Genomic DNA, 57,671 nt, shown 5'->3' on the forward strand with positions numbered 1-57,671 from the left:
CAAGAGGCCCGGAAGCGCTTGTATGCCATCGAGGGCCGTTGCTGAGGAGTGAGTTCTGTGTCTGACGAAATAAACAATACGCTGCAGTCGGTGCCGGTTGTGCCACTGGTGCAATCTGACAATCCGGCGACTGCCGTCAAAATTTCAAGGGCGTTGGCCGCCGGCGGGCTTACGGTAGCGGAAGTCGTATTCCGTACCGACCGAGCGCTCGAATGTTTGCAGGCGGTCGCCGACGAAGTGCCGGAAATGATTGCAGGCGCTGGCACAGTTCTGAACGCAAAGCAGGCCGAAGCTGCCGTCGATGCGGGAGCACGGTTTATTGTCTCTCCGGGGCTCGACGATGGCGTCGTTGCGGTTGCACGCGAGCGCGGTGTTCCGGTGTACCCCGGCATCGTCACGCCAAGCGAACTGCAACATGCTTTCAATCTTGGTCTTGATGTCGTGAAATTCTTTCCCGCTTCTATCGCTGGCGGTATTCCGGCATTGAAGGCGCTGTCCAGCGTCTTTCGCACCATGCGTTTCATGCCGACGGGCGGCATTTCGCCCGATAATCTCGCGGACTACCTCAGTGTGCCAGCTGTGCTGGCCTGCGGTGGCAGCTGGTTAACTCCTGCCGCAGCTATCGAAGCAGGTGATTTCGAAAAAGTAACCGCGCTCGCAAAAACGGCTGTAGAAACAGCCCGTAAAGCCAGGGGAGGTGCGTAATGTCCGAATTCATGAGTTTTGGCGAGATTATGCTGCGGCTGAAGTCGCCTCAGCATGAGCGTTTTTTCCAGTCACCGCACCTGGAAGCGACTTTTGGTGGAGGTGAAGCCAACGTTGCCGTATCACTCTCGAACTATGGCCTTGATGCCGGTTTCATATCGGCTCTGCCTGCCAATGACATTGGTACTGCAGCGATTCGGGAACTGCACAAACACGGCGTGAATACAGCCGGCGTGATCCGGCAAGGTGATCGTGTTGGCATCTATTTTCTCGAGACCGGATCAAATCAACGCCCCTCGAAAGTAGTATACGACCGTGCCCATTCGGCCATTTGCGAAGCAGCACCCGGGGACTTCGATTGGGAGGCGATATTGAAAGGTGCAAAGTGGTTCCACATCACCGGCATAACGCCTGCGCTGAGCCAGAGTGCGGCGGACCTTTCACTGGAAGCTTGTCGGGCAGCGAAGAAACTGGGTCTTACCGTCTCCTGTGACTTCAATTATCGCGGCAAATTGTGGAAGTACGGCAAAACAGCACCCGAAGTCATGCGTGATCTGGTCAAATATGTCGATGTTGGCATCGCCAACGAAGAGGATTGCCAGAAGTGCCTCGATATCCACGTCGACGTGAACGTCGATAGCGGTGAGCTCGATACCAAAAAGTACGAAGCATTGACGGCGAAAGTGCTGCAAGAGTTTCCGGACATGTCAGCCATTGCTGTCACTTTGCGGGAATCCCGCAGCGCCGATCGCAACGGCTGGTCCGCCTGCCTGCGTGATGCTGCCGGTTTCTATTTGTCAAAGCACTACGAACTGACCGACATTGTCGACCGGGTAGGCGGCGGCGACAGCTTCGCTTCAGGGTTGATTGCGGGTTTGAATTTGTACGAAGACCGGCAGCAATCGCTGGAGTTCGCGGTGGCAGCGAGTTGCCTGAAGCACACGATTCAGGGTGATTTCAATCGGGTCAGTCTTGCCGAGGTGCAACACCTGATGGGTGGTGATGGCTCCGGGCGCGTGCAACGCTGATTTGCGAAGAGTGAGGTTGGCGCCAAGACCTTTGCACGGTCGTCGCTGGAGTTCGCTGATACGCGATCTCCAGCGAACTCTCCGGCCCCTGCGGCATTCCTTGCCCCGCGAAGGCGAGCGAACAGCAGGTTAATCCAAGATCATGCGCTACTAAGGGTCCACTTTGTGACGAGCGGTCTCGTTGTTGCAAAGCGAGGTCTACGCTATCAACTGCACCTCGACCCAGCCGACGTAAGCAGACTGTCGTTGAATGACTAGCGAAGCTGCTGTACGAAAATGGCCAGAATCGCCGCCGGGCACACAAAGCGTACGTAGCCGGGCCATATTTTCCAGAACAAGCTGTTGTCCGCGCCGTCTGTGCCTTTCCTTATTTCTGCTATCACAGTGCTGCGCTGCCAGATCCAGCCGGCGAACACGCACATCAGCAGACCGAGCACTGGCTGGCTGTAGCGGGTCGTCAACGAAACGACCAACCCGAACAGCGAGCCGAAGTTGAATATGAGCACGACGCTGACCAGCAGGATGGCGCCGCCAATCATAAGTGTCGCGCGCTTGCGGTTCATGCCGCGACTCTCAACCGCATAGGCGACGGGCACCTCGAGCATGGAGATCGACGAGGTAAGCGCGGCAACCGCCATCAGCAGGAAAAACGCCAGCGCGACAACCAGCCCGGCAGCGCCCATCGTGTTGAACAATTCCGGCAGCACCGCAAAGATCAGGGTATCTTCCGCGATCAACTTGCCGCCGGCATCGTAGATTTCGACGCCGTTGTGTTGCGCCACATACATGGCTGGGACGATCAGCATGCCCGCCGTCACGGCAATGCCAATATCGAACAGGGTAACCGAACGACCGAGAGAGACGATGTTCTCACGGTCGCTGACGTAGGAGCCGTAAATGAGCATGGTGCCGACGCCCAGTGACATTGAGAAAAACGCCTGGCCCATCGCGCTGAGGATCAGTGCCGGATCAGTGATGCGGCTGAAGTCCGGTACCAGGTACGCCCGAACGCCGTCGCTCGCCCCGTCCAGCGTCAGTACGTAAACGATCAGCAAAACAAGTATGGCTATCAATGCCGGCATCAGGCGTGTGCACCATTTTTCGATGCCTTCACGGACGCCACCGCAGATGATCGCCACTGTGAGTACCATGAACAGGCTGACAAACAGCAAATTGCGCTCCACTGAGAAGTTGGTCAGCCAGGCAGATGTTTCCGGCATGCCGAGTATGTCGGTAATAGCTGCCAGCGCGTAGGCGAACATCCAGCCGCCAACGATGCCGTAAAAACTAAGAATCAGGCTCGCCGTTACGATGCCAATGTAGCCAGTGGTTGCGCCGAGACGACGTGTTAAATCGCCGTTGGCGATTCCGCTCAGTGCGGCAACGGCATTCGACTTGGCATGGCGTCCGATGATCAGCTCGGCCATCAGGGCCGGGAACGCCAGGCAAAAGGCCAGTACCAGATACACCAGCAGAAACGCAGCGCCACCATTACCGGCGGCCTGGGTCGGGAAACCCCAAATGTTGCCGAGACCAATCGCGGAACCCGCTGCCGCGAGTATGAAACCTAGTCGTGAACTGAACTCACCGCGTGCTGTGGCCAATGCCTGCTCCTTTCGTTTGTCCCGGCTGATGGGGTCCGTGGATTCTATCCCAAGTCGGCTTTGCACGTGTTCGGACTGAGCTGGGACCGCTGTGGCGTGGACGACCCGGCTATTTGAGCCCAGCGGTTACGGCAGCGGGCTGCCGCTTTCCTCATGATTGTGTTTGAACCGCGAGATCAGGCAATACCGCGTCCCGGAATGCGACAGTTTCCGCCTGTGTCGTTCTCGTTCGTCACCTGAGTGTCATTCCGCTTGTTTGCAGTGCGCCTGCTGGACACCTGTCAGCGGATGCGCTTGATGCCGGTCATCGCTTGCAGATGGCTGAGGGATTCATCGCTGTGCAATTGCAGGAACGGCGAAACCGAAACGCCGCCCGGCGCATTGCGAACGAAACTGCCGGTACTGGTCATGTAATTCAGCGCACTCGCATCGTGAATAACGTACGGCTCGCCGCGTACCGCACCGAGGTACAGCATTACGTGGCCCGGCGTATAAATAAGGTCGCCGGCCTGCAGAGATTGCAAAGCAACACGTTTTTCGCTGTTTGTGCTGTGGTCGGTGAAGCGGAGGTTCTCGCCGATCGGGCTTGCCCCCTGATCATCCGAGTTGCGCGGCAAATAGATGCCGAACGTTCGGTAAATTTCGGCAACGAAACCGGAACAATCGCGGCTGTTCCGGGAATGCCCCCAACCATAGGCTTCACCGAGGAAGCGGAACGCCTGGCGGATGATGTGGCGTCGCGTATAGCTCAGAAAACCGGAATGTACGTCAGCGTCTTTCGGGATCAGAGCCGGCGCAAATTTCAATGCACCGTTCTCGTCCCGTACCGGGAGCTCGACCACGTGGTTGTCACTGCGCGCACCCGGCGAAACAGCGGACGCGGTGTCGCAGCGAGGTAAGCGGATACTCATGTCCAGCTGTACCCCGGAAGTTTGCGGAAACTCGGAATTGTGTGCGGTGTAAATCTTGGCGCTGGTAACCAGCAGAAAGTCGGTGTTCTCTGGCGGTTCGAGCACCTGTTCTCTGTCGCCAATTGCGACGGCATTCGCGTGTACCCAGCCGAGGTAGTTGTAGCTTTGCGCAAGCAGCCAATCGCCGTCTTTGCTGCGGTGTACTACCGCGACCCGGTCTGTAGGGAACAGGCCATTTTCCTGGAAGCGATCGAAGTCCTGCGGTGCCGTCGTCCTGCTGACAATGTCGTCGGTGGGGTAGCGGCGCATGCTGGTGCGGCGAACAATGAGGCCGAAGCGAACAGGGTTGGTATCCTCGATACCCGGAACGTTTAAACGCGCCTCGTACCGAGCGTAGTCGGCACTCTGTAGTGCGACGTCACTTCTGTAGTAGTGGGTATCGTGCGGCACACGACTGACGCGCCTTATCATCGACAGCAATTCAGATGCTGACAGCACCGCCGGAAACGCCCGCAGGTCGGCAAGCGAACTGGCTGTGGCGAAAGAGCGCTCGTTCATCTCGCTGATTTGCTGAGCGCTTAACAGTGGTTCGTCAACGTTCGCGGTGTTCTCTATCCAGAATTCGGGCGTCAGAACATCAGGCACGGCACTGCCTGCGTGGTCGATAAATCGTCATGCTGCGCACGGCAAGCCGGGAGCGACTCACGAGCGGTCAGAGGTATCTATGCCCGCCGGCATTGCCTCTGGCGCCACGTCTATGCGCAGCAATTGGTCCAGCTGCCCGGGAAAGTACTTTTCTATCAGTGCATAAAGTATCGCGGTGGTCTCGAGGGTTGGTTCGCCTGACACCTGATAGGGGCGAAAATGCATTTGAAACGCACTGATCACATCCCGGGTCTGCTCATCCAGTTCACCGCTAACCTCGATGCCGTATCCGTACGCGTTCAGAGCGCGCTGGATGTTTTCCAGCGGCATGGGTCGCTGGCGGAACTGCTCCCAGTAGCGGACAACTGTCTCGTCATCAAACCAGGCGCCAAAGCCGAGACGGTAAAGGCGCTGCCACGGGAACCTCGGACCGGGATCGATCTTGCGGCCCGGTGCGATATCCGAATGGCCGACAATATTAGTCGGCGAGATATCGGGATAGCGTTTGAGCAAGTCGTCGAGTAACTCAATGACCAGGTCCATCTGCGACTCAGCAAAGTCCGGGTAGAAACAGAGACGCGCTGGTTCCGATTCGGCTGTCGTCGCAATGGCGGGACTGGAATGGCAGTAGGTCTGGTTCACGATTTCTATACCCAGCGACTGGTCGTTGAGCGCTGTGCGCCCACCCCAGTAACTGCGCCCGGCATGCCAGGCCCGGCCGGTTTCCGGAACAAGCTGGAATATTTTGAGTTCTTTGTCGGTGTAGCTGGCGTCGTCAGGCTCCGGAATGAGGTAGTGCGAGCTGACCGGCCGCCCTGAAGGCTGGGTCAGAATGTGCAGCGAGTCACCAAAATTAGCCGTCGTGTGATGCAGCACAATGATGGAAATACGGCTGTTGTAATTCTCGGATTCTGCGCGAATCTGGGTGCCGCTTGCGCAACCTTGTAGTAAATACACGACGCCGAGCAACGCGAAGAGAAATCGGTCGGTCAGAATTCGGGAATAGCGAAAAGGCATGTGAAAGGTACCGTTTATGGCTGTCTTAGCCCCCTGAGGGGTCTGCTGTGAACGAATATGTTATTCCAAATAGCCCAAAATTGTTGCGTGCACGGCACAAAATTTGGGTCGACTTCCTGTGCGCGTATAGTATGGAATAAATAATTCTTTACTTTTCAGCGCCGATCGATATTTTACGCGCTGAAATAGATTTCAGTGCTATGAAAGTCCAGCCTGGACATAGGAGAAGAGACGTTATGCGTCAGCAACCATGGTCGGTCAAGAAACCGAATATTCGCAACAAATTTAATCGGGTGTGGGCAGTACTCGCACTTGGCCTCGCGTTTTTCGCGGGCCCGGCATTTGCCCAGCAAACGGGTGATATCAGCGGTAAGGTCACCGACAGCAGCGGCGCAGGTGTTGCCGGGGTGTCGATCACCGCGAGCAGTAATGTATTGCCGCAAGCGCGCACAACCAACTCTGCTGACAGCGGTCGTTACCGGATGCCGTTGTTGCCGCCGGGCAATTACGAAGTGCGCTTTACCTTCCCCGATGGCTCTACTCTGGTACGCAATGCTGCGGTAATCCTGCAGCAGAACTCAGAAGTTGATGTCACCATGGGCGTTGCGCAGGCGCAGATGGAAGAAATCATGGTGCTGGGTACGCAGGCGCTTGCCGACACGGGCCAGGCCTCGCTTAAGAATTCAGTAAATGCGGCGACCATCGACGCTCTGCCTGTTGGTCAGGAATACCGCGATTTGATGAAGCTCATTCCGGGCGTTCAGTACAGTGAAGATGCGGTCCGCGGCCCCAGCGCTGGCGGCAGCGGTCAGGACAACGGTTACCAGTTTGACGGCGTTGACGTTTCTTTGCCGCTGTTCGGTACTTTGTCTGCTGATCCTTCTTCGCATGATATCGCGCAGGTATCTGTCGTCCGCGGTGGCGCCAAAGCCATTGGCTTCAATCGCTCTGGCGGCTTCCTGATGAACACCGTGAGTAAGTCCGGTACGGACGAATTCACCGGTGAAGTCAGCTACAAGGTGCAATCCGCAAGCCTGACCGGCGATCGGGAAACGGGCGATAACCCGCTCGCATTCGACGAAGACAAAGAATGGCTGACAGCCAGCTTCGGTGGCCCGATCCTGCGTGACCGGCTGTACTTCTACACGTCTTACTACGCACCTACCTCGACTCGTGACAACACCGCGAATGCGTATGGCGCTGTCGGTGATTTTGATGATTCACGTGACGAGTTTTTCGGCAAGCTGACCTTTTCACCAACGGACAATATCCTGTTGAACGGCAGCTTCCGTACTTCGGACCACGAAATCGAAAATCGCAGCATCGAGGCTTTCGATGCGGCTTCGACTTCGCAAGGTGACAAGTCGACACTTGATATCGCCATTCTTGAAGGTTCCTGGATCGTCACTGATGACGACGCCATCAGCTTCAAGTACACGAAGTTCCAGAACGACACCTCGTCACGTCCCGACAACTTGTTCGGTTTCCAGATCTCCGAGGGCGATTCGCTGAACATCAATGCGCTGGATCAGCTCGGCTATTTCACCGTGCCAAGGCCAATCGCTGGCGAAACGGCCTACAACGCGTTCATTCAGCCATATATTGATCAGTACGGTTACCAAGAAGGCGGTGTAGCCACCGGTGGTGGCAATGTTGGTGGTGCGAGCACGCTGGATGACCAGAATTTCTCGCGTGAAAGCTTTGAAATCAGCTACGACCGGCTGTTCTATACCGGTAACGTTACGCACGACCTGCACTTCGGTTACCAGTACCAGACGATTGAAGAAGAACTTTCACGTACGTCAAACGGTTGGGGAGCAATTACTATCCCAGGTGGCCGGGTTATGGCGACCGATGGTGTAACACCTGTCTATTTCCAGGCGACCTTCCAGCAAATGAGCCTGCAGACTGGCAGCGGCTCAGCCATTCCGCCGATTATCTCGACCGTTGACCTGCAGAGCTTCGAGATCAACGACACGATCGAAGTGGGCGACTGGACCTACAACGTCGGCGTGCTGTTCAGTAACGACGTTTTGTACGGTCAGGGCCTTGCTGCTGACTCGTCCAATCCGCTGACCGGGCTGACGCCGTCACCGGGCTCCGTGTACAAGATGTACGAAGTGGACTGGAAAGACATGATCCAGCCACGGCTCGGTGTGAATTGGGATTACTCCGACACCAGTTCCATGTACGTGAACTACGCGAAGTACAACCCGTCCGCGTCGTCACTGGCTCGTGCCGCATCGTGGGACCGCAACCTGCGCAGCAGCATCGAAGCGAACTTCGATCAAAACGGCGATTTTATCGAAGTTGATCCGGTGAGCTCATCGTCAGGTAAGGTTTTCGACGATGACCTGACGCCACGTGCCATCGACGAGTACCTGGTTGGCTGGACGAAAGACGTAAACAGCGATCTCGTTGTACGTGCGCACGTTCGTTACCGTAAGGGCGGCCACTTCTGGGAAGACACCAACAACACCGCGCGCGTTGATTACAATCCGCCGGCCGGTATTCCCCGGGAGCCATACGTACCCAACCTGGATGATATCCGCGCTGAAATCGGCGGTTCGTCGTACGTGATCGCTGAGCTTGATGGTGGTTATACGAAGTACTACGAGGCAAGTGTTGAAGCTGAATGGAATCTCGATAACCTGTTCCTGCGCGGTTCCTACGTGTGGAGTCACTACTACGGTAACTTCGACCAGGACAACACCACCACGGACAATGACCAGAACATCTTCATCGGCTCGTCCAACATCGGCGACGATGCGGGTCGCCAGTTGTGGGATATGAAAGACGGTAACCTGAAGGGCGACCGTCGCCACATGCTGAAGATGTACGGCTACTACCTGTTCGACTGGAACGGTTCAGCCGGTGCCTACCTTGTGTACCAGTCCGGTCAGCCGTGGGAATCGTGGGACAGCAATGTCTACCGTGCGCTCACTTCCAGCACCAGCGATACGATTCGCTATGCAGAGCCTGCCGGTTCCCGTACGACTTCGGCACACTGGCAGTTGGACCTGAACTACACGCATAACTTCCAGGTCTTTGGTGATCAGAATATCCAGTTGCGAGCGGACATCTTCAACGTGTTCGATCGGCAGACGGGATACAACATCGAGCCCAGAGTGAACAGTGCTGGTTACGGCGAAGCGCAGGATTTCTTCAATCCGCGAAGAATCCAGCTGGCGGTCAAGTACCAGTTCTAAGCTAAATGGCTGCACGGCTGCGCCGTGACAGTTATCGTACTCAGGCCCCTGTCTTTCCGTTAAGGCAGGGGCTTGATACGTTTAAAGCCCATGTTCCGGAAGAAGCCGACCATTCTTAAATTTATAAGACCGGCCGTGTCGCTGGCAGCAATCCTGATTCTCGGGGCCTGCAAGCCATCGACGCCGGCGTCCAGTGTTTCCTTGCTCCTGCCAGAACTGGACGCTGCTGAGATGCGCTGGATCGCAAGCCGCATTTACCAGAACGAAACCCGCGGTCAGGCGCGCTACCTGACGCACTGGGGTGCTGGAGAGGATTTCCCGTCACTCGGTATTGGTCATTTCATCTGGTTTCCTGCCGCCGTCGACGCACCGTTCGACGAATCGTTCCCTGCCCTGGCAAGGTACCTCGCCAAACACGAGAACGCCTGCGCGCCGATGCCGGGCTGGCTGGCGGAGCTCGAACCGTTTTCCGCTCCCTGGCCAGACCGGGAAACCTTCGAAGCGGCGCAGGATTCCGACGACATGCTGCAGCTTCGGCAATGGCTGGGCGTAACTGCAATCCAGCAAGCGCAGTACATCGTTGATAACTTCAGTCGGCGCTGGAGTGAGATAGAGCTGCCGGACGATGAAGACCGGGCGCTCACCTCTCTGTTGCAAGAATTAATGCAGACTTCCGAGGGTCGTTTCGCGGTTATTGACTACGTGAACTTCAAAGGTCTCGGCACCAACCCCCGGGAGCGCTACGCGGGTGAGGGCTGGGGTTTGGTGCAGGTATTGAGTGACATCATCGTCGGGCGCAACGACGGTGATCCCAGTCGTAGTCTTGTCGAACAGTTCAGCACGGCCGCCGCCGGACGACTGCGGCAACGGGTTGAACTGGCACCGCCGGCGCGAAACGAGGCGCGCTGGCTTGCTGGCTGGATGCGGCGGGTAGGCGAATATGCCGCTATCCCCGACGAGTCCGCGCGCGCGCGGTACACCGGTTTCAGGGTGCAGCCCTACCTGCAGGACCCGACGCCTACCTCGATGAGCGTGATCTGGTTCAGTGATACCGCAACCGCTGGCGAGTTGACCCTGTTCGCTGGCCAGGCGAACGACGACGCTGCGACAGTCACGAACACGTCAGCGATGGCTGCCTGCGAACTCGGCTATAACCCAAGAGAGCTGGCCCTGATCGAAAACGGCCGCTTGCCAACCGCGCCCTTCAAGCACGTTGCAGAGCTGCGCAACCTGCAGCCGGGCACAATCTATCGTTATACCGTCGTGCAAAACGGTCAGCAGGCCAGCGGCGAATTCCGTACGCCCGGCCCGGCTGATGAACCTGTGCGTTTCGTCGTTTATGCGGACAGCGAGACGGAGCCTGAGTCGCTCGGCAAGCCGTCGGCGTGGGGCGGCTGGAACGACGCGCCCGGCGAACGGCCGTACCCTGTTGATCAGGACACCGGCTATCGCGAAAATCTGCGGGCGATGGCCGATGCGAAACCGGATTTCATCGCCATCGCGGGCGACCTTGTGCAATCCGGCGGAGAGCAGCGCGACTGGGATGAGTTTTGGCGACTCAACGCGGCTATCGCTGCCACCACACCCATTTATCCGGCGCTCGGCAATCACGAGTACTTTGGCGGACCTGGTGCTTTCGGCGATTACGGGGCGGATGCCAGCCGCCGGGCCGTCGAAAAGTACAAACGTTATTTCACCTTCCCTGACAACGCCGCCGAAAACGAAGCGCACCGGGGTTCCTATTACGCAATACAGCGCGGCCCCGTCAGCCTGATCGTTGTCGATAGCAACGACGGTGTCCCGCACCGCAGTGATACCGACACGAACTGGTACTTGCGCGACCAGAGTCAGGGCGGTGTCGCCCCGGCCTGGAATCCCGGCTCGCCGCAATACGCGTGGCTGGAAGAGCGCTTGCGTGAGGCGCAACAAAGCAGTGAGTTCACGTTCGTCATGTTCCATGCCGCACCGTATTCTTCCGGAGTACATGCGCTACCGCCGGGCATGGGTGAAGGCATGGACTACCTGCCGGGCACACCGCTGCGTGCTCTGACGCCGCTGTTCGCACGTTACGGCGTCGATGCCGTGTTCAGTGGTCACGATGAGCTCTACGAGCATTCCGTTGTGCCCGGCACCGAGGAACTGCCGGACGGGCGCAGCGAAGAACACGCGGTGCATTTTTTCGTCGTCGGTATAGGTGGCGACGGCTTGCGCGGTGCGGCACGTGAGGCGCGCAACCCGTATCGGGTCTTTTCTGCGGCGGTCGATGCGCCGGAACAGTACGACGCAAGTGGTGTGCTGGTTGATGGTGGTATCCACTACGGCCATCTGCGGGTTACGGTGGAGCAAGACACTGCTGACGAATGGCAGGCAACGCTGGAACCCGTTTACCTGTTCCCATTGTTCGCGCCGGACGGCACGGTGCAGGCATTTGCACCACGGAGCTATGACGATGTGACGGTATTGCATGGCCGGCGCAGCGTTACTGACATTGGAAACGCGGCCCACAGTGAACGGGAGACGGGCGGACAATGAATATTGGCATAGGCATCACCGACTCCGTTGTCATTGTCAGCTACATGCTGCTGGTACTGGCAATCGGCTTGTGGATAGGCCGGGGCAAGCAATCGTCTGCCGACTATTTCCTCGGCAATCGTTCCATGCCGAGCGCTGCCCTGCTGTTGTCGATTGTCGCGACCGAAACCAGCACTGTTACTTTCCTCAGCATTCCCGGCATCACGGCAGCGGCAGGCGGCAATCTGACCTTCCTGCAGATCACAATTGGTTATATCGTCGGTCGTCTGTTCGTCGTCTTTGTCCTGCTGCCGATGTACTTTCAGGGCAAGCCGTTCACCGCCTATGAAGTGCTGGAAACACGCTTCGGCCGGCTCAGTCGGCGCATGGTATCGACGCTGTTTCTCGTGACCCGTAATGCCGGCGATTCGCTGCGCTTGTTCCTGACTGCGCTCGCGCTGCAGATTGTGCTCGGACTCGACCTGACGATGAGCGTGATCGCGATTGGCAGCGTTACGATTCTGTACACGTTTATCGGTGGGGCAAAGTCCGTGATCTGGAACGATTGCATCCAGTTCATCATCTATATGCTGGGGGCATCAATCGCAGCGGTCATCATCACTGATGCCGTGCCTGGCGGGATGGGCGAGATCATTGCGCTCGCCGAGGCAGAGGGCAAGTTCCGTTTTCTGGACTTCAACCTGAGCCTGGTGCACCCGACCATGACGTTCTGGGCGGGGCTGGCCGGCGGTGCATTCCTTACTGCGGCGACGCACGGCACGGATCAGCTGATGGTGCAGCGCTACCTGTCAGCCAGGAGTCAGCGTGGTGCAGCGATTGCATTGGGCCTCAGCGGCTTCATCGTCTTGCTGCAGTTTGCCGTCTTCCTGCTCATCGGAATCGGGCTCGCTGCACTGTTCAATACCACGGGCGAAACCAGTGGTGAGCAGATATTGAAGAGCGATCAGCTGTTCGCCTACTTCATTGTCAACTACATGCCGGTCGGCTTGCTCGGACTGACGCTGGCAGCGGTGTTTGCCGCGGCGATGTCCACCTTGTCGAGTTCACTCAACGCCTCTGCCGCCGTATTCATGAACGACCTGTACAAACGACCATCGCACCGCGAATCTGGCGCCGAGATGCGCGCGAACCGTACCGCGACCATCGTGTTCGGCGTGGTGCAGATCGGTCTGGCGATACTGTTCGGAATGCTGGAATCGAGTGAGAGCATCGTCGCCAACGTCCTGAAGGTTGCCGGCTTTGCCATCGGCCCGGTGCTGGGCATGTACTTCCTGGCGGTATTTACATCACGCGTGCAGCAGGCGCACGCCCTGACAGGATTTGTCACGGGCGTCGTCGTACTATCGACAGTGGCATTCGGCAGCGATGTCTTCTGGGCGTGGTACGCGCTGATCGGTTCGCTCGTCACGCTGGCAGCCGGCCGACTGGCCTGCGCGCTGGATACCCGATCGATGCAGGCGCACGAAACCAGCGGAAGCCGCGATTAAGTTGTAGCAAGGTAACCAGCAAAGCATGAAACAACGACTCACCAACTGCCAACTTTTTGATGGCGAGCACGCGTACAGCGATAAGGATTTACTGCTCGCTGACGGGCAGGTCGTCGATGTTGTCGCTGCCAGCGACGCTGTCTCCGCTGACTACGCCGTAGACGATATTGGTGGCCGGTTGCTTGCACCGGGGTTGATTGATCTGCAAGTCAACGGCGGTGGCGGCGTTCTGTTTAACGACGCGCCAACGGTCGATTCGTTACGAACTATTGCGACAGCACACCGGCAATACGGCACGACGGCTTTTCTGCCGACACTCATCACCGACAGCGATGTCGTTGTGGATGCGGCGCTCAGTGCTGTCGCTGATGCCATGGCTGCCAAGGTGCCGGGAATCACGGGTATCCATCTTGAAGGTCCGTACCTCAATCCCCGCTACAAGGGGGTTCACGATGCAAACCGAATGCGCACTATCGATGACACTGCGATAGAGCGTATCAAGGTATTTCGTGCCGGGCCCACATTGCTCACGCTGGCCCCGGAAACAGTGGCGTCAGAGCTTATCAGCCGGCTCAGGGACAGCGGAGTTACTGTCTTCGGCGGTCACAGTGCAGCCACCTACGACGAAACCCGTGCGGCGCTCGATGCTGGCATGCGCGGTTTCACACACCTCTTCAATGCAATGTCACCGATGCAAAGTCGCGCTCCGGGCATGGTCGGTGCAGCGTTGGAAGACCGCGACAGTTACTTCGGCATTATCGCGGACGGTTACCACGTGCATCCCGCTGTATTCAGTATCGCTGTCGCCGCGAAGAGAAAGGGCAAAGCGTTACTGGTTACCGACGCAATGCCCAGCGTCGGTTCGGAAAAGAAAACGTTCGACCTGTTCGGTGTTGCCGTTCGCGCAGAAGGTGGTCGATGTCTGACGGCAGACGGCACGCTGGCCGGTGCGGACATCGGCATGATCACGGCGGTAAAAAATGCTTGCGTATTCGCCGGGCTCGACCGCTTCGAAGCCTTGCGGATGGCATCGGCGTACCCGGCCGCCGCATTGGGCGTCGATGACCAGCTCGGCTATCTCAAGCCGGGGTACCGTGCGAATCTCATCGAGCTCGATACCGACATGAACGTGTGCCGCAGCTGGATCGACGGCGACGTGCAAGTGCACAACCACTGATCGCTTATGGATATCGTCATCCTGCAAGACGGTGCGGCAGTGGCTGCTGAAGGTGCGCGCCGGATACGGACATTGCTGCAGAATAAGCCCGAAGCCGTTCTGGGCCTCGCAACCGGCGGTACCCCACTGGCAATGTACCGCTTGCTGGTTGCGGATTATGAACAGGGCCGCGTGTCATTCGCTGGCGCGACCAGCTTTAACCTCGACGAATACGTTGGTCTCGGTACCGATGATCCGCAAAGTTATCGTTCCTACATGAACCGGGAGTTGTTCGACCGAACCGATTTCGTGCACAGCAAGACGCACCTTCCGGAGTGCGCTGCAGACGAAGATCCCGACCTGATCGGGCCGCGTTACGAAGCGGCCATACAGGCCGCGGGCGGTATTGATCTGCAAATTCTGGGGATCGGTCGCAACGGCCACATCGGCTTTAACGAACCCACTTCCAGCCTTAGTTCACGTACGCGGGTGAAAACGCTGACCCGCGAAACACTGGAAAGTAACAGTCGCTATTTCGATGACCCGGCACAGCAGCCGACGATTGCGATCACAATGGGCATTGCCACAATCCAGGAGGCCGCCTCGGTGCTGTTGCTGGCAACCGGTGAGGCCAAAGCGGAAGCCGTGCAGCAAATGATCGAAGGACCTGTATCAGCAATGTGGCCCGCGACCGCGTTGCAGTTACATGAAAAGGCAACTGTGCTGATCGACGAAGCCGCGGCCAGCCGGCTGCGGCTGCGCAACTATTACGACTGGATCAGTCAGCAGCGACAGGCTTTGGAGTTACAGCGTAGTGATGGCTGATGCGTCTTTGAGGCTGCCGGCCGGATGGTGCCCCGGTGGTGAATCGTCAGCACTAGCGATACAGCAGGTAAGGCTTGCGACGCTCGCGAAACGCGGCAAGGTCATCAGCATAGACCGCAAGTATTCCGGAATACGGTGTGCCCGCACGAACCGCCTGCAACGTGCGTTCATTGCCCAGCAGCCGCAGGTAGCGATCGCTTTCCCAGCGATCTCCGTAAGACAACGCCAGTTGCCGGGCGATCTCGAAACCGGTTTCTTGAGGGTCGAAGCGCGCGCGGTCAGTAATGGTGAAACGCACACCGTGACAAAGTTCGTTCGCAAATTTGCTGGCGTCGGGCGTGAATTCCGTCGAGCTGAAACGAATGCCAGGCAACCTGGCAGCGTTAAGCTGACTCGCGAGCGCTTCACCATCCAGCCACGGCGCACCGATGATTTCGAACGGCGTACCAGTGCCGCGTCCGACCGACAAATTGGTCGTTTCCAGCAGGCCAATGCCGGGGTACAGCAACGCTTGCGTGAGGCTGCGCATGTTCGGCGAGGGGTTCACCCAGCGCAGTCCGGTGGTGTCGAAATACTGGTGACGTCTCCAGCCGCGCAAACCGATTACCTGCAGCTCGACACCGATGTCCATTTCAGTATTGAACAAACGGGCCAGTTCGCCGACGGTCATGCCGTGCCGAACCGGGATGCGATGGATGCCGACAAACGATTGTTTGCCTTCGTCAATGACAGGCCCGCTCACCTCAGTCCCGTTAATAGGGTTCGGGCGATCGAGCACGACAAAACGCACACCGTGATCGGCGGCAGCCTGCATCGCTTTGGCCATCGTCGATATATAGGTGTAGAAGCGAGTGCCGATGTCCTGGATATCAAAAACGACGGTATCGATGCCGGCAAGCATCTCCGCTGTTGGTCCGCGCGTTTCTCCGTAGAGGCTGAAGACAGGAATTTGAGTCCGCTGCTCGACACCGTGATCAATATGTTCAACATCAAGCGTACCGGCAATCCCGTGTTCGGGGCTGAATATCCGCGCGAGTTCAACATTCGGGGCGTTGTGCAGAAGCTGTATTGTGCTTTGCCCGTCGCGGGCGATACCGGTGTGATTGGTAATCAGTGCAATGCGTTGTGCAGCAATGGGCTGAAAGTTATCGCGGACCAGAACATCGATGCCCGTGAGTACCGGGCTGGTGCTGCAAGCGGACAGTGCGAGCACCGCGGTTATCAGCGCCACGAACCGGATACGTTTTGCGGAGCGGAAGCGCAGCACAACAGGCAGACTCGCAGTTAAAGGCGGACAGGTATAGTAGTGCAATGCAAAAAGAACTGACAACCGAGGCACGCAACCCGGCATCAACGGAGCTCGATAAGCTCAGTTCCATTGAGTTCGTGCGTCTGATGAACAATGAAGACGCGAAACTTGCAACGGCTGTCGCCGAACAGGCAGCGGTCATCGCCGCTGCGATCGATCTGATAGCGAGCCGACTCGCGGCCGGTGGGCGACTCGTCTATACCGGCGCGGGCACGTCGGGGCGACTCGGTGTGCTGGATGCATCGGAATGCCCGCCGACGTTCAATGCGGACCCCGAGCAAGTGCTTGCGTTGATCGCAGGCGGTGACGAGGCCGTTTACCGGGCTGTTGAAGGCGCAGAAGATTCCCGAGAGCAGGGCGCGGAAGATCTACGTGCGATCAACTTCTCGGCCAGTGATGTGCTGGTCGGTATTGCGGCGAGTGGGCATACGCCGTACGTCCTCGGTGGTTTGCAGTACGCCAGACAAATCGGGGCGGGAACAGTAGGCTTCAGTTGCAATGCGGGGAGCCCCGTGGTGACTGAAGCCGATATCGGCATTGCCGTTACCGTCGGGCCGGAAGTGTTGTCGGGATCAACCCGCCTCAAAGCAGGTACGGCGACCAAGATGGTGCTTAACATGCTGACAACCGGCGCGATGGTGAGGCTCGGCAAGACTTACGGCAATCTGATGGTGGATCTGCAGGCCAGCAACCAGAAGCTCGTCGAACGCTCGGTGCGAATTGTGCAGCAACTAACCCATCTTTCGGACGGCGATGCGCGCGAGTTGCTGAATGCCTGCGGCGGCGAACTGAAGACAGCGATCGTGTGTCAGCAACTCGGAATTACTCCGGAGTCTGCGCGGGCGCGATTGGCCAGGACCGGCGGCCGCCTGCGTGCTGCCTTGGAAGAACATGACTGATATCCAGCAAACGCTGATCATCGGCGTCGACGGTGGTGGCACCAAAACCACCGCGCGCGTGGCAGGTGTTGCAGCAGACGGAACTATCAGCACGCTCGGGGTCGGCTACGGCGGACCTTCGAATGTCCGTGCGGTAGGCACCGTGCACGCCTGCACCAATCTCGACGTGGCAATTGACGCGGCGCATGAAGCGGCAGGAACTGTCGGTCGGCAGATCGAGGTAGCGGTTCTGGGGCTTGCCGGCAGCTCCTTGCCGGATTTGCAGGCTGTCATTCGCGACTGGGCAAAACGTCGGCGGCTGGCGGAACGAATCAATATTGTGCATGACGCTGAGCTGTTGCTTGCTGTGGGTGTCCGCGCCGGTTGCGGAGTCGGGCTTGTCGTGGGCACCGGCTCGGTCGCTGTGGGGATCAACGCTGCCGGCGAGCGCGCCGTTGTCGGTGGCTGGGGGCACTGGTTTGGTGACCAGGGCAGCGGTTTTGATACTGGTCGACGGGCGCTGACAGCGGTAGCCGACGCCGTTGACGGCATCGGTCCGCCGACGGTGTTGGTCAATGCACTGACCCGCCGCCTGCGGGTTGATGATCCCCGCGAAATTACCCGCCAGCTGGGCCGCTCGGTGGACATACGCCAGGAGATCGCTGCATTGGCTCCGGTGGTCATGCAGGCGGCCATTGACGGCGATGCCGTTGCTATAGCGCTCATCGACAGTGGTGCCAGGGCCACCGCAGCGCTGGTCGCCGCGACCATTCAAAAGCTGGGGCTCAGTGACAATACTTCGCTGGCCATGGCAGGCGGCATTGCCTGTTCCGGCGACTTCTATCGCGTCAAACTGCTGAATCACCTGGCTGCGATGGGTATACAGCCACAACCGCTGATTGTTGTCAGCGAACCTGTTGAAGGTGCGCTCGTCATGGCACGCGACCTGTTGCACACCGGAAGCTGATTGCAGACGCCGCAAAAAACCAGCCCCTGGTTCTGGATACCAAGCGTTTACTACGCGCAGGGTATTCCGTTCGTCGTTGTAATGATGGTGTCGGTCATCATGTACAAACGGCTCGGGGTCTCGAACACTGACATCGCGTTCTACACAAGCTGGCTGTACCTGCCGTGGGTGATCAAGCCGATCTGGAGCCCGCTGGTCGATATCGTCAAGACGCGCCGCTACTGGATAGTGGCGATGCAGCTGCTGATCGGCGCCGGCCTTGCCGGTATCGCGCTGACGCTGCCGACCGGCGATTTCTTTCGCTACACACTGGCCGTATTCTGGTTGCTGGCTTTCAGCTCCGCCACCCACGATATTGCGGCGGACGGTTTTTACATACTGGGCTTGAGTGAACGGCAACAAGCCTGGTTTGTCGGTTTTCGCAGCACCTTCTTTCGCCTGGCGATGGTGACCGGCCAGGGGCTGCTGGTCATGCTGGCAGGTTATCTGGAGACCCGGACCGGCAGCATCACTCTGGCCTGGAGCCTGACCTTCTACTGTCTGGCCGCGCTGTTCCTCGCTTTGTTCGTCTGGCATCGCTTCGTATTGCCGCGCCCGGCCGAGGATGTCGCCGGGCGTAGTGATGCCGTGAGCGCCATGCTGCGCGAGGCTCTCGACACCTTCGTGAGCTTTTTCCGACGGCCTTACATAGGCCGCATACTCGCGTTCCTGCTCTTGTACCGCTTCGCAGAAGCACAGCTTGTGAAGATGTCCGGGCCGTTCATGCTTGATACGAAAGCGCAGGGTGGCCTGGAGCTGAGTACCTTCGATGTCGGTTTTGTCTACGGCACCGTGGGCGTAGCCCTGTTGACCATCGGCGGGATACTGGGCGGCATCCTGGCTGCGCGGCATGGGCTTCGCCGCTGGTTCTGGTGGATGGTGCTGGCCATCAACCTGCCCAACATCGCCTACGTATTCCTTGCCTACCTGCAGGTCGAGAACCTGTTACTTATCAACCTGGCAGTGGGCATTGAGCAATTCGGCTACGGTTTTGGCTTTACCGCGTACCTGCTGTACATGATCTACATCGCGCGCGGCCCGCACAGCACCGCGCACTATGCAATCTGTACCGGTTTCATGTCGCTCGGCATGATGCTGCCGGGCATGGTCAGCGGCTGGCTGCAGGAGTGGCTTGGCTACCAGAGTTTCTTTATCTGGATTCTGGTCGCTACAATCCCCTCTTTCCTGGTCGTCTGGGCGGTACCGCTTGACCGGGATTTTGGTAAGAGTGGCGCGCCATAATTTGCCATCAGTTTCGCGTATCGTTGCCACACGACTCGTCCAGAGTATTCACAGCTCGATCTGCAGCAGTTAATTCGGAGATAAGCATTTGCAATCCATCAAAGTAGTTGGCGGCCACTCCTTAAGTGGGTCGGTGGACGTCAGCGGCTCAAAAAACGCGGCGTTGCCGATTTTGTTCTCCACGCTGCTGGCGGACGGGACCCACCGCTTCGAAAACGTACCGCAATTGCGCGATATCGATTCGACCGAATTGTTGCTGCGTGCCCTGAATTGCCAGGTCGAGCGCAGCGGTAATTCGATGCAGGTGACCGTTACGCGGCCAGAGAAAATGGAGGCTCAATACGATCTCGTGCGCAAAATGCGCGCCAGCATCCTGTGCCTTGGTCCATTGCTGGCTCGCTACGGTGAAGCCCGTGTGAGTCTGCCGGGTGGTTGCGCCATAGGCTCGCGACCCGTCGATCTGCACGTGCAGACGATGAAGCGGCTTGGAGCGGAAATTGAAATCGAGGCGGGTTACGTCATCGCCAAAACCCGCCGTCTGCAGGGCGCGCAGATACTGTTCGATAAAGTCACGGTCGGTGGAACTGAGAACGCGCTGATGGCTGCTGTGCTCGCTCGCGGTACGACCGTTATCGAAAATGCAGCGAAAGAACCAGAAGTGGTGGACCTGGTTCACTACCTGCGCGCGATGGGCGCACAAATTGACGGCGAGGGCACCAGCGTAATCACGATCGATGGCGTGGACGAATTGCACCCCGCCGAACACCGCATCGTGGCTGATCGTATCGAGGCAGGAACACTGTTGATTGCCGGCGCTATCACCGGCGGCGCCGTGACGATCAAGCAATGCGTCCCGCTCCACCTGCAGGCATTGACCGACAAGATGCAGGAGTGCGGTTTTTCCACGCACTCGGATGCGACCTCCGTTACCGTTGATGCAACCGACGAATGGTCCGGTACCGACGTCGCAACAGCACCGTATCCGGCCTTCCCGACCGATCTCCAGGCGCAGTTCATGGCTCTCATGACTCAGGCGCGCGGTACTTCAATCATTACGGAAGGCATATTCGAGAACCGCTTTATGCACGTCCAGGAACTGGTGCGTCTGGGGGCGAATATTTCGCCGATGGCACAGGTAGCGGTAGTGCGCGGCAAGCGCGGCGGACTTAGTGGCGCCAGCGTGATGGCGACGGATTTACGCGCGAGTGCCTGCCTGGTAATTGCAGGGCTTGCTGCCAAAGGCGTAACTACGGTCAACCGCATTTATCACCTCGATCGCGGCTACGAGTTCCTCGAACGCAAACTGGCCAGCCTCGGCGCCGAAATCGAGCGGGTCAGCGAATCGGCGTAGCGCGAAGTGCCTGTAAGTTGCTTGCTGAGTGGTTGATCTCGTACGGGCCAATAGAAAAATATTAGGGGTACTTGGGCTCTTGCTTGATTGGCGAATTGCCGCGCCTGATGTTCTGCATTTCCCTGCGATCGCGTGTACTAAGAGTTCGCGCTGTTGTTTCACACGATCTAAAGTCTGCTGCTTGTCATAGTGAATCCCGCCTGTAACTGGCGCGATTTCTGACAGAATGGATTTTCATTGATTTAATTACCGGAGTTCGCCAATGACGACGTATGTCTTCCCGCCCGCCGCGCAGCCATCGGCGGCTGTGTTTGGTAGTGAGCAGCGCTTTCCCGTGCGGCGGATATTCTGTGTAGGCCAAAACTACGCGGCGCATGCCCGCGAGATGGGTGGTAATCCCGAACGGGAAGAACCTTTCTACTTTACGAAATCCGCTCACGCTGTAACGGCATCCGGTTCGACGATTCCGTACCCGTCTGAAACCAGCAACTTTCATCACGAGATTGAACTGGTTATCGCCATCGGCAAGAGTGGCTTTGAGCTCGATCAGGCCGCTGCACTGGAACTCGTTTTCGGCTACGCCAGCGGCCTGGATATGACAAGGCGTGATCTGCAAGCGGCGGCAAAGGAAAAGGGGCGGCCATGGAGCATCGCGAAAGACGTTGAAGATGGCGCAATCATTTCAGCCATTCGTCCGGTTGCGGACATCGGCCACCCGAAGGGCGCCCGTATCTGGCTGGCTGTCAACGACGTCATACAACAGGACTCCAGCACTGATGACATGATCTGGTCGGTGCCGGAAGTGATTGCTCACTTGTCGCGTTTCTATCATTTAGCTCCCGGCGATTTGATCTACAGCGGCACGCCGGCCGGCGTCGGGCCAGTCGTGGCCGGCGATCGAGTGACCGGTGGTGTCGACGGTGTTGCTGAGCTTGCGTTGCAAATAGCGTAAGGACCAATGTCGTCGGTGCTGCTTGCACCGCTGTGAGCGAACACAGGCGAAAGTGATTACTCGTAGCGGAGTGCGTCAATAGGGTTCAAGCGGGAAGCCTTGATCGCGGGCAACATACCGAAGAGCACTCCGACGGCTGAACAGAACAACAGGCCGATCACCGCCCATTCCAGCGGCACAGCGGTTTCGAACGAGTCGGACATGCCGAGCTTAACCAGCAAATTGCCGAAGCCGAAACCGAGCAGCACGCCGATAAGTCCGCCAACATTGCACAGGACAACGGCTTCAAGCAGAAATTGTTGCAATATGTCCCTGGGCCGCGCGCCCAGCGATTTGCGTATGCCGATTTCCTTGGTGCGCTCGGTGACGGACACCAGCATGATATTCATGATGCCGATTCCGGCGACAACCAGTGCGATGATGCCCACGATAAACGCCCCGATCTTGATGCCAAGCGTCATCTGATTGAACTGCGCGATTGAGCTTTCGCTGTTGTACATCGTGAAGTTGTCTTCTTCCGTGCGCGGGACGTTGCGGACGCGCCGCAATACCTGGCGGGCTTCTTCCATGGCATCAGCGACAACTTCAGGTGTCCGGGCGTGCAATGTGATATTGACCGATCGTGCGAAACCGTCGTTGTTGGTGAGACCGTAGATGTTGACGAAGGTGCTGACCGGAATGAGTACGTAGTTATCGTACTGGCCACCGAAGGCCGAATTTTTGGTGTCGAATACGCCGACCACCTGGTACTTGCGCCCGTCGACCCGGATGTCACGACCGATTGGGTCCACAAACGGATAGAGCCGCGATGCGATAGCCGAGCCGATGACCGCGACCTTGCGAGCGGCGCGCACATCCATTTCTGACAGATTGCGACCGTACTGCACGACGTGGCTGTTGTTCTGTGGGTATTCCGGTGTGCCACCGCAGATGGCGATGTTCTCATTGGTCGTTTCGCCGCGGTACTCGGCGGAGAAGCCGAACTCCCACAGTTCCGAGCCCACGATATCGACGTTCTGTACCTGTTCACGAACAGCGGCGGCGTCATCGAGCGTTAGCGGTGGCCGTCGCATGGCTTTACGCCGTTCTTCGTCCGTGGAAAAGCCGGTTGGCCACTTCTGCACCTGAAAGGTCTGTGCACCGAGGATTGTCATCTCCTTTTCCATCGTTCCCTGCACAACAGTAATGCCGGTCATTACCGCAATGATGGAGGCGACCCCGAGAACGATGCCGAACAGCGTTAATGACGAGCGCAACTTGTTGCTGCGGATCGCTTGCAGTGACATCAGTAAGGTATCGACTCTTTGCACAATGGATTCCGGTTGTTATTCGTAACGAAGCGCTTCAATCGGATCCAGGCGCGCGCCTTTCCAGGCAGGGACGAATCCGGCGGCCACGCCAACGAGGACTGAAATAAGCACGGCGGCGGTCAGGATGGTCGGAGAGTTGCTCGCCGGCATCAGGCCGCTCGAATTGATCAGCAAGGTTATGCCGGACGCAGCGGCTATACCGATGAGACCTCCCAGCAGGCAAATGATCGCCGACTCGAACAGGAACTGGAGCAGGATGCTCCGGCGCCTTGCGCCGATCGCTTTGCGTATGCCGATCTCGCGGGTGCGCTCGGTGACCGACACAAACATGATGTTCATAACACCAATGCCGCCCACAAACAGCGAGATGCTCGTGACCAGCAGACCGATGGCGAGCACGGCACCGACGACGCTGTTAAACGCCCCCATCAGAGAGTCCAGTTTATTGATGGAGAAATCTTCCGTTTCGCTGGGCCGTAGTTTGCGAATCTTGCGCATTTCTCCAATGACTTCGTATTCGAGATCTTCCATGTCAGCTATGTTGGCGGCCTTGACGGCAATATCGACGTCGTTGCTGCGGCGGCCACCGAAGACCTTCAGGAACGTCGAGATCGGAATAAACACCTGACGATCAAAGTCCGGCCCGCCGAAGGTACTGCCACCTTGCTTCTCCATGACGCCAACGATGCGGAACTTGTGGGCGCCGATGTTGATTTCCTTGTTGATCGGATTCACGTTCTCGAACAGGCCCGCGGCGACACCCTGACCGATAACCACGACCGGTTTCTTGTACAGATTGTCGAAGGTCATCAGAAAGCGACCGAACTCCGGCAATCGGTTCGTGACGACGGGCAGCAGTTCAGTCGTCCCGATAACCGTAATACCCTCCTGAACCGCTGACCGGTACTTGAGATCGCGACGTGTATTCATCGTCGGATTAACGATGGCACGACCCCGAAATGCTGTTCGCAAACTATCGGCTTCATCAATGCTCAGATTGGGCCGGTTACGGTACTCAAACCAGTTGTTCATGACGATCCACGGCATGCGCGACACGTAAACAACATCGGCGCCCACGGCGGCAGCGCCCTGGCGAAATGCGGTTTGCATGCCATTGAACGCGGTCATTGTTGTGGTGACTGCAACGATGCCGATGATGATGCCGAGCGTGGTCAGTACGCCGCGTGCCTTGTTGGCGACGATGGCGCTCATCGCGATTTTCAGGGATTCGTTGACGTCGACGAGCATTCTCATGACTGATGGTCCGGAAGTATCGCGCCGTTCTGTTTCGCGGTGTCGCTGGTGCTTGCCGAGCCGTCATGTGTAGAACTTGCCGGGGCCTCGTTCGGCAAATCGCTTTCAACCAAACCGTCACGTAGCTTCACTGTGCGGTGCGCATGAGCGGCGATGTCGTCTTCGTGGGTGACGAGGATGATGGTCTGACCCTCGCTGTGCAGTTCATCGAACATGGTCATGATTTCATTGCCGGTCTTGCTGTCCAGGTTGCCGGTCGGTTCGTCCGCAAGAATGATAGACGGGTTGAACACGAGGGCACGTGCGATCGCGACGCGTTGTCGCTGACCGCCTGACAGTTCGTTCGGCCGGTGCAGCATTCGGTCAGTCAGCCCCACGCGACTGATAGCCTGTTCGGCTCGGGTCCGGCGGTTCGCCTTTGATATGCCGCCGTAGATCAGCGGCAGCTCGACGTTTTGCAGTACGTTTGCGCGGGGGATCAGATTAAACGTCTGGAATACGAAGCCGATCATGCGATTGCGGATGTCGGCCAGCTCCGTTTCAGATTTGGCGTCCGCCATCTCACCACCCAGTGAGTAGCTGCCACTGCTTGGTACATCGAGGCAACCGATGATGTTCATCAATGTGGACTTGCCTGAGCCGGATGGCCCCATGATGGCAACGTACTCGTTGCGGCCAATGTCCAGCGTCACCCCGCGCAGCGCGTGCACTTGCTGCGAGCCCATGTCGTAGGTCTTAACGATATCGCGCAGCGTTAACACGGCGGAGAGTTTGCCGTGCGCTGCCATCTCGAGGCTCTCAGGCCCGGTTGCGTTTGTCGCCATCATTATTGACCGTGACCTCCGCGCCATTGTTGAGGTCTGCGGAGATGGCCCGGTAACTGCCCGTTACGACGACATCCCCCGCTTCGACGCCGGACAGGATTTCGATCATGTCGTCGCTTTGAATACCGGTCTTGACCTGGCGGGCAACGGCCTTGCCATTCTCGATGCAGAATACGATTTCGACAAAGCCGTCGGCATCGGCCGTGAAGCGTCGTTCCGCTTCTTCAACGGTTTCTTCTTCCAGCGTGAGTTGATCGATAGTGCGTACGGCAACGCTTTGTATGGGGACGCCAACGACGTCCTCCTTGGTCATGGTGAAAATGTCTGCGCTGGCGGTCATGCCGGGCCGGAGCCGAGAGATTTCCCCGGCGATAGCGACCTTTACCTCGAATTCTGTCTTCTGGTTGTTGGTGCCAGGTTCAGTGGTGTTGGCCGTATTGGCAATTTCGTACACCGTGCCGATCAGGGTTTCGCCGAGCAGTGCGTCGACTTCAACTTCGGCCTGCTGGCCAATCTGCACATTGACGATGTCGTTCTCATCAACGTTGACCTGGGCTTCCATCTCCCGGAGGTCGGCCACTATCAGAATCATGTCTTCCTGGAACTGCGAGCCGATGGCGATTTCGCCTTCTTCTTTGTCGAGGTCACTGATCGTGCCGGCCATTGGTGAATAGATAGTCGTCTTCGACAAATCATCCTGTGCCTGTTTCAACGTCGCCCGGGCCTGTTCGATATCGTCAAGCGCTGCTTCGTAGCGGGCGATCTCTACTTGATAGGCTGCATCGAAAGAATCCATCGCCGACTGCGATTCGAGTTTGCGCGCGATCATGTCACGTGCCCGGTCGTAGTCCTTCTCCGCTTTATTCCGGTTCTGGAGTATGAGCTTGGCATTGGCTTGCGCTGAACGGACATTGGCCTCGGCACGTTCTACGGCAGCGAGATAGCGTTCCCGATCCAGTTCGACCAGCAATTGTCCTTTTTCGACGGATTGGCCTTCTTCAACGTGTAGCGCCATGATCTTGCCGCTGACGTCAGCGCTGATCCGCACCTGTGTTTTGGGTTGTATGCGCCCGGTCGCATTCACCTTTTGGATGATGGTCTCGAGCTTCACATCCGCGGTTTGTACTTCAAGCAGCGTTTCCTGCCCGCTTCGAAAATTCATGGCGCCGGCCACGGCCACGACGAGCAGGGCGACACCTGCAATCCAGATAGTCTTTCGCTTCATTCGTATCCCCGCATTGTTCGCACCGGCTGGACGCCCGCGGCGTTCAGCGGTGTCGCAAGCACGATACTGAGAGCGGTTCAGTACCTGATCTTCTTGTTATCGCGCTGCTGATGGGCCTGACTTCTTGTTAGACGACGCCCGTGCGAAAGGTTCTGCCGGATCGGGTCGAACCGGTATACGCCTGAGTTATCGTCGAATTCCTTATTCCATAGATGCATGAAACCCGGATAGGGTTTACGCCGGCTGCCAATTGGTGGTGTTGATACGGGTCGCTGGCTAATGTTGTTTGGGGTAATTCAGCTTGCGTGCGGGCTCGCTCTGCATTGCCGGGAGGCGTGTCCGGCTGCAGATAGGTTTGGCTGACACTGTTGCCGCGCAACAACTCTGCGCGCTCGAATCAGATATTGAACTAACCGGTTGTTGTTGCTCCGCCCGCGAGCGCAATGCGCTATACGCAGGCACCGGTGTTGACTACTACGGGCGGCGGCCTGCTTCGTCAACCATGCGCGCGATCTGCTCGGACAGCGACGCTGATAATTGATGCTCTGTCACACGCCAGCGCCAGTTGTTGTCGGTAGTCCCCGGTACGTTAAGGCGTGCTTCCGAACCCAGCCCGAGGTAGTCCTGCATTGGTGCAATCGCAAGGCAGGCTGCAGTGGAATAGGCGGCCCTGATCAGGTCCATGGCGACATTACTGCCGTCGCTGCTGGTCAGCACGTGAACCTTGTGGCGGGTAGCGGCAATGTCTTCCTCCGAGCGCAAATCGGGGCTGCCGCTGTACCAGCCAAGTGTTGTGTCGTTGTCGTGTGTGCCGGTGTAGCAAACCTGATTGGAGGCTATGTGAGCGAGGTCAAAGCCGTCGTCATTGATCGCAAACTGAAGTACCGTCATGCCGGGCAGCTGCTGGCGGTCACGCAGGGCTTCAACCTCCGGTGTAATCATTCCAAGGTCCTCGGCGACAATGGGTAACTCGCCAAGCTGTTCTTTCATCGCGTCGAACAAGGCATCGCCCGGTCCGGCTTCCCACTGACCGACGCGCGCTGTCAACACATCAGCCGGAACAGCCCAATATGACTCGAAACCGCGGAAGTGATCGATACGGATGAGGTCTGCCTGCTCCAGCGTCGCGCTGATTCGGTTTGCCCACCAGCGGTAGTTTCCCTGTGCATGACGTTCCCAGTCATACAGCGGATTGCCCCACAGTTGGCCGTCGTCACTGAAATAGTCCGGTGGGACACCGGCGACCGCGAGCGGCTTGCCATGCTTGTCCAGCCGCAGCATTTCGGGGCGCGACCAGGCGTCGGCGCTGTCGAGTGCAATGTAAATGGGCATGTCACCGAACAGCGCCACGCCGGCGTCGTGGGCGTACTGGCGCAACTGCTGCCACTGCCGGTGAAACAGGAACTGCAAGACTTTGATGGCCCGAATGGTGTCCGTCGCAGTGGTTTCCAGTTGCCGAAGCGCCGCCGGTTCTCTCGCTAGGAGCGGTCGCGGCCATTCCGTCCACGGTCGTTGTTGATGCCGAGACTTAAGCACCCGAAAGAGGGCGTAGTCGTGCAGCCAGTGCCTGTTGTGTTTGGCGCAGAAGTCATCGAAGGCGACTTGCAGATTACCGGGCGCGCGCTGATCGAATCGACCAGCGGCGGCGAGCAAGGCTACCCACTTGAGTTGAATGACCTGCGGATAGTCAATGTATGAAGCTGGCAATGCGCGCAGGCCCGCAAGATCCTTGTCAGTGAGTAAACCCAGCTCTCGCAGATTCTCGACGTCGATATTGAGTTCGCTGCCGGCAAACGTCGACAAGGCCTGATAAGGAGAATCGCCGTACGCGGTCGGGCCCAGCGGCAGAAACTGCCAGACACCGAGCCCGGCGTCGCGCATGAAATCGATGTAGCGATACGCGCTGCGACCCAGTTCACCGATGCCATGAGGGCCTGGCAGCGAGGCCACTGGCAGCAGCACTCCGGCTTGCCGGCCGGTCTTCAGCATGGAGGCGTAGTGGTTATTACTCATGGCTACTGTCTGCTCGTGGTACCTGAATACTGGGACGAAATGGCGTCTTTGCTGGCGCGCAGATTGTTGCTGGCGGCGTCGCCCATGGACAAGGCCAGCGAGACGAGGATGGCATCCAGTATGACGAGGTGTGCAAGGCGTGATCTCATTGGCGTGTAAACGCTGGTGTCTTCTGCCGGTTCACAGGGCAGCACAATACTGGCAGCGTTTGCGAGCCGCGACATCGGATCAGTTAGCGCGATGACGGTTGCGCCCCGTTTGTCGGCGACCTCGGAGGCGCGTGCTGAGTCACTCCATGCGCCGTTCGTCGAAACAAACAACAGTACATCGCGTGGTCCTGCTATTGCAGCCATTTGTGCAATTCCAGGGCCGTCAGTCAATGCCGAGCAGGGGGTGCCGAGGCGGAAAAACTTGTGGCAAGCGTCGTTGGCGACATGTCCCGAGGCGCCGAGTCCTATGAATACCAGCTGCCGTGCGGCTTTCATCGCGGCAACCGTCCGTTCGAGTGGCATCATGGCCAGTAGAGCCCGGGTATCGACAAGTGCCTGGATCGACGCATCGATGACCTTGGAGACGGCATCGGGTACCGCGTCGCTGGAATTGACGTCGCGGTGTATGTAACTGGTCGGTCGGCTGAGTGCCTCAGTCAGCCGCAGGGTCAGGTCACGAAAACCGCGCAGACCAATCCGCCGACAGAAACGAATCACCGAAGGTTCGCTGGCGCCGCAGGCTTCGGCAACCTTGGCCAGCGTGGCACCCGCTGCCTGGCGGGGGTGTGCAAGCACCCAGCGAGCCACGCGCTGTTCGGCGGGGCTGAGTTTGGGCAGGATGTGGTCGATGCGGTTCAGCATGTAGTAAAACTACAGCATTTTCGGAGTAACACGCAAACAATAATGGCTCTATTACGGTATTGATGTAGTAAACTTTCAGGTATTGTTTCGGAGGCACTATGGCCAAACTGGTTCCGGTTGAAGAGTTCGACCTGATTATTTTCGGTGGCACGGGCGACCTGGCAATGCGCAAATTGTTGCCGGCCCTGTTCCATCGCGAAGGCGACGGGCAGATTACTGGCGACAGCCGGATCATCGCTGCCAGCCGCGGCGCGGTAAGCCGTGACGAATACCTGGCTCGTGTAGAGACCGCGTTGCGCGAAAACCTCGCGGGTGAGTTTAACGAGCCGCAATGGCAGAAATTTCGCGATCGCATTCACTACGTTCAGGCGGCAGCCGATGCGCATGATAAGTGGAGTGAGCTCGTGTCGATACTCGAGGGTCACGATCAACGCACGCGTGTTGCGTACCTTGCGACGGCGCCGGGCTTGTTCGGCGCGTTTGCGAACGGCTTGCGCCACAACGGGTTGATCACACCCGGTAGTCGGATCGTTCTGGAAAAGCCGGTTGGCCACGACTCCGCTTCAGCCGACGCAATTAATAATGCGGTCGGTGAGTGTTTTGCCGAGAACCAGATTTTTCGTATCGATCATTACCTTGGCAAAGAAACCGTCCAGAATCTGCTGGCTTTGCGTTTTGGCAACTCATTGTTCGAGCCGTTGTGGCGGCGCGGTGCTATCGACCACGTACAGATCACCGTTGCCGAAGACCTTGGTGTCGGCGGTCGAGGTGAGTACTACGATCGCATAGGTGCATTGCGTGACATGGTCCAGAACCACCTGCTGCAGCTGGTTTGCCTGGTGGCAATGGAGCCGCCATCGAGCCTCGATCACGATGCCGTACGCGATGAAAAAATAAAAGTGTTGCGCGCGTTGCGTCCAATCTCCGCCGATAACGTGAAAATCAACACGGTACGTGGCCAGTACGCTTCAGGCGCCATCAAAGGTCAACCCGTAGAGGGCTACCGGGATGAGATGAACGGTGCCGCGAGCAGTTGCGAGACGTTCGTTGCATTGAAACTCGAGATCGACAACTGGCGTTGGTCAAATGTGCCGTTCTATATCCGCACGGGTAAGCGCCTCAAGGCCAAGCACTCGGAAATCGTGCTGCAATTTCAGGATGTGCCGCATTCAATTTTTTCGGAGCAGAGCTACGATATCTCGCCCAATCAGTTAATGATCCGTTTGCAGCCCGACGAAGGCGTCAAGCTTTCCGTCATGGCCAAAGAGCCAGGGCCCGGCGGCTTCAACCTGCGTCCGGTCTCGCTCGACCTGAGCTTCGAAGAAACGTTCGGCGTTCGTTATCCGGATGCTTACGAACGTTTGCTCATGGAAGTCTTGCGCGGTAATCCGGCGTTGTTCATGCGTCGCGATGAGGTCAGTGCAGCCTGGAACTGGATAGACGCGATCATTGCGGGCTGGGAAGAGACCCATCAGAAAGTCGAATCTTACGTTGCCGGTTCGTGGGGGCCGACATCCTCATCCTTCCTGCTCGACCGTGACGGACGCGCCTGGCATCCGGAGAGTTAAGCAGTGACAGATTTTGAATTCAAAACACGCGAGGAAGCGTCAGTGGCTGCGGCCGCGCGCTTGCAGCTTGCGCTTGAACGACGACTGGCCTCGGGCGGAGAAACCTCTCTGGTTGTCAGCGGCGGTACGACACCCGATCGTTGTCTTAGCGAGCTGGCGACAGCAAGTCTTGACTGGAAGAAGGTTCACGTGGTGCTTAGTGATGAACGCTGGGTACCTGCAGATTCCGACGACAGCAACGAGAAGCTCGCTCGCGAATTGCTGTTGTGCAATGCCGCGGCGGCCGCGACGCTGCATGGCGTTTATCGCGCCGGTATGACGGTTGATGAGCGCGCCGTCCAGCTTGATAAGGAATTGCGCCTGCAACCGCTGCCGTTTGCGTGCGCGCTTCTGGGTATGGGCACGGACGGTCATTTTGCTTCGCTGTTTCCCGACGCGGAAAACCTGGCCAGTGGTCTCGATCCCGATTCATCGTCGCTCTGCATTCCGGTCCGAACCAAGGCGAGTCCGCACGCGCGGATCAGCCTGACGCTGTCGGCACTGTCGCGCAGTGATGAGATCGTGTTGCTGGTTTTCGGCGAAGAAAAGCGCGATGTACTGCGTGCCGCGAAACAGTCGGCGACAGCCCTGCCAGTCTCGCGCCTGCTGGTGCAAAAGCGCGCGCCCGTACACATCTATTGGGCGCCCTAGCCGCGACAAACTTGCGACGCAAAGAGGTTAACGCATGCACAAAACAATTGAAGAAGTCACCAAACGGGTTATCAGCCGTAGCGCGCAAGATCGTTCTGCCTATTTGCTGAGAATCCGGAAGGCGGCCGATGAGGGCCCTGCGCGCAATGCACTGTCATGCAGCAACCTCGCGCACGGCATGGCAGCTTGCGGGCAAAAGACCAAAGAACAGCTGGCCGGCAACGTCACGCCTAACATAGGCATCGTTTCCGCCTATAACGACATGCTTAGCGCGCACCAGCCTTTCGCTGAGTACCCTGACAAAATTCGTGCAATGGCGGCCGAATGCGGTGCGACCGCACAGTTTGCCGGCGGAGTCCCGGCGATGTGTGACGGCGTCACCCAAGGACAGGAAGGCATGGACCTATCACTGTTCAGTCGCGACGTCATCGCGTTGTCGACCGCCGTGGCGCTCTCGCACAACATGTTTGATGCGGCAGCTTGCCTAGGAATTTGCGACAAGATCGTACCGGGGTTGCTGATCGGCGCGTTGTCGTTCGGTCACTTGCCGGTCATTTTTGTACCCGCCGGCCCCATGACCACGGGATCATCGAACAAGGAAAAGGCTCAGGTTCGTGAGGATTACGCCGCCGGCAAGGTCGGGCGTGAAGAATTGCTGGCAGCGGAGTCAGCGGCCTATCACGGTCCCGGCACCTGCACGTTTTACGGCACCGCCAACAGCAATCAGATGTTGATGGAATTCATGGGCCTGCAATTGCCGGGCGGTTCGTTTGTAAACCCCGGCAGTGAGATGCGAGACCGGCTCACCGATGAAGCCGTGCGGGTGGTCCTCGGCCTCAGCAATCTTGGTGACAATTACACGCCTATCGGTGAAATCATCGATGAGAAAGCGGTAATAAACGGCATCATTGGTTTGTTGGCAACGGGCGGTTCGACCAATCACACGATTCACCTGGTTGCGATCGCCGCCGCTGCCGGCATCAGGATCGACTGGGACGATATCGCAGAACTGTCGTCAGTCGTGCCGCTGTTGGCGCGGGTTTATCCCAACGGCATGGCGGACGTGAATCAGTTCCACGCGGCCGGTGGTCTCGGCTTCGTCATTCGAGAACTGCTCGACGCCGGTTTTCTGCACGACGATGTGCGTACTATTCTTGGCACCGGCCTGCGGCGTTTTTGTCAGGAGCCGTGCACTGACAATGGCAAACTTGCGTGGCGGGATGGTGAACGTAACTCACTCGATACCGACATACTTCGGCCGGCTTCCGCGCCGTTCGATGACGAAGGTGGTCTGCGCGTCGTTCAGGGTGAAATTGGCCGCGCAATCGTCAAAGTGTCCGCGGTTGACCCGGCATATCAGAATATCCGTGCACCTGCGCGGGTGTTCCTGAGTCAGGAGGCGTTTACTGAAGCGTTCAATGACGGCGAACTGGAGCGGGATTTCGTTGCGGTGCTGCCAGCACAGGGGCCACGCGCAACCGGTATGCCGGAGTTGCACAAGCTGACGCCATACCTCGGCCTGCTGCAAAACCGCGGTTTTAAAGTGGCGTTGCTGACAGACGGGCGCATGTCCGGCGCATCAGGCAAGGTGCTGGCTGCAATTCAGGTCACTCCGGAGGCTGTTGCTGGCGGCCTGATCGGCAGAATTCGGGATGGCGACATGATCGAGATCGATTCCGACAATGGCGCGCTTACTGTGGAGAGTGACGATCCGTTGGCTTCAAGGGCGGAGCCGCACTTCGACCTGACCAGCAGTCACAATGGCATGGGGCGTGAACTGTTTGTTACTTTCCGTAACAATGTTTCTGGTGCCGAAGCGGGTGCCAGCATTTTTGCCAATAACGACATAGGCTAGTTGATACTGCTGCGGTAAACGGGAACGACGCATTTGCGTCCTGTTCAGCCGGTGGATGCCACTTAAGGTCAGCCCCTTACGGTTAATGGATCGCGGATTGCCATGACAGAAGAGCGTTTGCTGATTGGCGACATTGGCGGCACCAATGCCCGCTTTGCGCTCGCCAGCGCCGACGGCAACGCCTATTCGGCGCTGCGCATCCTGCCGTGCGTACAGTTCGCGACTGCAGAAGATGCCCTTATGCATTACCTGCGGGAGGTTGGTGCGGACTCTCCTGACGCCATCTGCCTTGCCGTCGCCGGACCCGTCGTGGAACAGCGAGTACGCTTCACCAACAATCCCTGGCAACTGAGCGCCGCCGAATTGGGCGAGAAGTTCGGCACCGAGCGAGTACGCCTGCTGAACGATTTCGAAGCGATCGCGCATGGCGTTCCCTCATTGGGGCCTGCCGACAGCGTGGCGATTGGCACGCCTGCACCGATAACGATGGCTGGCAAGCAACGCATGTTTGCCGTGCTTGGCCCCGGTACCGGTCTCGGTGCTGTTGGCCTGCGCAAGCAAGGTGAACAGTTCCTGCCAATTGCAGGCGAAGCAGCGCATTCCGGTTTTGCTCCGGAAACAGCGCTTCAGCTTCAGGTGCTCGCGTCTTTGCGCGAGCGCTTCGACCGGGTGTCGACGGAACGACTCGTATCCGGCGCCGGTCTCGAGAATATCTACTGGGCCCTTCGGCGTATGCGTGACGAGCAGGGCGGCGTGTTGTCAGCGGAAGCTATATACGTTGCGGACCATAACAAGACGGACGATATCGCCACTGCAGCCGTCGATCTGTTCTATGAGATTCTCGGACAGTTCGCCGGCGACCTGGCGCTCACGCTTGGTGCGACGGACGGCATCTTCATTGCCGGTGGAATTGCTCATCGACACCGCGAACGGCTGATCAACAGCCGCTTTCGCCACAGCTTTGAAAGCAAAGGTCGCTACAGCGAGATCATGGCACGCATACCTACCCGCTTGATCGTTCATGACCAACCGGGTTTGCTTGGCGCTGCCCGCTACGTCTACCAACTGGCCGAACAGTAAATTGTCGCCGCCTGAGTTGCCGTTCTGGCGCTCGCGAGGGCTGAATTCAATTTTCGGTCAGTTCCGTTGTCTCTAATAAACACAAGACAGGCCGAAGTTCGGGTCGTGCGGACGCACCGACAAAACTGTCGTATCGGCTGATTCAACAGACGCCGCTCTGCCAGAAATCGGCTCGGCGAACGCTGTTTGGTGGCCTGATTCATGTCGGCATTTTTTGCAAATCCGTTCGTGGCCGGAAACCGTGCTTTTGTAACCTGTTGATTATAAAGTATTTAATAAATTGGCACGGCTATTGCTTTGTATATAGCAGTATTTACACACTAACCCTTGCGGGTACAGGCACATGACCAAGACAAAAAATGCATTTCTGGCTGTAGTAGCCATCCTTTTCTCTCCGCTGGCGGTCCATGCCGACCCTATCGTGCTGGCCAATGGCGATATCACCGGCCTTGAAGTTGGTGAAATGACCTTCGACGTATCGTGGAATTTCGGTCGCTCGAATCCGCGTCCCGGTGACTTCGCCGTCTTCAACAATGACCAAGAGCTTGTTGATGATTTCATGGTGGCTGTGCTCGACGCGTTTACGTCTTCCGGATTCCGGGGTGTACGCGGTCAGGTTTATTACGGCATCGATTCCGCCAGACTGTTCGGCAGCATTGTGCAAGACGTAAACCGTGGTGGTTTTTCACTGATGTCCGATACGGCGCACGGGCGTTGGGGCAGTTACCGTGATGCTGGTTGGGGCTCCGTCACGATGAGCCAGGTTCCGGAACCGGGTACGCTGGCTTTGTTTGGTCTCGCGCTGGCCGGTCTTGGCCTGTCACGACGTCGTCGCCAGAGCTAAAGCCGCGCAACAATGTTTGGAAAAACCCGCCCGCGTGGCGGGTTTTTTTTTGTCCATGAATTGATCCCGAATGGGCTCGTTAGCGAGATGAAGCTGCCCGCGACTCTTGCCGTGATCACCCTGTTTCGATGCCCTCATTTTCGGCGGCGTAGCGACATAGCGCCCCGCACTGTACCGACCGCTTCAACGGCCTGGCAGCAAGCCCGCCTCTTCTATAGCGGCCGGTATTGCTGCCAGTTGTCGCGTCGCTACAAGGTGTGCGCCGCTGATGCCTGGAATCTCGCGCAAGGCCGACAATTGTTCGCCACAAATACGTACGCTTTCCTGCTCAGGATTGCCAGCTACTCGCAAACGCTCAAGATGGGCGTCCGGGATGTTGACGTTCGGCCGGTGGGTACGCAGCCATTCCGCATCACTTGCGGACTCGATAATGGCCAGTGAGACATACACGCGGACACGACTTAGCAAGTCGGTCGCATGCAGGTGTTTCATATAATTCTGCAACAAATCCATGTCCATGCAGATATGCGTCAATGCAAACCGCGCGCCCGCCTCGACCTTCTCGTTAAGTTTCCTCGGCGTCCAGCCTGGCTTCGGTGTATGCGGAGTGATCAGACCGCCAATGTAAAAGTCCGGTAGCGACGCCATGCGCTCGTCCGCGGTCAACTTGCTTGCCGTAGCAATAAGCTCGGCGGCATCAAGGTCGTGCACAGCCCTCGGCCGGGGCTTGAATCCTTCCGGTACGCGATCACCACGCACCAGTACCAGGCTGCTGACACCCAGCGCGCCAGCGCCGAGTAGTTCGCTCAGCAAGGCAATGCGGTTCCGATTGCGGGTGGACAATTGCACGATGGGGTCGACGCCGTTTGCCAGCAGCAAACTCGCGCCGGCGAGTGTCGACAAATGCGGGTGCCCGAACTGATTGTCGGTCAGTAATACGCCATCGACGGCCGGCTTCAGCAATGTTGCCTGTTCGCGAATAACCTCGGCGCCCGTGTCGGGCTTGAGGAAAATCTCCGCTGTTACGCAGAAATCCCGAGTCGCGGCAGCTGCTTTGAATGTCTTCAAGTTGTCGGGAGACCTGGGTCAGCACGCCGGCATTCGGCGTTATTGAGAACGCGCAGGTTATTGCTTTCCATTTTGCTGCACAAGCGCGCCGCACGAATGGCATTATGCGATAGCGCCGTCAGGACCATTGCTCGCTACCGCTGGGTAGTTGCTGTCCGAACAGGCATGCGTTGGCGAATCCGGAGACGACCATTTCTGAATTGATACCACAGCGCAATCATTTCGAAGCCGCGGCGTCGGCGCTACGCAGTGGTGATCCGGGCCGGGCTGCAGCGCTATGCGCAACGGCTCTTCAGAATCACCCGGACGATGCAAACCTGCTGTGCCTTGGCGCCCGCGCAAATATTGCCTTGCGACGGTTTCCGCTGGCCACGCAATACATTGAGCGGGCACTGCGTGGGCACCCGGATTTCGCTGTTGCTCACGATGTTCACGGCGATTTGCTGTTGGCCAAAGGCTACGCCGACCTTGCGGTCAAAGCGTATGCCCGCTCGCTGCGACTTGAACCCGCGCGGCCTGCGACCGTGTCAAAGATCAACCGTGCTCGGGAAGTGCTGGCGGCGGGTGGCTCACGCGCGCCACGAGAGCGACGTGCGCAGATGGCGTTTGAAAACGAGATTCAGGAAGCTCAGGCATACGCCGCTGCGGGCGACAAGCAACGTGCTGAAGATATTTACAGAGGTATCCTCAGCAAGGACCCGGATCACGTCGAGGCGGCCCGCCTGCTTGCGGGTATCGCTGTTGATCATGAACGACTGCAGGAAGCCGAAGTCTTTTTGCAGCGCGCCGTTTCCTTGGCGCCAGACTATCCGCGTGCACTCGTTGATCTGGCAAACGTGCAACGTGACCAGGACAAATTTGACGATGCGCTTGCGACGGCGGACAGACTGATCGAACTCGCACCGGAGGCGGCCGAATCGTACATGGTACGGGCCAGCGTGCTTGGCATGGCCGGGCGGCATGACGATGCGATTGCGACTTACCGTCGTGTTCTGGAGCTTGCGCCCGACAAAGCCGGTGCCCTGTGCAGTATGGCCCATCATCTCAAGACCATCGGTCAGAGCGACGAGGCCATTGCCCAGTACCGTGCAGCAATCGCGGTGCGGCCAGATCACGCCGAAGCGTACTGGAGTCTGGCCAACCTCAAGACCTTTCAGTTCAACAGTGAGGAGGTCAGCGCGATGCAGGCTTTGTTGCACGACGAGAGCCTGACTGAAGTGGCGCGTTCACAAGTAAACAATGCGCTGGCGTTCGAGTTTGAAGCACGCGGCGACTACGACACTGCGTTCGGATATTTCGAACAATGCAATATCGTACGTCGGCGGGTGGAGGTGTACGACCCTGTGGATACAGAGACGACCCACGACCGAATAATTTCGATGTTCAATGAGTCTTTCCTCGCGCAAGCCGCAGCCGGGTCGGCTGAGCCGGTGCCGATCTTCATTGTTGGTCTGCCGCGCTCGGGTTCGACGCTGATTGAGCAGATTCTGGCGAGCCACAGCCAGGTTGAGGGTACTCACGAGCTCAGTGATTTGCCGAAGGCCGTGCAGCAGCTGCGTCGCCGTGCGCCGCGCCAACAGCGTTACCCGGAGTTTTTGGCCAGCCTGAACGCGGGCGGTTGGTCCAAAATCGGCGAGGAGTACTTAAGGAGTACCGCCAAGTACCGGCAAGGCAGCGCGTTCTTCATTGATAAGAATCCGAACAATTTCGCGTACACCGGCTTGATTCGTCTTGCTCTGCCGAATGCGAAGATAATCAACGCGAGACGTCACCCGCTGGACAGTTGTCTCGGCTCGTTCAAGCAGCTGTTTGCGAGCGGGCAGACATTTTCGTACGACATGACGGAGCTTGGCGAGTACTACCTTGAGTATCAGCGCTTGATGGACCATTGGCACAGCGTCTTGCCGGGGTTCGTGCACGACGTGCACTATGAAAATGTTGTAGCTGACCTCGATACCCAGGTTCGACAACTGCTTGATTTTTGCGGCTTGCCGTTCGAAGAAAGTTGCCTTAGGTTCTTTGCGAACAAGCGGGCGGTCAAGACGGCAAGTTCGGAACAGGTACGCCAGCCTATTTACTCAAGTTCAGTGAATCTGTGGCGCAAGTACGAACCGCACCTCATGCCATTGGTTCATATACTGGAACCCTTGTTGAATACACTGCCCTCGGACGCTCGACCCGCGAGCTTGCAGACAAACGTATCCGGAAGCATTCAAGTTATTGATAAATAACTTTAATGGCTGACCTTGCCACTGCCACTGTCGAATATCCGGTCGACACAGCCGTTTGTCCGGTGGTCAAAATGGCCCTTACCGCGGGCAACAATTTGGTGCAAAAGATTCGCGGCTTGTTGTGGTGCTTGTAGTTATTCCGTGCCTGCCCTAGATTCGGCAGTAGCACTGCAAGACAAAAGTGCCGCAGACACATCGTTATTGTCGGGGGACATAGCTATGAAAGAGTCTTACGGTCTGGCCGTTACGCCGGTCGCCGCCGCGGTTGCTACAGCATTGTATCCGGGCATCTCCGCCCACGCTCAGGAAGCCGAAGCCGCGACTCGCGGTGTTCTCGAAGAAATTGTGGTTTCCGCGAGAAAGCGCACAGAGTCGGCGCAGGATATTCCAATTGCTATTCAGGCTTTGTCGCAAGATACGCTTGCAGCGATGGGCGCCAAAGCGATGGAAGACTATGCTCGCTTCATTCCGTCGGTCAACGTTGTCACTTACAGCAACAGTTCCAGTGTGGTCGTATTCCGGGGCGCCATTACTGGCGCTGGCTACATCGCACAATCGACGTCGTCGGTTTATCTGGACGAAATTTCTATTACGACCACCGGTGCGCAGCCCAGTGTGCGTATGGTTGATATCGAACGCGTTGAGGCACTGTCGGGGCCGCAGGGCACGCTCTACGGTTCAGATGCCCAGGCGGGCACGATGCGCGTTGTTACCAACAAGCCGAACCCCAGTATTTTCGAATCCGTGTTTGATGGCGAAGTGCGCGCCGGACCGGACAGCGACCTCAGTTATCGTGGCTCGCTGGTCTTCAACGTACCGTTGATTGAGGACAAGCTCGCATTGCGGGTTGTTGGCTACAACGATCAGGACGGCGGCTTTATCGATAACGTGTTCGGGCATACCCCCGACGAATCAGCCATTCAGGGCCCCGGTTTTTATCCGGCGGGTTTTGGTACGCTGGATAATTCGGCGGCCGTCGAAGACCGCTGGAACGATTCTGAAACAATAGGCGGCCGGGCGTCGTTGCGTTGGGATATCAATGAAGACTGGTCAACGACATTATCGATAGCCGCGCAGGATTCTGACTCTGGTGCGGACAATCACTACGACCCTTACGTTGGCGATTTAAAGACAGTGCGGTTTCACGACGAGTGGACCACTGACAAATTCAATCTTTATTCCTTGACCGTTGAGGGTGATCTTGGTTTCGCGCAGCTGGTCTCCGCCACGTCGTACTACGAGCGCAAGCACAACTACCAGGTCGACGCGACAACTTACGCGCACTACTGGGCCGCGAGTTACTGCCACGATTCCGCGTACACCTCTGCGGAACTGCCTTACTACTGGACCAATCCGGACACAGGCTATGTAGTCTTTTATCCGGTTTACTGCCACGGCACGTCTGTCGACAGCGACTTCTTCAATCTGTCCAGACTCAATGCACAACAGGACAAGTTCACACAGGAAATCCGGCTTTCCCACCAGGGAGATACGCTGGACTGGATTGTGGGCCTTTATTACGAAGAAAGTCTGGATGCGTGGCAATCGTCGTTTGCCGGTCCGACTACCGGCGGCGACGGCAGCGTCAACGTCTACCAGGACTCCATTTCGTTGAATTACTGGGAGTGGTATTTCTCAGGCCTTTACGAGACGCCGGTTACCTACCCCGATGCGACCTCGCACTGGCACTCGGAGAGTCGTACTGACTGGGAGCAGAAAGCTGTTTTCGGCGAAGCGACCTGGCACATCAATGACCGGATAGACCTGACGGTTGGTGGTCGCTACTTTGATAGAAGCAATACGAACCGCTACGTTGTCCGGAATCCCGGCGGCTTCAACAATGCGGGCGAGCCCTCAATTAACGATCTGGTGTTGCGAGAAGCGCTGCTCGCTACCGGCGAGGTTCCGGGGCGTACTGGTCGCGACAAAGAGTTCATTCCGAAGGTCAGCCTGAGCTATGCCTTCGCGGATGACCGGCTCATGTACGGCCTGTATACGCGCGGCAAGCGACCGGGCGGTATCAACCGTACCCGCGGCGAGCCGTTCTTTCCATCCAACTATGAGTCCGACCTGATGGACAACTACGAGGTCGGCTACAAGTCTCTGTTTGCCGGAGGTGCCGGGCGCTTTAACGCGACGGCTTATCACATGGTCTGGTCGGACTATCAGCTGGAGCTGGTCGACCCGTCCAGCGCCGTATGCGAGGACCCGATGGTTGAGGCCGTGCCAGGTGTCTGTGGCCAGCCCTGGCAACGTGTTGTTGCCAATGCCGGTGAAGCGCACATCACCGGACTTAGTGTCGAGCTCGATTACGCGCCGAACGCCAACTGGACGTTGGGTATGAACGCCGAGTTCATGGAGGCGGAGACGGATACGGAACACGACCTGAACGGGGATGGCATCAACAACCTGGTTGCCGGTCTGCGTTTGCCGGTCGTGCCCGAATTCAAGGCCTCCGGCTGGGCCGAGTACCACTGGCCGGTGCAGTGGAACGGTCAGAAAGATGCGTTCATCAGGACGCAATGGTCCTACACCGGCGACACGTTGAATATTCTGGAGCCGTTGTCACAGGTCGATAGCCCGAACCCGCAGTTCAAGAACGCCGCCTATACCATCGGCGACATTCGTGCCGGTCTGACAGGTGACGATTGGGAAGTCTCCGTTTTCGTCAACAACGTAACCGACGAGCGCGCTCAGTACACCCACGCAGACGGATATTTCGACTGGGGCGCTTCCAGCGTAGCTGACGGCAGAGCACGGATTCAGAATATCTACACAAACCGGCCACGAGAGTTCGGGGTGCGCTATACGAAGAGGTGGGGGGACTAAGCGCAAGCAGTTGCGCTTGGAGGAAACCGGGGCTTGCCCCGGTTTTTTCTTTTCCGCTGGTATTAAAGCCGGAGGTTCAGTCCGTACTGTGCATCGTGATCAGCCTCATTATCTGAAATTCATCTTGCTACTGGGCCATCGTCTGGCATGCTTCTGGCTACCGGATGCGGCAACGTCAGTACCCGCAAAAACAGTAGTGCGTCGCACCGGTTGACCTCTTGCAACCTTCAGGTGCGCCATGACCCAGCTCGTTCACTTCGCCCGTATTGCATTGCTCCTGCTTTTTTCGAGTTGGCTGGCTGCCTGTGGTGGCGCGGAGGAGCCCGTGGCCACGTCACCGGGTGCCGATGCCGTTTACAAGAATGGGCGAATTTATACCGTCGATGGGCAGCGTAGCTGGGCCCAGGCACTGGCCATCAGCGATGGAAAAATCGTTTACGTAGGTTCGAACGAGGGTGTGGCGGCGCACACCGGTAGCAATACCCTGGTGACCGATCTGCACGGGCGTTTCGTGTTGCCGGGTTTGCAGGACAGTCACGTACACCCGATTGGTGGCGGTATCGAGGCCTCAGCCTGCAATCTGAACGATCAACCTGGACTTGCCGAGTACCGCACTATCATAGGCGAATACGCTGCGGCCAACCCCGACGTGCCCTGGATACTGGGTGGCGGTTGGGCCATGTCGGTGTTCGGGCCCGGCGGTTCGCCAAATCGCGATGTCTTGGACGAACTCGTTCCTGATCGCCCCGTTTTCCTGAGTTCGCAGGACGGCCACACCGGTTGGGCCAATAGCGTGGCTCTGGAAATGGCCGGTATCGACAAGAATACGCCGGACCCGGTTGACGGTCGTATTGATCGTGACCCTGTGACCGGCGAAGCCAGTGGCGGTTTGCAGGAAGGGGCGATGAAGCTCGTGACCCGGCTTATTCCGGCGACTACGGATGAAGACCGGCTGGCCGGATTGCGCTACGCGCTCGCCATGTTGAACGAGTACGGCATTACCGGTATTCAGGACGCCAACGTCGATGCGGACTCTCTCGACGCTTACAAGGAACTGGAGCGTCGCGGCGAACTGAGCCTGCACGTAGTTGGTTCTATCTGGTGGGACAGGGAACGTGACATGGGTCAGCTCGCTGACATCATTGCGTTGCGGGAAAAATATACCGGCGGATTGATCGATGCCGGTACGGTCAAAATCATGCAGGACGGGGTGATGGAAAATTACACCGCCGCAATGCTTGAGCCATACCTCGTGCCTGACGGCACTCGTGGTATCCCCATGATCGAACCGGAACTTCTGAAGCGTGTGGTCAGTCGTCTGGACGCCGAGGGTTTCCAGGTGCATTTCCACGCGATCGGGGATGCCGCCGTCCGCCAGAGCCTGGATGCGGTCGAGGAGGGTTTGATCGACAATGGCCGACTGGGTCACCGGCATCATATTTCTCACCTGCAGATGATTGATCCGCAGGATATTCCGCGTTTCGCAGAGCTCGATGTTGTCGCTAATTTCCAGCCGTTGTGGGCGTATGCCGATTTGTACGTCACTGAACTAACAATCCCGTTCATCGGTGAAGAGCGGGCCCGCTGGATGTACCCGATCAAAAGCATCCAGGATGCCGGTGGCGTGATCGCGTTCGGCAGTGACTGGTCGGTATCAACAGCGAATCCGTATCACCAGATGGAAACAGCGATCACCCGTAAGAGCGCGGTCGATGACGAGATGGAGAGCATGATTCCCGAGGAACGCATCGATCTGGAAACGGCCATCGCGGCCTTCACGATCAACGCGGCGTTCGTCAATCGCAACGAGACCAATACCGGCTCGCTCGAAGTGGGCAAGTCGGCGGATCTGGTTGTGCTGGATCGCAATCTGTTCGAGATTGAAGCAAAGGACATCTCGGAAACGAAAGCTTTGCTGACCGTGTTCCAGGGCCGACCCGTATACGGCGATCCCACCGCCTTGTAGCCCGCGTCGCCACGGTCCGCGTGGCGACCTGTAGCCTCTAACCCGACCGGGCGTTCCGCCTGGTCTCGATGGCGCAGGTCGGCTGCGCGGCAGCCAAAGCCCCGTCTCATTAGCCGTCAGTCCAGGCGAGTGTCGCTTGTGACCCGGGGTTTTCACCGAAATGTCCCACGACTAATCGCGAAATGTCTTGCATTAAAACTTTGGAATGTTCAGTATTCACTAAACTCACTGAACGGCAGCAGGCGATTACCCCTTTGCGGGGCCGCTGGCTGCTGTCTATTTGTCAGCCGGAGGCAGCGGATTCATGTCAGCGAAGATCGAGACACCCAGCGCCGAAGCGCGTTTCGTCGAACGCATGGGCCAAATCATGCAAGAAGCCGGTCTGTCGCGTATCGCAGGTCAGATCTGGGCGGCGCTGATCGTCGCTGAAGGCCCGGTGGCGGCATCCGACCTTATCGACAGGTTACAGATCAGCAAAGGCAGTCTCAGTACTAACATCCGTCTTCTCGAATTGCTGTATGTCGTCGAACGGCGCTCCAAGCCGGGCGAGAGGCAAGATTATTTTTCTATTCGCGAGAATCCCTATGCCGCGCTAATCGAATCGCAGATTCGGCGCAGCGAAAAATCGGTGGCAGTCGTTGCCGAAGCGCGCGCCAGCATTACCGGCGAACGCGCGCAGAAAAAACTCGCGGATCTTGAGCATTACTACACTCTTTACGGCAAGTCCTCGAAGGACTTGTTGCGCACCCTGGACGCTAACAAGAAATGAAATTGACCGTACCCGCAGAGCCTACTGCCATGACAAAAAGTACCCCACCCCGTCGCCACGCAAACAGCACATTCGCGCTGGGATTTCTGCTTTTGGCCACGTTGGGCGTCTCCGGCTGTGGCGAAGAAATGCAGACCATGACGCGCCCCACGCCGGAAGTCGGAATCGTTGTTGCCAAAAAAGCACCGGCCGAAAACGTTGTGGAGTTCCCGGGGCGGGTACAAGCCGTGCGTACCGCTGAAGTGCGCGCGCGCGTAAACGGGATAGTGGAACGCCGGCTGTATGAGGAAGGTGTTGACGTCATCGAGGGGCAGAAGCTGTTTCAGATAGATCCGCGCGAGCTCCGTGCGAATCTCAACGCGGTGAACGCGACCATGGCGCGCGCTGAAGCGACGGTTGCCAATGCCGAACAGGACGTTGATCGATTCAAAGGGCTGGTTGCCGATCGAGCGATCAGTGAACAGGAATTCGACGCGGCGGTTGCGCGCCTGCGTACGGCGCAAGCCGATGTGGCTCAGGTCAAGGCGCAACGTGAAAGCGCAGAACTGAGCCTGGGCTTTGCCACCGTCACCGCGCCTATCGCCGGTCGAGCGGGCCGCGCCCAGGTAACCGAGGGCGCACTGGTCAGTGCGTCAGCGGCAACCCTGATGACAACGATCGAACAGATCGATCCTGTTTACGTGAATTTTTCACGTTCGAGTGCGGACATGCTGAAAACTCGCCGGGAGATCACCCAGGGCACACTGGAGGTTCCGGAGCTCCAGCGCATCAATGTCCGCCTGGTACTGGAAGACGGCAGCGAGTACGAACATACAGGACACCTGAATTTCCTGAGCCTTTCTATCGATCAGGATACGGGCACGGCGGCTGTTAGAGCTGAGTTTCCGAACCCGGATCAGTCGTTAGTTCCTGGGCAGTTCGTGCGTGCCCGTATCGGCGCAGGTGTGCGCCCGGATGCCATTCTCATCCCGCAACGCGCGGTTCAATTTGCGCCACAAGGTGCAAGCGTGATGATTGTGAACAGCGACAATATGGTCGAGGCGCGAGAAGTTGTTCTCGGCAATCTTTCTGAAGGTGCGTGGCGTGTGACCGGCGGACTCAGTGGTGGCGAACGCGTCATCGTTACCGGTCTGCAAAAAATCGGTGTCGGCCAGCAGGTCGTCGTCGCCAACGCAACCGCTGCTGCCGATTCACCGAAATGACGCCGAAATTTTTCATCGATCGACCCATTTTCGCCTGGGTAGTCGCGCTCACGATCCTGTTGGCCGGGGCAAGCGCACTGCGTGATCTGCCAGTTGAGCAGTACCCGTCCATCGCGCCACCGTCGTTATCCGTAAGCGTTACCTATCCCGGTGCGGATGCATCGGTTCTGGAAACCAATGTCACACAAGTCATCGAACAGGCACTGAATGGCGTTGAAGGCTATCTGTACATGTCGTCGACCAGTCAGTCGAATGGCAGTGCTAGCATCCGCGTAACGTTTGAATCCGGCACCGACATCGACCTCGCGCAGGTCGAAGTCCAGAATCGCCTGCAGACTGTCGAGCAGCGCTTGCCGGAAGAGGTTCGACGCCAGGGCATACAGGTCAATAAAGCGTCATCCAGTTTCATGATGATTGTTTCGCTGACCTCCAAGTCGGGTGCCATGAGCACGCTGGAACTTGGAAACTTTGCGACGACGCGGGTGATCGACGAATTGCGCCGGGTCCCGGGCGTTGGCGACATACGCTCGTTTTCCTCTGAATACGCGATGCGAATCTGGCTCGATCCGGACAAACTCACGAGCTACAGGCTGTCCGCATCGGACGCGCTGGCCGCGGTTCGTGAGCAAAACAGCCAGTCACCGGGCGGATCATTAGGTGACCGGCCTATTGCCAACGGCTACGAGATTGCGGCACCAATCCTGACACAAGGGCGGTTTACCACCCCGGAAGAATTTTCATCGATCATTCTGCGATCGAACCCCGACGGTTCAGCGGTCCGACTCGGTGACGTTGCACGCGTCGAACTGGGCGCTCAGAACTACCTGTTCAATATCGAAGTAAACGGAAACCCGGCAGCTGGCATGGCGATACAGTTGACCACCGGAGCGAACGCATTGTCTGCGCGCGCCGGTGTGCAAAAACGTATGACCGAACTGGAGCGTTCTTTTCCCGCCGATATTGGCTGGACTGTCCCTTACGACAGTACGCCGTTCATTCAGATCTCTATCGAAGAAGTTCTGAAGACGCTCGCTGAGGCCATGTTGCTTATCGTTCTGGTCATGTTGCTGTTCTTGCAGAACTGGCGCGCCACGCTAATACCGACAATCGTAGTGCCAATTGCGCTGGCCGGTGGTTGTATTGGCCTGTGGCTGTTCGGCTTTTCAATAAACGTACTGACGCTGTTTGCGATGGTCCTCGCGATTGGCATTTTGGTCGATGACGCCATCGTCGTGGTCGAGAATGTCGAACGGGTCATGGCCGAAGAGGGTTTGTCGGCCTACGACGCCACCGTCAAAGCCATGGGCCAAATTACCTCTGCGATTGTCGGCATTACGCTTGTATTGATTTCGGTTTTCGTGCCGATGGCGTTCTTCCCCGGCTCAACCGGCGGAATCTATCGCCAGTTTACGTTGACCCTTGCAGTCTCGATCGGCTTTTCCGCGCTGCTGGCATTTACGCTAACACCCGCGTTGTGCGCGACGTTGCTCAAAGCCCATAGCCCGGACGCGGACAAAAACCGTGGTCGGATAGGGTCTTTTTTCGCAGGCTTCAATCGCTGGTTCAGTCGGACGACAGATCGGTACCAGTCGTGGGTTGGAAAAATTCTGCATCGGCCGCTGCGTTTTATCGTGCTGTTCTTTGTCCTTTGCGGCGTAACGTTGTTGCTCTTCTCCCGCCTTCCCGGCAGCTTCCTGCCGAATGAAGATCAGGGCAGTGTCTTCACAGTCATCCAGGCGCCGCCTGGGTCAACTACTGAACGCACGAATGAGGCGATTGAACAGGTAAAAGCATTCTATCGGGAGCAGCCGCAGGTCAAGGCGTTCACCGTGGTGCGTGGGTTCAGTTTCGGTGGTGTAGGTCAGGCGCATGCAATGACGTTTGTTTCTTTGCACCCCTGGGAAGAAAGAGTCGGGCCGGAGAACAGCTCGGCTGCGCTGGCGGGTAAAGCCATGCGGGTTCTCTCCGGTGTTAAAGAGGCGACCATCTTTACGCTGAGTCCACCGCCTATTCGGGAACTCGGCAACTCCAGCGGATTCAGCTTCGTTCTGCAGGACCGCTCGGGCCACGGCGCGGCGGCATTGCTGGATGCCCGCAATCAGATTCTCGGTGCGGCAGGTCAAAGTCCGCTGCTTACCCAGGTTCGCCCTGAAGGTCAGGCGGACATCCCGCAATTACGGGTCATGATTGACCGCACGAAGGCGCGTGCACTCGGGCTGGCTATCAGTGACGTGAACTCCACGCTTTCGATATCGATGGGCGGAGCTTACGCGAATGACTTTGCTCGTGACGGGCGCATATTGCGTGTGCTCGTGCAGGCAGATTCGGCGTACCGCATGTCGCCTGATGACGTACTTAACTTGCGGGTCCGGAGTTCGAATGGCGACATGGTGCCGTTCGGCGCGTTCACGTCCGTCGAATGGACGGCCGGTGCACCGCAAATCGAGCGCTTTAACGGTTACCCGGCGATGACCATCTCGGGAATGCCCGCTGAGGGACGTTCGACGGGCGAGGCCATGGATGAGATGGAGCGCTTAAGTCAGGAGTTGCCGGAAGGCTTTGGCTTCGAGTGGACCGGCATGTCGTTCGAGGAAAAACAGTCGGAAGGGCAGGTCGGAATGTTGATGGCCTTTTCCTTGCTCGTTGTATTCCTCTTGCTCGCCGCATTGTACGAGAGTTGGTCTATCCCGCTTGCCGTACTATTGATTGTGCCACTCGGCGTATTCGGCGCTGTTGTGTTTTCCTTGCTGCGCGGCTTACCGGCCGATATCTATTTCAACGTGGGTTTGATTACGATCATTGGCCTGGCAGCGAAGAACGCAATCCTGATCGTTGAATTTGCCATCGAAGAAGAGGCCAGCGGCAAGAGCCTGTACAAGGCAACGATGAACGCTGTCAAACTGCGGTTGCGCCCGATCATCATGACCTCGCTCGCCTTCATACTCGGCATGGTGCCGTTGGCGATGTCCACCGGTGCCGGTGCGGCCAGTCGCATCGCTGTGGGTACCGGGGTGATGGGCGGCGTTATTGCAGCAACACTGCTTGGTATCTTTTTTATTCCGCTCAGCTACCTTGCGGTGCGGCGCTGGATTGCACGCGGCACTGTGCCAATCACAGATGATCGGCCGGAATCTGCCGGGGAGAAGCGCCATGCGTAAACTCCTGATGTTGAGCGTGCTCGGCTCGTTGGGTGCTTGTCAGCTCGCCCCCGAACACGTGCGGCCGCCGTTGCCCACCGATTCTGCCTACCCGGCCGAGTACACCGTGGACAGCGCTGCCGCGTCCGCAGCTCGACCTGAATGGCAGGCGTTTTTTGTCGACCCGCAGCTCGCGGCTCTGATCGACATCGCATTGACGAACAATCGCGATATGGAAGTAGCTGCCCTGCGCATCGAGGAAGCGCGAGCGACCTACGGCATCCAGCGCGCGGACCGCCTGCCCACGGTCGCTGCGACCGCCGATGCAAGTCGTTCCCGTACCTCGATTGCCACGTCAAGTGCGGCTGCGGGAGTTAATGAACGTTATTCGTTGGGACTTGGAGTCTCGGCGTTCGAGCTCGATTTTTGGGGCAGGGTAAGAAATTTGTCAGCTGCCGCTCGTGGCAACTATCTGGCGACGGTGGAAGCAGCGCAAGCATTTCAGCTATCGCTGACGCGCGAACTGGCGCTTGCCTACCTCGCTAAGCTTGAAGCAGCGGAGCGTATTGAGCTTGCGGTACGAACGGTTAGTGCACGTCGCGATCAGCTGCGCATTGCGGAGCGTCGACTTGATGCAGGCGTAACCTCAGAGCTGGAATTTCGTCAGGCGGAAACATTGCTGACGCAGGCTGAAGCGGAATTGGCCGGGTTGCGCCTGAACTTTGCCCAAAGCAATAACCTGCTCAGCGTATTGCTTGGTGGCCCGAACGACAGAGAGCTGCCGGCATCGCTGCCGCTGGGACAGCAGGTCCACTCGTCGTACTTTTCACCCGGTCTACCCTCGGCTCTGCTGGAGTCACGGCCGGATATTCGTGCCGCCGAACAACAGTTGATCGCCGCGCGCGCCAATGTCGGTGCGGCTCGAGCCGCCTTCTTCCCGGCGATCAAACTGACGGGCAGTTTCGGCTATGCGTCCACGGAACTGGATACGCTGGTTGGCGATGATGGTCGTGCCTGGAGTTTCATGCCGTCGATCAGTTTGCCGATTTTCGACACCGGACGTCGGCGCGCTGCACTCGATCTGACGAAAGCGCGCGAGAACATCGCGGTGGCCGGGTACGAACGGGTGATTCAAACAGCGTTTCGGGAAGTGTCTGATGCACTTGCCGGGCGACGCTACCTCGCCGAGCAGATTGCTGCTCAGGAACGTGGCATCGTTGCCCAACGCCGCCTGGCAGAGCTTGCACGCAAGCGTTACAACGAAGGTGTGGTTCGTTACCTCGAAGTGCTGGACGCAGAACGCAGCCTGTTCGCTGCAGAACAGGCGTTGCTGCAGGTTCGGCGCATAGACGTTGCGAACAGTGTTGCTCTCTTTATAGCGCTGGGCGGAAGCGTTCCTGACGCGAGTTAGTCGCCGCTTGTAGTGTGTTGCCCCGCGGCGTTACGCTGCGGCGATGCAACTGCCGATAAGGATCCATTGCCATGGCCTCACGAAGTCGAAAACTACTGATGACCGTACTGGCCCTGCTACTCGTGGTTGGTGGTGGGCTTTTCTATTTGAGCACCCAGCTCAATTCGATCGTTGCGGGCCTTATTGAAACGCAGGGTTCGGCGGCCACGGGCAGTAGCGTTCGCGTCAGTGGGGTAGCGATCGACCTCGGCGAGGCAAACGCGTCGATCAGTGGGCTGGCGGTCGCCAATCCAAATGACTTCGGCGGCGGCAATGCCATTGACCTTGGGAATTTCTCAGTGCGTATCGATCCGACCAGCGTGACCTCCGATACCATTGTGCTGAAAGACGTGACGGTCAGCGATGCACACTTGAACCTCGTGCAGCGTGGCACTGGTAGCAACCTGCAGACCTTGTTGCAGCAGTTGCAAGGCAACTCGGGAAGCGACGCAGAAGCCGCCGAAAACGGTGCTGGCAAGAAGCTGATTATTGACCGGTTCACATTGAGAGGCACGCGGGCAACGGTTTCAATTCCGGAATTGCAGGAAGAACGTGAGATCAGCCTGCCGGATATTGTGCTCAACGACATTGGCCGTGCCAGCAACGGGGCAACGGCTGGCGCAGTTGCCCGCCAGGTCCTGGAGCCCGTACTCAAAAAAGCGTTAAGCACGGCTGCTGCCCAAGCATTGCAAGAACGAGCCAGTGACGAGCTGGATGGTGCGAAAGATCAGCTGCTGAAAGGTGTGCTGGACAAGCTCGGTAACAAAGGCGAGGAAGCCACGCCATAACGACGCCAGGGCAGAGCGACAGCGCGGTTGCTAGTCCTGCATCAAGAGGGTGGCCGGATGTTCCAGCATGCTGCGAATTTTCTGAATCATTTGCGCAGCGTCGAAGCCGTCAACAAAGCGGTGATCAAACGACGACGAGAGATTCATCGTCAACCGAACTTCTATCCGGCCATCAATCACAACCGGCTTCTCAATCGCCCGGTTAACACCAATGATCGCCACTTCAGGCATGTTGATAACCGGCGTCGTAACAATTCCGCCCAATTTACCCAGGCTGGTTATCGTGATCGTGGAGCCGGACAATTCTTCACGACGGATGCTGTTGTCGCGTGCGGCCTCCGAAACACGGCGGATTTCGTTAGATAGTTGATCTACTGACAGTTGATCCGCATTGCGCACCACAGGCACCTTCAGGCCGTCTGCCGTTTGCGTAGCAACACCCAGGTTCACCGGGCCGTGTTGAATAACAACGTTACGTTCTTTGTCGTGAGTCGCGTTGCACTGCGGGAAGTCGTCCAGCGCGCGCACCAGAGCCAGACACAGAAACGGTAGCAAGGTCAGTCGGCCATTCTTGTCCCGATTCAAATTCAGGTGCTGACGCAGCGCCTCCAGTTCTGTGATGTCGATTTCTTCGACGTATGAGAAATGGGGGATTTCACGTTTCGCTGCACTCATACGCTCGGCGATGATACGGCGCAGGCCAATGACCTTTACCTCTTTCGTCGCCCGACGGCTTGCTGGCTGAGCGTGGCTCAAAAACGTACCACTCTGGTTATTCAGGTAGTCGTCGAAATCATCGCGGGTGATGCGTCCGTTGGGGCCGCTGCCGCTGATCTGTGTGAGATCAATGCCGCTCTCCCTGGCCTTTTGTCGTATAGCGGGCGAGGTCATAACGCGCGCGCCGCTTTCGCTGGATTTCGACTTGCCTTTCGTGGGCGGAACGGCTTCGCGGGTACCAGGAGTTGCCGCTTCTTCAACGGGCATTGCCTTCTTGCTGCCGGTTTTGTCATCGCTGACTTCAAACACGATGAGCGGAGCGCCGACAGCAATCATGTCGCCGGGCTCGCCAGCCAGTTTCAAAACCTTGCCCGAAATCGGTGAAGAAATTTCGACCGCGGCTTTGTCAGTCATCATTGTGCCGACGATATCCTCTTCGGCGACCACATCGCCTACTTTGACGTGCCATTCGCCGATTTCCGACTCGACAGTACCTTCACCCAGGTCCGGTAGTTTGAATATGTGCTCGCTCATCCAGCCTCCATTACTTTCTGAATACCGGCAGCGATCCTCTTCTGACCGGGAAAGTATTGCCATTCGAATGCATGTGGGTAGGGTGTATCCCAGCCAGCAACGCGTTCAATCGGTGCTTCGAGATTCCAGAAACAGTGCTCCTGAATGGTTGCGGCAAGTTCGGCACCGTAACCGCTGAAGCGTGTCGCCTCGTGGGCAATCAGGCAGCGACCGGTCTTATTTACGGAATCGGTCAGTGTCGTGACATCCAGCGGCGCCAGCGTGCGCACGTCTATGATTTCTGCGTCGAAACCGGTCAGCTTTGCGGCCGCCTGTGCGACGTGCACCAGTGTACCGTAGGTAATAATAGTCAGGTCGTCACCGGTTTCGACGATATCCGCTTTGCCGAGTGGCACGGTGTAGTAGCCGCCAGGCACTTCGCCCTTCGGATGCGAGGCCCAGGACACGGCGGCTTTGTCGGGATCGCCATCAAACGGGCCGTTGTAGATACGCTTAGGCTCGAAAAAGATGATCGGATCATCGGACTCGATCGAACTGATCAGCAAGCCCTTTGCATCGTAGGGGTTCGATGGCATCACCGTCTTGATGCCGCTGATGTGAGTAAAAATCCCTTCCGGAGATTGTGAGTGTGTTTGTCCACCGCGGATGCCGCCGCCGCACGGTGTACGGATGGTCACCGGAGACGTGAGGTCGCCAGCCGTGCGGTAGCGCAAGCGGGCCAGCTCACTCACTACCTGGTCGAATCCGGGGTAGATGTAATCGGCAAACTGGATCTCGGCGACCGGTCGCAGGCCGTTAACGCCCATACCGATAGCGGTGCCGATGATACCGCCTTCCGCGATTGGCGCGTCGATTACCCGGTGCTCACCGAACTTGCGTTGCAGACCATCAGTGCAGCGAAACACGCCGCCGAAATAGCCAACGTCTTCGCCGAGAATGACAATGTTCGGGTCTTTGTCCATGACCACGTCGAGGGCTGAACGAATGGCCTGAATCATGTTCATCTGTGCCATCGGTCAGTCCTCCAGTGCCAGCATTTGTTTACGCTGGATCTCGAGATGTTCTGGTGTCTCGGCATAAACGTCGTCGAACATCGTGGCAGGGTCGAGGTACGGACCTTCTGTCATCGTGCCGCTCTTCTGAGCTTCCTTCCAGGCGGAGAGCACGTCGGCACGCAGTTCTTTCTCAAGTGCGGCATGCTGCTTTTCAGACCAGTGGCCTTCGCTGATCAGGTGGTTCTTGAGGCGTAACAAGGGGTCACCCAGTGGAAACGCTTTCCATTCATCTTTCGGTCGGTATTTCGTCGGGTCATCACTCGTCGAGTGTGCCGCGCCGCGGTAGGTAACGTGTTCAATGATCGTTGGACCGCCTCCGCGCCGCGCACGATCGGCGGCCCAAACGGTCACGGCGTACACCGCCAGCAAGTCGTTGCCATCCACGCGCACACCAGGAATACCGAGACCGAGACCGCGGGCCGCAAACGGACGTCGCTCGCCGCCGGCAAACCCCTGGAAAGTGGAGATTGCCCATTGATTGTTGACGATATTGAGGATGACCGGAGCCTGGTAAACAGCCGCGAACGTGACAGCGTGATGAAAATCGGCTTCAGCTGTACTGCCATCGCCAACCCAGGATGCGGCAATGTGGTCTTCGCCCTTGATCGCCGATGCCATGGCCCAGCCGACCGCATGCGGGTACTGCGTGCCGAGATTACCCGAGATCGAAAACATGTTGGCATCTTTGCTGTGGTACATGATCGGCATCTGCCGGCCTTTGCACATGTCTTTGGTGTTCGAGAGGCACTGACACATCAGGTCAACCAGTTTGCAGCCCCGGTACAAATACAAACCCTGATTACGATAGTGTGGAAAACACATGTCACCAGGGCGTAACGCCATGCCCTGCGCAATTGATACGGCTTCTTCGCCGAGCGACTGGATGTAAAAGGAAATCCGTCCCTGGCGCTGAATCTGTTGCATGCGTTCATCAAAGATCCGCGTCAACATTATCCAGCGCAACGCTACCTGCAGCTCACTTGCTTCGATATTGGGGTTCCAGGGGCCGACGGCTTTGTGCTCATCATCCAGCACGCGAACCAGACCGTGACTCAAGTGGTCAAGGTCTCGTACCCGTACATCGACTGGCGGTTTGTCGACGGCACCCGCCGGTGAGAGGTCCAGGTAACTGAAGTCCGGCGTATCCCCGGGCCGTGCTGACGGTTGCGGAATATGCAGTCTTGAACGGGTGCTCATGCGTCGGAATCCTTATTTCGTGTTGCAGCGAAACAGCGCAATCTGGCGCGGAGTGTCCACCTTGCAACGTAGCATCAAGCGGTACAGCGAACGCTCGATTCTACGCAAAACGCAGCAAGGTTGCCGGATTTGCACGGCGTGCCGCTAGCGGTGCTGAGTGTGGCGATCAGGTCGTCACCATGCAATACCACAAATCTCTAGGCGATTCGCCGGATCACGTTGTGCTACTTGCTGTCCTGGTTCGCCGCGGGCTTGAAGTAGCTGACATATCGCAGCGTCAGGAAACTGATGATGGCCATGAGAATGGCAATCTCATAGCGATTGACAGCGACAGCCATGCCGATAAGTCCGGTGATCCAGATCGTTGCCGCGGTCGATGTGCCCGACACGTTGCCGTCGCTTTTAAGGATGGCGCCGCCACCAATGAAACCGATACCCGTAATAAGGCCTTGCAGCACCCTGGCTTCAGCAGCACTTGAGTCGAGTACTGACATACCAACCAGCGTATAGCCGCACGCCGCAACCGCAACTAATGGGAAGGTACGTAAGCCGATGCCCAGGTGGGAGTTCTCGCGATCAAACGCCACCGGCAGCGCCAGTAAATAGGCTATCCCGAGGTGCCTGAGGTTGAACCATATTTCTGTCCAGTCGATGGTCATTCTATTTCACTCCGGCATAGAGCGGTCAGCTCATCTCTCGTGTGCGGCATACGGAGGCAAGTGTCAGCAGCGAATACAGGTGCCAGTGACTACTCAGCTTCAGCCAGCGCCGCGTAACGTCCACCAAAAAACAACAGCGGTGACTGGTCACTCGACCAGTATTCTTCCACTTCGCCGACAATAATGAAGTGATCGCCACAATCGTGTATTTGCCAGGTCCTGCAATCGAACCGGGCAATCGTCGCCGGCAGCACCGGAACACCGTGCTGATTCTTGCTGTAGCAGGTGCTCTCAAACAGTGTGTGATCTGACTTCGCGAAGTGGACGGCCAGATCGCGTTGATCGGCCGCCAGCACGTTAATGGAATAGCGGTCCGCATTGAGGTAGGCCTCCAGGGAATTCGACACTTTCGCGATATTCCACAGGACCAGCGGTGGGTCCAGAGAGACCGAGCTGAAGCTGTTCGCCGTGATGCCGACCGGCCGGCCCATCGCGTCATTGCAGGTTATTACCGTCACGCCAGTGGCGAAACGGCCGAGCGAGCGGCGCAAATCGAGTTCGTCAATCATTACTCTTGTGGCAAGGTCCATTGCAAAGATCGCTGGAAAATTTAACGAATGATACCTGTAATGCTTCGGCTACTGGGGCTTTCGCCGTATCTGTGCTGACTTAGGCGGAAAATTCAGAGCTTGACCGTTGCAGCATGGCTGTCCGCCATTCTGTGTCGTGCGCCTCGTTGTATTCCCGCCGTAATTCGCTCGCCTATGCGCCGCGATCGCTTGTTTGCAGGCTATCGGCGAAATGGCGTCTCCGCGCAGACAGCAGCGACTCTGGTGCTGGTCCAGTACGCGACGTTCGCGATGTGCTAAGCCTTATTCAGCAGGCACAACGGCTGGCTGGAGGCGTGGTCAGCAGCGGCACGCCCTGAATGATCGTGACTTCTTTCTCATTATGGAGAATCGATTCGGCATACAATTACCGGACATGGAAGCAATGCGCTTTTAAGTATTGAATATGGGAAATTTAACCTATAAACGTAAAACCCTTCCATGCCTGTTGCTCAAGAAACCCTGCAATCGGTCGATAAGTCACTGGCGGGAATGCGTTTTCCCGACGAATCCCGCTTATCAGCCGCTCACGGACCGAGCACAGGCTGGCCAATGGAATTGCAATGAAGTTAAGCCGAAAACTAGTTCTGTTCCTGCTGTTGCTTGGCACCTGTATTGGTGTGGGCAGCTACCTGGCCATCAGCTATACCATTCTCCCCGCCTTCAAAGACTTTGAAGCACACGAATCGATCGAGGCGATCGATCGTGTCGAGAGCGCAATCGAGACAGAGGCGCGCACGCTGCAAACGCTGGTTTCCGAGTACGCTGAATGGGATGACACCCGCGATTACGTGCTGGGGCGACATGCTGAATACGCAGAATTCAATCTGATACCTAACTACTGGCGCCGCAAAGGCGTTGACGTAATGTATATCCTCGATGTCGAGGGCAAAGTGATATCCGCTCTTGAAATGTCGGAGGGCACCGGCGAAGCGCTTGATATTCAACAGCTGTTTCTCGGCCAGGTTGAACCAACGCACCCTCTGCTCAATCGTCCCGATGCGGATAGCGCGCTCGCCGGCGTGATCAGAACGACAGAAGGTCCGGCGATCGTCGCGGCTGCGGCGATCGTCAGTAGCTTGGGCGGAGGTGAGCCGGTTGGGACATTCGTCGTGGTGCGGTATTTGAGTACTGCATTACTGGCGGACATTTCCAGGCGGACGTCGGCAAACGTGATTCTGCACAAGCTCACCGCCGCCGGTGCGGGATCGTACAGTCAGGAAGACCTCATGCGGTACTCGGCCGACGGAACATCAACGTGGATCGGGAATACCGACCAGGAACTGATCGCGAGCCGGCTGATTCCAGGCATCGATGGAAAGCCGGTTGCCCTTCTGGAAATACGCCATCCGCACACGATATCGAAAATCGGCTCGGAAACTATTGGTGCCGCGATGATCCTGATCGGGTTGGTTACTGCGGCGTTCATGATTATTGGCGTAATTGTCATGCGCTATATTTTCGTCCGGCCAGTCAACGAGATTGCCGAAAGCATGATCCTGATCCGTGAGACCGGCGATCTGAATATCAGTATCAAGAAAGATCGCGTTGACGAGATCGGACAACTCGCGCGCGAGTTCACGGAAATGACAACGAACCTAGATCACACGCAACGGGAGCTGGAAAAAAACCGCGACCTGGCATTGGGAGCATCGCGTGCCAAGAGTGAGTTCCTTGCACGAATGAGCCATGAGATCCGGACACCGATGAACGGCGTCCTGGGTATGACCGAGTTGTTACGCAACACGGCTTTGGACTTTGAACAGAGGCGCTTCACCGAAACCATCTATTCATCGGCAGAAAACCTGCTCGATATCATTAACGATATTTTGGATTTTTCCAAAATTGAAGCTGGGAAGATGGAGCTTGAAGCGCGCGATATTGATCTTGGCGCCGTCGTAGAAGAAACGGTTGACAGTCTCGCATCGCAAGCTCACAAGAAAGGCCTGGAGCTGATCAACGATGTCTCCCTCGATCTGTCCACGTCTCTCCTCGGCGATCCGGTGCGGATACGTCAGGTCCTGACCAATCTCATCTCCAACGCGATCAAGTTTACAAATCGGGGCGAGATCGTTGTTCGGGTGTCGGAA

At 57.6% G+C, this 57,671-nt stretch carries 42 protein-coding genes (1 of these 42 running past the window's edge); 26 read left to right on the plus strand and 16 right to left on the minus strand.

The window, feature by feature from the left end; genetic code table 11:
• Window positions 1-57 precede the first annotated feature (57 nt).
• On the plus strand, window positions 58-705 hold the full coding sequence (locus AC0L8N_RS10705; RefSeq protein WP_473667641.1) for a bifunctional 4-hydroxy-2-oxoglutarate aldolase/2-dehydro-3-deoxy-phosphogluconate aldolase: 648 nt from the start codon (window positions 58-60) through the stop codon (window positions 703-705).
• Entirely contained in the window at window positions 705-1,733 is a 1,029-nt protein-coding gene (locus tag AC0L8N_RS10710; RefSeq protein WP_473667642.1) for a PfkB family carbohydrate kinase, read from the plus strand. Before AC0L8N_RS10705 ends, AC0L8N_RS10710 begins: the two co-directional genes overlap by 1 nt.
• Before the next feature lie 254 nt (window positions 1,734-1,987).
• On the opposite strand, the gene AC0L8N_RS10715 is transcribed toward AC0L8N_RS10710, so the two are convergent.
• From AC0L8N_RS10715 to AC0L8N_RS10725, 3 genes are all read right to left on the minus strand, one after another.
• Window positions 1,988-3,337 carry a sodium-dependent transporter gene (locus AC0L8N_RS10715; RefSeq protein WP_473667643.1) on the minus strand — a complete coding sequence of 450 codons (1,350 nt, stop codon included), beginning with the start codon at window positions 3,335-3,337 and terminating at the stop codon, window positions 1,988-1,990.
• A 281-nt stretch (window positions 3,338-3,618) separates the two neighbouring features.
• A complete protein-coding gene (locus AC0L8N_RS10720; RefSeq protein ID WP_473667644.1) occupies window positions 3,619-4,893 on the minus strand; it encodes an NlpC/P60 family protein in 1,275 nt (424 codons plus the stop codon).
• A gap of 57 nt (window positions 4,894-4,950) precedes the next feature.
• Window positions 4,951-5,910 (minus strand): N-acetylmuramoyl-L-alanine amidase, encoded by a 960-nt coding sequence (locus tag AC0L8N_RS10725; protein WP_473667645.1) that lies wholly within the window; start codon window positions 5,908-5,910, stop codon window positions 4,951-4,953.
• A gap of 236 nt (window positions 5,911-6,146) precedes the next feature.
• Here AC0L8N_RS10725 and AC0L8N_RS10730 point away from each other — a divergent pair, with 236 nt between their 5' ends.
• The 5 genes from AC0L8N_RS10730 (at window position 6,147) to nagB (ending at window position 15,119) form a co-directional block, all read left to right on the plus strand.
• Window positions 6,147-9,119 carry a carboxypeptidase regulatory-like domain-containing protein gene (locus AC0L8N_RS10730; protein WP_473667646.1) on the plus strand — a complete coding sequence of 991 codons (2,973 nt, stop codon included), beginning with the start codon at window positions 6,147-6,149 and terminating at the stop codon, window positions 9,117-9,119.
• A gap of 90 nt (window positions 9,120-9,209) precedes the next feature.
• Window positions 9,210-11,651 (plus strand): purple acid phosphatase family protein, encoded by a 2,442-nt coding sequence (locus AC0L8N_RS10735; RefSeq protein WP_473667647.1) that lies wholly within the window; start codon window positions 9,210-9,212, stop codon window positions 11,649-11,651.
• The gene (locus tag AC0L8N_RS10740) at window positions 11,648-13,138 is read left to right on the plus strand and encodes a sodium:solute symporter (protein ID WP_473667648.1); all 1,491 of its coding nucleotides are present in this window, start codon (window positions 11,648-11,650) and stop codon (window positions 13,136-13,138) included. The genes AC0L8N_RS10735 and AC0L8N_RS10740 overlap by 4 nt, the downstream gene beginning before the upstream one ends.
• A 25-nt stretch (window positions 13,139-13,163) precedes the next feature.
• A complete protein-coding gene (nagA, locus tag AC0L8N_RS10745; RefSeq protein WP_473667649.1) occupies window positions 13,164-14,315 on the plus strand; it encodes an N-acetylglucosamine-6-phosphate deacetylase in 1,152 nt (383 codons plus the stop codon).
• A gap of 6 nt (window positions 14,316-14,321) precedes the next feature.
• Window positions 14,322-15,119: a glucosamine-6-phosphate deaminase gene (gene nagB / locus AC0L8N_RS10750; RefSeq protein WP_473667650.1), complete on the plus strand. Its 798-nt coding sequence runs from the start codon at window positions 14,322-14,324 to the stop codon at window positions 15,117-15,119.
• A 52-nt stretch (window positions 15,120-15,171) separates the two neighbouring features.
• On the opposite strand, the gene AC0L8N_RS10755 is transcribed toward nagB, so the two are convergent.
• Window positions 15,172-16,350: an exo-beta-N-acetylmuramidase NamZ family protein gene (locus tag AC0L8N_RS10755; RefSeq protein WP_473667651.1), complete on the minus strand. Its 1,179-nt coding sequence runs from the start codon at window positions 16,348-16,350 to the stop codon at window positions 15,172-15,174.
• A gap of 80 nt (window positions 16,351-16,430) precedes the next feature.
• On the opposite strand from AC0L8N_RS10755, the gene murQ reads away from it, so the two are divergent.
• The 5 genes from murQ to AC0L8N_RS10780 all read left to right on the plus strand — a co-directional run bounded on the left by murQ (window position 16,431) and on the right by AC0L8N_RS10780 (window position 21,857).
• Window positions 16,431-17,327 carry an N-acetylmuramic acid 6-phosphate etherase gene (gene murQ / locus AC0L8N_RS10760; protein ID WP_473667652.1) on the plus strand — a complete coding sequence of 299 codons (897 nt, stop codon included), beginning with the start codon at window positions 16,431-16,433 and terminating at the stop codon, window positions 17,325-17,327.
• Window positions 17,320-18,273: an N-acetylglucosamine kinase gene (locus AC0L8N_RS10765; protein ID WP_473667653.1), complete on the plus strand. Its 954-nt coding sequence runs from the start codon at window positions 17,320-17,322 to the stop codon at window positions 18,271-18,273. Before murQ ends, AC0L8N_RS10765 begins: the two co-directional genes overlap by 8 nt.
• Window positions 18,274-19,554 (plus strand): MFS transporter, encoded by a 1,281-nt coding sequence (locus tag AC0L8N_RS10770; RefSeq protein ID WP_473667654.1) that lies wholly within the window; start codon window positions 18,274-18,276, stop codon window positions 19,552-19,554.
• A gap of 88 nt (window positions 19,555-19,642) precedes the next feature.
• Window positions 19,643-20,905: a UDP-N-acetylglucosamine 1-carboxyvinyltransferase gene (gene murA, locus AC0L8N_RS10775; protein WP_473667655.1), complete on the plus strand. Its 1,263-nt coding sequence runs from the start codon at window positions 19,643-19,645 to the stop codon at window positions 20,903-20,905.
• A 262-nt stretch (window positions 20,906-21,167) separates the two neighbouring features.
• Entirely contained in the window at window positions 21,168-21,857 is a 690-nt protein-coding gene (locus AC0L8N_RS10780) for a fumarylacetoacetate hydrolase family protein (protein ID WP_473667656.1), read from the plus strand.
• Between the two features lie 56 nt (window positions 21,858-21,913).
• On the opposite strand, the gene AC0L8N_RS10785 is transcribed toward AC0L8N_RS10780, so the two are convergent.
• The 6 genes from AC0L8N_RS10785 to AC0L8N_RS10810 all read right to left on the minus strand — a co-directional run bounded on the left by AC0L8N_RS10785 (window position 21,914) and on the right by AC0L8N_RS10810 (window position 29,334).
• Window positions 21,914-23,167 carry an ABC transporter permease gene (locus AC0L8N_RS10785; protein ID WP_473667657.1) on the minus strand — a complete coding sequence of 418 codons (1,254 nt, stop codon included), beginning with the start codon at window positions 23,165-23,167 and terminating at the stop codon, window positions 21,914-21,916.
• A gap of 15 nt (window positions 23,168-23,182) precedes the next feature.
• Window positions 23,183-24,421 carry an ABC transporter permease gene (locus AC0L8N_RS10790; RefSeq protein WP_473667658.1) on the minus strand — a complete coding sequence of 413 codons (1,239 nt, stop codon included), beginning with the start codon at window positions 24,419-24,421 and terminating at the stop codon, window positions 23,183-23,185.
• Window positions 24,418-25,245: an ABC transporter ATP-binding protein gene (locus AC0L8N_RS10795; protein WP_473667659.1), complete on the minus strand. Its 828-nt coding sequence runs from the start codon at window positions 25,243-25,245 to the stop codon at window positions 24,418-24,420. The genes AC0L8N_RS10790 and AC0L8N_RS10795 overlap by 4 nt, the downstream gene beginning before the upstream one ends.
• Complete coding sequence (locus tag AC0L8N_RS10800) at window positions 25,220-26,470, minus strand: efflux RND transporter periplasmic adaptor subunit (RefSeq protein ID WP_473667660.1); 1,251 nt, start codon at window positions 26,468-26,470, stop codon at window positions 25,220-25,222. The genes AC0L8N_RS10795 and AC0L8N_RS10800 overlap by 26 nt, the downstream gene beginning before the upstream one ends.
• Before the next feature lie 474 nt (window positions 26,471-26,944).
• A complete protein-coding gene (gene malQ, locus AC0L8N_RS10805) occupies window positions 26,945-28,483 on the minus strand; it encodes a 4-alpha-glucanotransferase (RefSeq protein WP_473667661.1) in 1,539 nt (512 codons plus the stop codon).
• A 2-nt stretch (window positions 28,484-28,485) separates the two neighbouring features.
• Entirely contained in the window at window positions 28,486-29,334 is an 849-nt protein-coding gene (locus AC0L8N_RS10810; protein WP_473667662.1) for a MurR/RpiR family transcriptional regulator, read from the minus strand.
• A gap of 98 nt (window positions 29,335-29,432) precedes the next feature.
• On the opposite strand from AC0L8N_RS10810, the gene zwf reads away from it, so the two are divergent.
• From zwf to AC0L8N_RS10835, 5 genes are all read left to right on the plus strand, one after another.
• On the plus strand, window positions 29,433-30,902 hold the full coding sequence (gene zwf / locus AC0L8N_RS10815) for a glucose-6-phosphate dehydrogenase (protein WP_473667663.1): 1,470 nt from the start codon (window positions 29,433-29,435) through the stop codon (window positions 30,900-30,902).
• 3 nt (window positions 30,903-30,905) lie between these two features.
• A complete protein-coding gene (gene pgl / locus AC0L8N_RS10820) occupies window positions 30,906-31,592 on the plus strand; it encodes a 6-phosphogluconolactonase (RefSeq protein ID WP_473667664.1) in 687 nt (228 codons plus the stop codon).
• Window positions 31,593-31,626: 34 nt separating this feature from the next.
• Window positions 31,627-33,447 (plus strand): phosphogluconate dehydratase, encoded by a 1,821-nt coding sequence (gene edd / locus AC0L8N_RS10825; protein WP_473667665.1) that lies wholly within the window; start codon window positions 31,627-31,629, stop codon window positions 33,445-33,447.
• 102 nt (window positions 33,448-33,549) lie between these two features.
• Window positions 33,550-34,527 (plus strand): glucokinase, encoded by a 978-nt coding sequence (glk, locus tag AC0L8N_RS10830; RefSeq protein WP_473667666.1) that lies wholly within the window; start codon window positions 33,550-33,552, stop codon window positions 34,525-34,527.
• Window positions 34,528-34,870: 343 nt separating this feature from the next.
• A complete protein-coding gene (locus AC0L8N_RS10835; protein WP_473667667.1) occupies window positions 34,871-35,371 on the plus strand; it encodes a PEP-CTERM sorting domain-containing protein in 501 nt (166 codons plus the stop codon).
• A gap of 183 nt (window positions 35,372-35,554) precedes the next feature.
• On the opposite strand, the gene AC0L8N_RS10840 is transcribed toward AC0L8N_RS10835, so the two are convergent.
• Window positions 35,555-36,439, minus strand: coding sequence for a methylenetetrahydrofolate reductase (locus AC0L8N_RS10840; RefSeq protein WP_473667668.1), 885 nt, complete (start codon window positions 36,437-36,439; stop codon window positions 35,555-35,557).
• 200 nt (window positions 36,440-36,639) lie between these two features.
• Here AC0L8N_RS10840 and AC0L8N_RS10845 point away from each other — a divergent pair, with 200 nt between their 5' ends.
• From AC0L8N_RS10845 to AC0L8N_RS10880, 8 genes are all read left to right on the plus strand, one after another.
• Window positions 36,640-38,670 carry a tetratricopeptide repeat-containing sulfotransferase family protein gene (locus AC0L8N_RS10845; protein WP_473667669.1) on the plus strand — a complete coding sequence of 677 codons (2,031 nt, stop codon included), beginning with the start codon at window positions 36,640-36,642 and terminating at the stop codon, window positions 38,668-38,670.
• Window positions 38,671-38,889: 219 nt separating this feature from the next.
• Complete coding sequence (locus AC0L8N_RS10850) at window positions 38,890-41,499, plus strand: TonB-dependent receptor (RefSeq protein ID WP_473667670.1); 2,610 nt, start codon at window positions 38,890-38,892, stop codon at window positions 41,497-41,499.
• A 238-nt stretch (window positions 41,500-41,737) separates the two neighbouring features.
• Entirely contained in the window at window positions 41,738-43,465 is a 1,728-nt protein-coding gene (locus AC0L8N_RS10855; protein WP_473667671.1) for an amidohydrolase, read from the plus strand.
• A gap of 304 nt (window positions 43,466-43,769) precedes the next feature.
• Window positions 43,770-44,234, plus strand: coding sequence for a GbsR/MarR family transcriptional regulator (locus AC0L8N_RS10860; protein WP_473667672.1), 465 nt, complete (start codon window positions 43,770-43,772; stop codon window positions 44,232-44,234).
• Between the two features lie 29 nt (window positions 44,235-44,263).
• A complete protein-coding gene (locus tag AC0L8N_RS10865; protein WP_473667673.1) occupies window positions 44,264-45,436 on the plus strand; it encodes an efflux RND transporter periplasmic adaptor subunit in 1,173 nt (390 codons plus the stop codon).
• Window positions 45,433-48,594: a multidrug efflux RND transporter permease subunit gene (locus tag AC0L8N_RS10870; protein WP_473667674.1), complete on the plus strand. Its 3,162-nt coding sequence runs from the start codon at window positions 45,433-45,435 to the stop codon at window positions 48,592-48,594. The genes AC0L8N_RS10865 and AC0L8N_RS10870 overlap by 4 nt, the downstream gene beginning before the upstream one ends.
• Window positions 48,587-49,984: an efflux transporter outer membrane subunit gene (locus tag AC0L8N_RS10875; RefSeq protein WP_473667675.1), complete on the plus strand. Its 1,398-nt coding sequence runs from the start codon at window positions 48,587-48,589 to the stop codon at window positions 49,982-49,984. The genes AC0L8N_RS10870 and AC0L8N_RS10875 overlap by 8 nt, the downstream gene beginning before the upstream one ends.
• Before the next feature lie 71 nt (window positions 49,985-50,055).
• Window positions 50,056-50,811 carry a hypothetical protein gene (locus AC0L8N_RS10880; RefSeq protein WP_473667676.1) on the plus strand — a complete coding sequence of 252 codons (756 nt, stop codon included), beginning with the start codon at window positions 50,056-50,058 and terminating at the stop codon, window positions 50,809-50,811.
• A 30-nt stretch (window positions 50,812-50,841) separates the two neighbouring features.
• Here AC0L8N_RS10880 and AC0L8N_RS10885 read toward each other — a convergent pair whose 3' ends face one another.
• From AC0L8N_RS10885 to AC0L8N_RS10905, 5 genes are all read right to left on the minus strand, one after another.
• The gene (locus AC0L8N_RS10885; RefSeq protein WP_473667677.1) at window positions 50,842-52,062 is read right to left on the minus strand and encodes a dihydrolipoamide acetyltransferase family protein; all 1,221 of its coding nucleotides are present in this window, start codon (window positions 52,060-52,062) and stop codon (window positions 50,842-50,844) included.
• Complete coding sequence (locus AC0L8N_RS10890) at window positions 52,059-53,075, minus strand: alpha-ketoacid dehydrogenase subunit beta (RefSeq protein ID WP_473667678.1); 1,017 nt, start codon at window positions 53,073-53,075, stop codon at window positions 52,059-52,061. Before AC0L8N_RS10890 ends, AC0L8N_RS10885 begins: the two co-directional genes overlap by 4 nt.
• A gap of 3 nt (window positions 53,076-53,078) precedes the next feature.
• On the minus strand, window positions 53,079-54,314 hold the full coding sequence (locus tag AC0L8N_RS10895) for a thiamine pyrophosphate-dependent enzyme (protein ID WP_473667679.1): 1,236 nt from the start codon (window positions 54,312-54,314) through the stop codon (window positions 53,079-53,081).
• Window positions 54,315-54,538: 224 nt separating this feature from the next.
• The gene (locus AC0L8N_RS10900; RefSeq protein WP_473667680.1) at window positions 54,539-54,973 is read right to left on the minus strand and encodes an MgtC/SapB family protein; all 435 of its coding nucleotides are present in this window, start codon (window positions 54,971-54,973) and stop codon (window positions 54,539-54,541) included.
• Window positions 54,974-55,062: 89 nt separating this feature from the next.
• Window positions 55,063-55,542, minus strand: coding sequence for a flavin reductase family protein (locus AC0L8N_RS10905; protein ID WP_473667681.1), 480 nt, complete (start codon window positions 55,540-55,542; stop codon window positions 55,063-55,065).
• Between the two features lie 602 nt (window positions 55,543-56,144).
• Between AC0L8N_RS10905 and AC0L8N_RS10910 the strand changes: the two genes are divergently transcribed.
• Window positions 56,145-57,671: the 5' portion of a hybrid sensor histidine kinase/response regulator gene (locus tag AC0L8N_RS10910; protein WP_473667682.1), read on the plus strand. 1,557 nt of this gene lie beyond the right edge of the window; the window shows 1,527 of its 3,084 coding nt (coding positions 1-1,527); the start codon lies at window positions 56,145-56,147; its stop codon lies beyond the right edge, outside the window.

It is taken from the genome of Woeseia sp. D3-10 (assembly GCF_055809415.1).

Bases quoted from the DNA above. Each gene is read 5' to 3' on its own strand.
- AC0L8N_RS10710 (WP_473667642.1), top strand. From the start codon at position 705: ATGTCCGAATTCATGAGTTTTGGCGAGATTATGCTGCGGCTGAAGTCG.
- AC0L8N_RS10725 (WP_473667645.1), bottom strand. From the start codon at position 5,910: ATGCCTTTTCGCTATTCCCGAATTCTGACCGACCGATTTCTCTTCGCG.
- AC0L8N_RS10730 (WP_473667646.1), top strand. From the start codon at position 6,147: ATGCGTCAGCAACCATGGTCGGTCAAGAAACCGAATATTCGCAACAAA.
- AC0L8N_RS10735 (WP_473667647.1), top strand. From the start codon at position 9,210: ATGTTCCGGAAGAAGCCGACCATTCTTAAATTTATAAGACCGGCCGTG.
- AC0L8N_RS10740 (WP_473667648.1), top strand. From the start codon at position 11,648: ATGAATATTGGCATAGGCATCACCGACTCCGTTGTCATTGTCAGCTAC.
- nagA (WP_473667649.1), top strand. From the start codon at position 13,164: ATGAAACAACGACTCACCAACTGCCAACTTTTTGATGGCGAGCACGCG.
- nagB (WP_473667650.1), top strand. From the start codon at position 14,322: ATGGATATCGTCATCCTGCAAGACGGTGCGGCAGTGGCTGCTGAAGGT.
- murQ (WP_473667652.1), top strand. From the start codon at position 16,431: ATGCAAAAAGAACTGACAACCGAGGCACGCAACCCGGCATCAACGGAG.
- AC0L8N_RS10765 (WP_473667653.1), top strand. From the start codon at position 17,320: ATGACTGATATCCAGCAAACGCTGATCATCGGCGTCGACGGTGGTGGC.
- AC0L8N_RS10780 (WP_473667656.1), top strand. From the start codon at position 21,168: ATGACGACGTATGTCTTCCCGCCCGCCGCGCAGCCATCGGCGGCTGTG.
- AC0L8N_RS10790 (WP_473667658.1), bottom strand. From the start codon at position 24,421: ATGAGAATGCTCGTCGACGTCAACGAATCCCTGAAAATCGCGATGAGC.
- AC0L8N_RS10795 (WP_473667659.1), bottom strand. From the start codon at position 25,245: ATGGCGACAAACGCAACCGGGCCTGAGAGCCTCGAGATGGCAGCGCAC.
- AC0L8N_RS10800 (WP_473667660.1), bottom strand. From the start codon at position 26,470: ATGAAGCGAAAGACTATCTGGATTGCAGGTGTCGCCCTGCTCGTCGTG.
- malQ (WP_473667661.1), bottom strand. From the start codon at position 28,483: ATGAGTAATAACCACTACGCCTCCATGCTGAAGACCGGCCGGCAAGCC.
- AC0L8N_RS10810 (WP_473667662.1), bottom strand. From the start codon at position 29,334: ATGCTGAACCGCATCGACCACATCCTGCCCAAACTCAGCCCCGCCGAA.
- zwf (WP_473667663.1), top strand. From the start codon at position 29,433: ATGGCCAAACTGGTTCCGGTTGAAGAGTTCGACCTGATTATTTTCGGT.
- edd (WP_473667665.1), top strand. From the start codon at position 31,627: ATGCACAAAACAATTGAAGAAGTCACCAAACGGGTTATCAGCCGTAGC.
- glk (WP_473667666.1), top strand. From the start codon at position 33,550: ATGACAGAAGAGCGTTTGCTGATTGGCGACATTGGCGGCACCAATGCC.
- AC0L8N_RS10835 (WP_473667667.1), top strand. From the start codon at position 34,871: ATGACCAAGACAAAAAATGCATTTCTGGCTGTAGTAGCCATCCTTTTC.
- AC0L8N_RS10850 (WP_473667670.1), top strand. From the start codon at position 38,890: ATGAAAGAGTCTTACGGTCTGGCCGTTACGCCGGTCGCCGCCGCGGTT.
- AC0L8N_RS10855 (WP_473667671.1), top strand. From the start codon at position 41,738: ATGACCCAGCTCGTTCACTTCGCCCGTATTGCATTGCTCCTGCTTTTT.
- AC0L8N_RS10860 (WP_473667672.1), top strand. From the start codon at position 43,770: ATGTCAGCGAAGATCGAGACACCCAGCGCCGAAGCGCGTTTCGTCGAA.
- AC0L8N_RS10865 (WP_473667673.1), top strand. From the start codon at position 44,264: ATGACAAAAAGTACCCCACCCCGTCGCCACGCAAACAGCACATTCGCG.
- AC0L8N_RS10870 (WP_473667674.1), top strand. From the start codon at position 45,433: ATGACGCCGAAATTTTTCATCGATCGACCCATTTTCGCCTGGGTAGTC.
- AC0L8N_RS10875 (WP_473667675.1), top strand. From the start codon at position 48,587: ATGCGTAAACTCCTGATGTTGAGCGTGCTCGGCTCGTTGGGTGCTTGT.
- AC0L8N_RS10880 (WP_473667676.1), top strand. From the start codon at position 50,056: ATGGCCTCACGAAGTCGAAAACTACTGATGACCGTACTGGCCCTGCTA.
- AC0L8N_RS10885 (WP_473667677.1), bottom strand. From the start codon at position 52,062: ATGAGCGAGCACATATTCAAACTACCGGACCTGGGTGAAGGTACTGTC.
- AC0L8N_RS10890 (WP_473667678.1), bottom strand. From the start codon at position 53,075: ATGGCACAGATGAACATGATTCAGGCCATTCGTTCAGCCCTCGACGTG.
- AC0L8N_RS10895 (WP_473667679.1), bottom strand. From the start codon at position 54,314: ATGAGCACCCGTTCAAGACTGCATATTCCGCAACCGTCAGCACGGCCC.
- AC0L8N_RS10900 (WP_473667680.1), bottom strand. From the start codon at position 54,973: ATGACCATCGACTGGACAGAAATATGGTTCAACCTCAGGCACCTCGGG.
- AC0L8N_RS10905 (WP_473667681.1), bottom strand. From the start codon at position 55,542: ATGATTGACGAACTCGATTTGCGCCGCTCGCTCGGCCGTTTCGCCACT.